This is a genomic window from Eoetvoesiella sp. (assembly GCF_035555955.1).
Taxonomy (GTDB): domain Bacteria; phylum Pseudomonadota; class Gammaproteobacteria; order Burkholderiales; family Burkholderiaceae_B; genus Eoetvoesia.
Map to the genome: position 1 here is coordinate 1 of NZ_DATMGA010000027.1, position 57,671 is coordinate 57,671.

Below are 57,671 nucleotides of genomic sequence, written 5' to 3' on the forward strand. Positions count from 1 at the left end.
CGTACTCCTGGAAGACCGGGCCGCGGTCCGGCCCCGGGCCCTGCACCACCTGGCCGTCGACCCGGATTTGCCCCGCCGAGACATCCTCGAAGCCGCCCACCATGTACAGCAAGGTGCTTTTGCCGCAGCCGCTGGGCCCCAGGATGGACAGGAACTGCCCTTCGGGAACATCCAGCGAGATGTCCCGAATGGCGGTGTGCGACGTGCCTCTGGCGGTCTGGAAAGTCTTTCCCAGTTGCTCGATGTTGATCATTTTACCGGCGCTATCGTGTCTTTGCGGACGAAGTCTTTGATATTCAAGGCCTTGGAAAGGAAGCCGGCCTTGTAATAGAGGTCCCAGGTCTTCTGGATGGAATCCAGGTTGGGCTTCATGTCCTTGTCGCGCGCGAAGTCCTTGTCGGTCATGAGGTACTTGCTCAGCAGCGCGGCGGGCGCGCGGGTGACTTCCGAAGTAACGGCCACCGCCAGCGAGTGATCGGCCTGCACCATGTTCATGGCGCGCTCGAGATCCTTGATGTAGGCCTGGACCACTTCGGGATGCGCATTGGTGTATTCCTGGCTGCAGCCTTCGAAGATCTGTACTTGGGGTGTTTGCACATCGGCCTGCGATGCCAGTTCGCGCAGGTCGCCTTTTTCCTGCGACAACAGGGCGAAGGGCTGGACCATGGTACCCAGGTCGATGCGCCCCGAACGGATCGCATCGGCCATGGGAGGGAAACCGGTTTCCACGATCTTCACGTCTTTCTTGGGATCGAGCCCATTCTTTTCAAGCCACAGCACCAGGTTGAAGTACACGCCCGAGCCGTAGGCGTTGGTGCCCAGCACCTTGCCCTTGAGGTCGGCGGCGCTCTTGATGGGGCTGTCTTTTTTAACCGCCCAGTACACCGTGAAGAAGCCTTTCTTTTCGTAGACGTGCTGGGCCACGATATAGGCCTTGAGCCCGCTTTCTATGGCCCCCTGCGCCAGCGACATGGGAGCCATGGTCGAGCAATTGAGCACGTTGGCGCGCATGGCCTGGATCATGGGCGAGGTGCCCTGGAACTGCGTCCACTTGATGGTGTATTTTTTGCCCAGGTCGGGGAACATCTCGGGCCGCTTCATCATCAAGTACTTGGCTTCTTCGGCGGGAATCGTCCAGCCCACCTTCAGCTCGGGTATGTCGGCCGCCAATGTCGGCGCGGCCACCATCATGACGCCCATGGCGGCCAGTATTGCTTGTACATTTTTTTTCATTGTTCAGTCTCCTTTTGCCACGTTGGAAGTTGCGCTTTGGTTCAGCCCGAAATGCCCCAGCATTGCCAGGACACGGGCCAATACATCGCGCCGATACGCCTCAAGGTCCACCCCCTCGTACGAATGAAATCCGCTTGCCGACCGTAAACCGTTTTTGCCCTCTTGCATATATTGCCGCACGATCTCCGGCATGGCATAACGATTTTCGTCGAGGTTTTTGGCAAGGTAATTATTGGCGTGATACAGAATGTCGTTGCCGCCATAATCAATGAACTCCAGCACGCCGATGGCCGCAAAGCGAAAGCCCAGGCCATAGCGGGTTGCCAGATCTATTTGTTCGGCCGTGGCCACTTTTTCTTCGACCATGCGCGCCGCTTCGTTCATGACCAGCGTTTGCAGGCGCGGCACGATGTAGCCCGGGCTGCAGCTGCATTCCACCGGCACTTTGCCAATGGATTTCAGGCTGTCCTTCAGCGCCTGCACGGCCGCGGCATCGGTGCCCGCGTGCGCGCTGACCTCGACCAGGGGAATCAGGTAGGCGGGGTTGAGCCAGTGCGCGTTCATGAACCGCTGCGGCTTGTACACCAGGGCGGCCAGGTCGGAAGCCAGCATGGTAGAGGTGCTGGAAGCAATGATGGCGTCGTCCGACACCGCCGTGCCTATGCGGCCCAGCGCGTCGCGCTTGGCTTCGGGGGTTTCGGGAACGCCTTCGTACACAATGGGCGCCGTGGCCAGAACCGCGTCGGCTTCGTCCAGGGCGTAGATGCCGATGCGGCCCAGAATGGGTTCGATCTGCTCGGCCGCGAACATGCCCAGGTCCGCCAGTTGCCTAAGGGTAAGCGCAAGTTCGCTGGAAATGCTTTGCCGCAGTTCTTCGTACTGCTGCGGGCTGCGCGGCTTGAAGTCGATGATGGCGGCGGACTGGCCATGGATGGCATATGCCAGGGCAATGCCCCGGCCCATGCGGCCGGCGCCTATGGTGGCGATCGGGCCGGCATTCTTGGCCATCATGCTCTCCCTTCGACCAGCAGCTCGTGCATGTCGGCGCGCGACAAATGCGCCAGCCCCAGGGCATCGAGCGTGCGCTCGCCCAGGCGCAGGTCGCGCCCGACGATGCCGCCGGCAATCGCCAGCAGGCCGCTGGCCACCGGCGCATCGCACTCGGCCCAGTTGGCCACCGACACCAGAAAGGCCAGGCCCAGCATGGTGTCTTCGGTCATGTAGCGATGCGAGTGCAGGTCGATTTTCTCGCGCCAGTCGCCGCTGTCGACCAGCTTGCTGTGCGAATCGCCGTACATCCATTGATCGTTCTGGTAGTGGTCGGACAGCGGGAAATGCGGCGCCTTGTAGCCTATGGCCTCGCGGATGGCGATGCGTTCGTTGTCGAGCTTGTCGGTTACCGAGCGCACCGCCGGCTGGGTGCCTTCGTTGTGGATGTCCCACTCCGGAAAGTGCTGCAGCGGCGCGGCATTCATGAGGATCAGCGGGGGATGGATGATGGGGCCGGCGTTCATCAACGCGCCCGACAGCGCGTCTTCGCAAGGCTCGATGCAAGGAAACGCCTGCTTGATGACCGCCATGGCGTGCGCCGCGCGCTTGGCCGGATAGACGCCCGTCGGCAGGCGGGTGGCCCGCATGGTGACGGCCACGTTGTCGGGCCCGTGCTTGCGCACCAGCCACGGCAGGGTGCCGGTTTCGGCCCAGGTGACCTCGGCCTTGTTGCCCGCGGCGCGCACCGCCTCGCTCATGATGTAGCTGCCGAAAGTGCCGGGCGGCAAGTACACCACCTGGCCGTCTTCGAGATAAGGCGCCACGGCCTTGGCGATATCCAGTTGCGCGATAGCAGGCGAAGGAATCAATATGAGCTGCGCACCGCGGATGGCATCGCCGATATCGGGGCAGACCTTGGCGATGCGCACATCGCGCTCGCCGTCGCTGTCCTTGATGTGGATGAACGGATGTTGCACCAGCGACTGCAGCGCCTGTGTGTCGCGACGCCAGAAGCGCACTTCGTGGCCCTGTTCGCTTAAATCAGCAGCGGCCGCATAGCAACCGTGTCCGCCCCCCAGTACTGCAATCTTCATGCCCGACTCCCGTAAAAGGCCGGCATCGCGCCCGGCCAGGACAGCTTTGAAACATGGAAAAGCGGCGCAAACGCAAAAGGAACGATGCGAGCTAACCGCTTGTTCAACCACGTTTAATTATTTATGCACTTGCATACATACACAGTAAAGAAAAGATTTGCGACGTGCAATATGCGGGAAACCGGGAATTACCCTTATAGGGATGAACTTTGGTTCAGGGAGCTTGCGGATTCCGCGCCGTCTGTGGCGCGGCGATGCTTTTGCGCGTAAAGCCGGGCGTCGGCCGCTTCCAGCAATGCCTTGGCCTGGTCGCCGTCGTCGGGCATGGTGGCCACGCCGATCGTGATCTCGGGATACACCGCCGCGCGGGCGGCGGCCTCCCGGACGACCTCGCCAATGCGATGCGCGATCTCCTGCGCCTCGGCACGGCTGGTTCGCGGCAGCACCGCGATGAATTCATCACCGCCGTGCCGCCCAAGGTGATCGCTTTCGCGCAACATGCTGCGCAAGGTGTCGGCGACCCACTCCAGGGCGCGGTCGCCCACGCTGTGGCCATAGTGGTCGTTGATGAACTTGAAGCGGTCGAGATCCATCGCCATCACGCTCAGCGTTTGCCTGCCGGATCGGTGCAGATCCAGCTCGACGTCCAGCCGCGAGAGTATGCCCCGGCGATTGAGTACGCCTGTCAGCGGGTCTTCGATGGCTTCGGTCTTGAGGCTGGCGTGGGTGGCTTCCCAATTGGCCGTCATCCGGTTGAAGCAATCGGCAAGCACCGCCAGTTCGTCCCGCCCCCCGGCATCCACGCGCACGCCCGCCTGGCCTTCGTTGACACGGCGCGCGGCATGCGTCAGCGCCTCCAGCGGCCGCAGCAGCGAACGCAGGAAAACCATGGCCAGCAAGGCGGCGGCCGTCAAGGTAAGCACCCAGCTCCACATCAGCCAGTGCAACTGGCTTTTGCGCTGGGCGGCCGCCTTTTCATATCGGGCCTTGAGCAGACTGGACAGGCTCTGGCGGGCATTGGAAATGTCGTGGATCGCCTGCTCGAGTTCAGCCCGCGTATGGAGATTGGCGGCAGTGTCGCTTATGTGCTGGGTATGCACCTGCTCGACCAGGCGGCGAACCGCGGGCCGCGCCAGCAGCCAGGACTTCTGCGCGTCTTCCAGGACCGTCCGCGGCACGTCCTTGCCGTCCATGCCGACGCCAATGCTGGAAAAGCTGTTGTCGATATTGCGGGTAAGCCCGGCGAAGCCCGGCACGGAATCATTCGACTCGGCCAGCAGTTCATCCACCAGCGCCTGCTGAAGGTAGTATTCCAGCGTGGTCAGGGGAATAAGCCCATGCACCGATTCTTCGACGGAATCGCGAAAGGCCATCTCCTGCTCGTCCAGGACTATTACGCTGACTGCACTGAGCACCGCCAGCGGCAGCAGCAGTATCGCAATGACCGCCATCATCCGCTGCCGCACCGATAGCCTGCGCAATAGCGCTTCGACGCCGTTTCCCATCAGGACTCCCCATAACCCAATTCCACGTCGTAGGAATTGTAGCAACTATGCTGCCATGGGGAATTTCGCACGCGAAGCACACGTCGGTTGAGATTGCCATTGCTTTTGAAAAGAAGGCTTCCATCGGCTTACATCGCCGCCAGGCCTCCGTCCACCAGCAGGCTCGTTCCGGTGATGAAGGAGGCTTCGTCGGACGCCAGCCAGAGTATGGGCCAGGCAATTTCCTTGGGGTCGGCCCAGCGGGCCAGCAGCGAGGTGGTTTGCCTTTCGGTTTTCAACTGGTCGACGCTTTTGCCTTTTGCGGTGGCGCGCGAGACGTGGAAATCGGTAAGGGTGGAACCGGGGCAGACTACGTTGGCGCGCACGCCGTTGGCGGCTTCTTCGTGAGCCAGCGTGCGCGTCATGGCCAGTTGGCCCGCCTTGGTGGTGTCGTAAAGGCCCATGCCCTTGCGGCCCACCACGGCGTAGCACGACGCGACATTCACAATGCTGCCCTTGCCGGAAAGCCGCAGGTGAGGAAGCGCTTCGCGGCAGTAGGTGGCCGTGCCGACCAGGTTCACGTCGATCATGGCGCGCCATTCCTCGGGGGTGGCGTCTGCCAGGGCCGAGTAGTTGCGCATGGCGGCGTTGTTGACCAGGATGTCCAGGCCGCCATGCGCGTCCACGGCGTGCTGCACGACTTCGCGCGTGCGCGCGGCGTCGGCCACGTCGGCCACGCAATGGCTTACGCGGGCCTGCGGAAACTCGCCGCGCAGCGCCTGGACCGTTGCCAACAGCCCCTCTTCGTTGGCGTCCACCAGGGTTACGGCGGCGCCCTCGGCGCAAAACAGCCTGGCGCACGCGGCGCCGATGCCCGCGCCGCCGCCCGTGATGAGCGCCCGTTTATTCGCTAGTCGTGCCATGGTTATTCCAATTGAATAATGTGATTTATGAAACTGCGCCATCTACACCGAATAAAGCGGCTGATGCAGGCCGTCGGCCAGATGCTCTTGCGCCCATTCCAGCGGGCTGGCGTTGCGATCCAGCAGCACGCCGGCCGAACGCACACGCTGCGCGGAAGCGTCCAGCGCCGGCGGCTCCTGGCCTTGCTCCAGCCCCATGGCAGCCTCGTGCAGCATGCGGCGCGCCATGACGATAGGTTTGTCGGTAGGCAGCAGGTGCTCGGCCTCGCGATCCTGGATGGGGCCCATGCTCTCCTGCAGCGAAGCGTCCTGTATGGCAAAGCCGAACACGCCGCTGTACGAGCGCTTGTCTTTTTGAGCCCTGCGGTCGATGAGGTAGTCGTTGTCTTTATTGGCTACGGGCCGGAAGGTGCCGCCTTCTTCATACGCCACGTGCACGCCCTTGCCCTCCTGCAGATCCAGGCGCTCCTGGGCCGACAGCGGCTTGTTGGGATGGAAGTTGATGCTCCAGACCCAGCAATTCTCGTCGTCCATGGGCACGAAAACATGCCCGGCCATGGAGTGTTCGCCAAAAGGCGGAATCAGCGTGAACCAGGGAAACAGCCACTGCGTAACGCGCCAGTAATAGGAGTCGGGCTCGCCATTGCGGCGGCCGAACAGGGAGAGGCCGAAGGGCATTTTCTCGATGTCGAACACTACGTTGCCGTCGGCCTTGATGTAGTCGAGCGCCTTGGTGTCCTTGTGCATGGGGTCGGTGTCGACTTCGTAGCGGTGCACATACGAGACGTGCGCAGTGTCGATGCCGCCCTCCATGGCCTGCAGATAATTGCATTGCTGCCAGCGGCGCGATACGAACACATGGCTTTCGGGCAGGGTGGCCCACTCCAGCTCGACCGGGTCGGGCATTTTCCCCTCGGGCCCCATATAGGCCCAGACAATGCCGCCACGCTCGAGGCAGGGGTAGGACTTGATGTGCATGTGCGCACAGGCCTTGGGCGCCGAGGGAACCTCGACACATTGGCCGTTGCGGTCGAACTTGACGCCGTGATAGGCGCAGCGGATGCCGTTTTCCTCGTTGCGGCCAAAGAACAGCGAAGCGCCGCGGTGCGAACAGAATTCGTCGATGACGCCCGGCCGGCCTTCGGTATCGCGAAAAGCCAGCAGCTTCTCGCCCAGGATCTTGACCCGCACCTGAGGGCCGTCCGGCTCGATTTCGCGCGAGGCGAGAATAGGCACCCAGTAGCGCCGCATGAGGTTGCCCATGCGAGTGCCCGCGTCAGTACGCACCAGTATTTCCGACATTTCCTTGTTCATGATTTCCACTCCATTACCAAACTGAGGCGAACATCGCCGATGTTCGCCCGATAAGACTTTTCCGCTTCAGGGCTGCGCCTTGACGTTGGCTTCTTTGTCGAACTCGACATTCGCCAGATGGCCGTCGACGAGCTTGACCTCGCGCATGTAGATGTTCTGGGTCATATCCCGGGTGACGGGGTCGATGGTGACCGGGCCGCGGGGACTTTCAAAACTCATGCCCTTGAAGGCCTGCATCAATTTGTCGCCGTCCGAATCGCCGCCGGTCTTGGTCAGCGCCGCATAGATGGCGGCCATGCCGTCGTAGCCGGTGGCGGACATGAAGTTGATCTTGGCGTCGGGGCCGAACATGGCCTTGTATTCCTTGACGAACTTGCGGTTGAGGTCGGAATCGTGGGCGGCCGAATAATAGCCCGAGGTAATCGTGCCGATAACCCCATTGCCCAGGGAGTCGATCAGCGTTTCCTCGGTCAAGTCGTGCGTTCCCAGCATCTTGATGCCGGCCTTGCGCAGACCTCGCTCATGGTAGGACTTGACGAAGGAAATCGTGGCGGGCCCCGGCGGCAGGAACATGAACACGGCGTCGGGTTTTTCGTCCTTGATCTTCTGGATATAGCTGGCGAAATCGGTGTTGGTAACGGGCACCCTTACGCTGCCCACGATGGTTCCGCCCAGTTTCTCGAAGGTCTCGGTGAACGCTTTTTCAGTGTCGATGCCCGGCGCATAGTCGGCCACCAGCGTATAGACCTTCTTGATGCCATGCTTGGCCGCCCACTTCGCTGCGGGACGCGTTACCTGCGGTAGGGACTCCGAAACCCGGATGATGTAGGGCGAGCGCGAAGGAATGACGGCGCTGCCGGCATTCATGACGACCATCGGGCACTTGGCCTTCGTGGCCAAGGGGGCCACCGCCAGCGCCGACGGGGTCATGCCGAAGCCGGCCAGCAAATCCACTTTTTCATTGACCAGCAGTTCTTGCGCCAGGCGCTTGTCGACCTCGGGCGCAACCCCGGTGTCGTCCTTGTAGATCACCTGGACCTTGCGGCCCGCCACCGTATCGCCGTGTTCCTTCATATACACTTTGATGCCGCTGCTGATTTGCTCGCCATACGGCGCGTACGGGCCGCTGAAGGGAAGGATGACGCCTATCTTCAGGGGTGCGGGCGCCGTTGCAGCCTGCGCGGCGGCGGTACAGAAACAAGCGGTCGCCACTGTCGATGCGGCTGCCAACTTGAAAAAGGAATAAGTCATTGTCTATTGCCTCCAGGTCGTGAAGCCGTGTGCTTGTGCCAGCGCTTAGCCTCTGAGTTGTCCGTCTGTTGATACTGATATACATTGTACGGACACATTAACCTGCTCGCAATAGGGTATTTACCAATCTGGCATCATGTCGGAGCACGACAGGAATTCAGGAACACTAGGAACACCAAATGGCAACCGAGAAAACCAGCGACAACGTCCGGGCCGTCGACCGCGCCCTGGACATTCTTATGGCCTTTACGGCGACGGACTATGAATTGACGGCGGGCCAGTTGCTCAAGCGCGTGGATCTGAGCCGGCCCACGCTGTACCGCCTGCTGTACACACTGGAACAAAGCGGCTTTCTGGTCTCGTCGGGCGAGCCGCAGAAATTCCGCCTGGGCCCTGCCGTGGCCCATCTTTCGCACGTCTGGACATCCAGCCTGGACCTGAACGAAATGGCCAAGCCGATGCTGCGCCGCCTCTGGGAGAAAACCGGGGAAACCGTGGCGCTGTTCATCCCCCAGGGGGCCTACCGCAGCTGCATCAGCGAACTTCCCTGCACCCAGCCACTAAGCTTCAAACGCGGGGTCGGATACCGCGAGCGCATCGTCCTGGGCGCGAGCGGGCGCGCCATCCTGGCCTACCTGGACATAACGCCCGAACTGTTGAAGGAATACGCGGCCGGCACGAAGCTCGACCTGAAGAAGTACGCGGAAGACCTGCAAAGCACGCGCGAACGCGGCTACGCCATCAGTAACCAGGAAATCATCCAGGGCGCCGTTTCCATCGCCGCGCCGTTCTTCAACAGCGGCGGCCAGGTGGCCGGATCGGTGGGTATTTTCGGCCCCAGCGCCCGCCTGGATGCCAGCCAGGTCAAGGAGTACGGGGAGCTCCTGATCGTCGAAACCAAGCTGCTGTCCGAAGCGCTGGGCCTGCGCGGGAAATAACGATTGGATCGGCAAAAAAATGGGAGCACATGATGCTCCCATTTTTACAACCACTGTATTCGCGGAACGGCCGCCGTGTGGCCGGCTTCTACACCCGCTCGAAAATGCCCGCGGCGCCCATGCCGGTGCCCACGCACATGGTCAGCATTCCGTAGTCCAGCTTGTGGCGCCGGATGGCGTGCACGACCGTGGCGGCGCGGATGGCGCCCGTGGCGCCCAGGGGGTGGCCCAGGGCAATGGCGCCGCCTATGGGGTTGACGACCTTGGGGTCGAGTCCAAGGTCGCGGATGACCGCCAGCGACTGCGCGGCAAAGGCTTCGTTCAGTTCGATCCAGCCCATTTGATCCAGCTTCAGGCCAGCCACCTTCAGCGCCTGGGGAATGGCGAACTTGGGGCCTATGCCCATGATCTCGGGCGGCACGCCACGCACGGCGAAGGAAACAAAGCGCGCCAGCGGCGTAAGGTTGTGCGTTTTGAGCGCGCGTTCGGACACCACCAGCAAGGCACCTGCGCCGTCGGACATCTGCGAGCTGTTGCCGGCCGTGACGCTGCCCTTGGCGGCAAACACCGGACGCAGGCGGGCCAGCGCCTCGAGGCTGGTGTCGGCGCGCACGCCTTCGTCCAGCGCCAGCGTTTTATGCTGTTCGGCCACTTCGCCGCTGGCCAGGTCCGGCACGCGGCGCACTACGTCGATGGGCAGGGTCTCGTCGTTGAACTCGCCGGCCTTCTGCCCGGCCAGGGCGCGCTGGTGCGACTGCAGTGCAAAGGCGTCCTGATCCTCGCGCGACACCTTCCATTGCTGCGCCACCTGCTCGGCCGTAATGCCCATGCCGTAGGCAATGCCCACGTTCTCGTCGCGCGCGAAGATGCCGGGGCTGAAGCTGGTGTTGACGCCCATCAGCGGAACCTGGCTCATAGACTCGGTGCCCGCGGCGATGATGACGTCGGCCTCGCCCACGCGGATGCGGTCGGCCGCCATGGCGATGGCGGTCAGGCCCGAAGCGCAGAAGCGGTTGACGGTAACGCCCGCCACGCTGTTGGGCAGGCCCGAGAGCAGCACGCCGATGCGCGCCACATTGAAGCCCTGCGAGCCTTCGGGAATGGCGCAGCCCACGATGGCGTCTTCGACGGCCGCGGGGTCGAGGCTGGGCGCCTGGGCCAGCACGCCTTGTATGACCCGCGCCAGCAGGTCGTCGGGCCGGTAGTGCGAAAGCGATCCGCGCGGCGCCTTGCCGATGGGACTGCGGGTGGCCGCTACGATGTAAGCCTGTTGCAATGTGGTCATAACGGACTCCTAGTTACGCACCGGCTTGCCGGTCTTCAGGAAACCCATGATGCGCTCCTGGGTCTTGGGGTTGGCCAGCAGGCCGAGAAAAGCCTGGCGCTCCAGCGAGAGCATCCATTCGTCGTCGACCAGCGAACCGGGGTCGACGTCGCCGCCGCAGATGACGTGGGCCACGTTTGCGGCCACCGTGAAGTCGTGCTCGGAAATGAAGCCGCCCACCCGCATATTGACCAACTGCGCCTTGAGCGTGGCGATGGCATCGCGCCCCGCCACGGGGAACAGCCCCGGCAAGGGCGGCCGCCAGCCGGCCTCGGCCAGCATGGCCGCTTCGCGCACGGCCACGTAAAACAGCTCGTAGCGGTTCATGACCACCGTATCGGAAGGCAGCAAGTACCCGATGTCGCGCGCATCCGGCGCCGAGCGGGAAACCTGGGCGCTGGCCACCGCCAGCGCGGTTTTCTTCAAGAGGGCCAGCAAGGGGATATCGGGCGCGGTCATGGCCTGCAACTGGGCGGCGCGGCGCGCGCAATGCGCCAGGCCGCCGGAGCCCGGCACCAGGCCGATGCCCACTTCGACCAAGCCGATATAGGTTTCGAAATGCGCCACCCGCTTGGCGCAATGCAGGGCCAGTTCGCAGCCGCCGCCCAGCGCCATGCCGGCCAGTGCGGCCACCACCGGCACTTGGGCGTAGCGCAGGCGCAGCACCATGTCCTGCATGGCGCGCTCGACAGGCTCGACCGCCTTGGCGCCGCCTTGCTCGAACAAGGGCAGCATGGATTTAAGGTCGGCCCCGGCCGAGAACGGTTCGGACAACTGGCCGATGACCAGCGCCTTGAACGAACCTTCGGCCACGTCCACCGCATGCACGATGCCCTGGATGACTTCGGGGCTGAGCGTATGCATCTTGGTCTTGAATGACAGCAGCAGCACGTCGTCGGGATGCGGCGCCGGCAGCGTATAGGCCTTGACCGCATCGGTCTCGAAGACCATGGTCTCGCCCAGGCCGGCCGATTCGCCCACCAGGCGCGGCGCGCCTATCTGGCGTTCATACACGGGCAGACTGCTGCGCGGCTCGAAGGATTTTGCATGGGGATTCCACGAGCCTTGCGGCGTATGCACGCCCTGGGCCTCCCATACCGGCCCGCTGCTTACCCAATCGGGCAGCGGTTCGCTGGAAAGCGCCAGGCCTTTTTCGATGTCGTCGGCCACCCACTGGGCCACCTGGCGCCAGCCGGCGGCCTGCCATAATTCGAAGGGGCCTTGGGCATGGCCGAAGCCCCACACCATGGCCTGGTCCACCTGCCGGGCGTTGTCAGCGATATCGGCCAGATGCACGGCCGCGTAATGAAAGGCATCGCGCAGCACAGCCCATACGAACCGGGCCTGGGGATGATCGGATTCGCGCAGGGCCTGCAGCCGCTTGCCCGCGTTCCGTTCGGCCAGGATGGCCGCAACGGCGTCGTCCACCTTGCTGTCGGCCGGTACGTACTGGGCGGTGGCCGGGTCGATGCGCAAGATGGCCTTGCCCTCTTTGCGGTAGAAGCCCGCCCCGGCCTTCTGCCCCAAGGCGCCTTTTTCGATCAAGGCCGACACCAGGGGCGGCAGGCCGAAGCAGGCATGGAAGGGATCGTCGGGCAGATGATCTTGCATGGTGGCAATGACGTGGGCCAGGGTGTCCAGGCCCACCACGTCGGCGGTGCGGAAGGTGCCGGACTTGGCGCGGCCCAGGCGCGTGCCGGTCAGGTCATCGACCAGGTCGATGGGCAGGCCGGCCTTCCTGGCCTGGACAAACACCGAAAGTATGCCGAACACGCCGATGCGGTTGCCGATGAAATTGGGGGTGTCCTTGGCCCGGATGACGCTTTTGCCCAGTTGCGAGGTCAGGAACGTTTCCAGCAGATCGACCAGGGCGGGCGTGGTCTGAGCCGTGGGAATGAGTTCGACCAGGGGCATGTAGCGCGGGGGGTTGAAGAAATGCACGCCGCTGAAGCGATGCCGCAGGTCTTCGGGCAGCACCTTGGAAAGTTCGGTAATCGACAGTCCCGAGGTATTGCTGGCAACGATGGCGCCCGGCTTTACGAAGGGCGCCAGCTTTTTATAGAGGTCAAGCTTCCAGTCCATGCGCTCGGCAATGGCCTCGATGACCAGATCGCATTCGGCCAGGCGGTGCAAGTCGTCTTCGTAGTTGGCGGGAATAATGGCGTCGGCCAGTTCGGGCGCGCCCAGCGGCGCAGGGTTCATTTTCTTGAGGCCGGCAATGGCGCGCTTGGCGATGCCGCTTTTGTCGCCTTCCTTGGCCGGCAGGTCGAACAGCACGACCGGCACCCCGGCATTGACGCAATGCGCGGCGATTTGCGCCCCCATGACCCCGGCCCCGCATACGGCCACCTTGCCGATATGCCGTTGGCCCGACTGATTTGCTTGCATAGACGTGACTCCGAAAAGCTTCAGCCGCCGCGCTGCGAACGGCCGATCAATGAAAGTGCCTTGTTCAGAAGTCCAGTGTATTACGTAAGCGACAAAAATTGTGCTTCGGGCCTTGCCGGCGCCGCGATTCGCCCCGCATATGCTTATTACCTCACTCCTGCGTCCATACCCGTATTAAAATCAGGGTCATAGGACGCAATACGCAGTGCCCGGTGGCCTGCGCGTACTTTTTCAGCGCCCTGTTCGCGCCTTCACCGCGCTTTTTTCAGGCCATTTTCGCCATGTGTCAGCTGTTGGGCATGAGCTGCGCCCAGCCCACCGATTTTACGTTTTCGTTCACAGGCTTTGCCGCCCGGGGCGGCAATACCGACCACCATGCCGACGGCTTCGGCGTCGCCTTCTTCGAAAACAAGGCCTGCCGCGTCTTCATCGACAACCAGCCTTCCTGCAAGTCGCCCGTTGCCGAGCTCATCAAGAACTATCCGATCAAGTCGCGCAACATCATTGCGCACATCCGCAAGGCCACCCAGGGCGACATCCAGCTTGAAAACTGCCACCCCTTCATGCGCGAGCTATGGGGAAGGCACTGGATCTTCGCCCACAACGGCGACCTGCTGAACTACCGTCCGACGCTGGACGGGCAGTACCAACCCGTGGGCGGCACCGACAGCGAACTGGCCTTCTGCCACATCATGCAAGGGCTGCGCAGCCGGTTCGGCAACCACGAGCCGTCGTCATCCGAGCTTTTTTCCGCCGTGGAAGCGCTGACGCGCGACATCACCCGGCACGGGGTCTTCAATTTCCTGTTTTCCAACGGCCGCATGCTGTTCGCGCATTGCTCCACCCAGTTGCACTACCTGATACGCGCCTGGCCTTTCGCCACCGCGCACCTGGTCGATGCCGACATGACGGTGGACTTTTCGCAAACCACCTGCCGCGACGACCGCGTGGCGGTCATCGCCACCCGCCCGATCACCGACAACGAAAACTGGGTGTCGTTCAGCCCCGGCCAACTGACCATGTTCGAGCGCGGACAGGCCGTCCTGCACGCCCACGTTCCCATTCCCAAGGCGGTGCAAAAGGCCAACGCCGCCAACCTGAGCTGCGTTTAAAAGCCGCGAGAACCCCGCGATGCGCCGCGGCCTGCGGGTCGGCGCCCATGTGTACGATAGCCGCCAGGCCCGGCGCTTGCCTTGGCTAGTACTCGGAAGACTTGCCCGTCAGGGAAACGCCCACCCGCAATAGAAAATACGCTGTCGAATCGATGGCGCGGCCCAGCAGGCCGCGTTTCTGCAGGCTTGCGAGCGTGACGCGGTTGGCGTTGGCCGCGGTTTCGGCCTCGATCGCCGCCTTCAGCTCCTGCGCGAAGCCGGCGTCCTTCACAAACACATTGGCCTCGCGCGCCAGCAGCAGGCTGAACGGATCCAGGTTGGAAGAACCGACCGTGGCCGCATCGTCGATGACGGCCACCTTGGCATGCAGATAGCTTGCCATGTACTCGTAGACCTCGATGCCGTCGTCCAGCAGTTTGCCGTACATGCTGCGCGAGGCGCGAAACTGCAGGGCGTATTCCGAACGGCCCTGCAGCAGCAGGCGCACGCGCACGCCGCGCCGGGCCGCCTGTTCCAGCGCGCGCCGCAATCGCATGCCGGGAAAAAAATACGCATTGGCGATCAGGATATCGCCGCTCGCCGTCTCTATCCCCCGCAAATACACGTTTTCGATGGTCTGGCGAAAGCGCAGGTTGTCGCGCAGGAGAAAGGCGGCCCGCACGCCGGGAACGAATACCTGCGCATGCTCGGACAAGCTTCGCTGCCGGCGCAGGAACCAGTGACGCACCCGCTGGTATGTGCGCTGCATGTCGTTGCCCTGCTTGGGCGCCATGCGCAGCCACAAAAGATTCTGCTCGCTGTCGATCTGCGGCACGATGGGCCCGCGCACGCTTACCGCGAAATCGAAGCGCGGCCTGGGGCCCTTGCCGTCATTGGGCACGTCGTCGAGGTCGTCGATAATATTGATGCCGCCCACGAAAGCCACCTGGCCGTCCACCACCGTGACCTTGCGATGCAGACGGCGTAAACGGCGCAGGCTGAAGCGGTAGAAATCGATGCCCCTTGGCTCGGGGCGATACACGCGGCACATCGCTCCCATGCTGGTCAGCCGCTGCATCAGCTCGTCCACGTACTCGAAGGAACCAAAGCCATCCAGCGCGACGCGAACCTTGACGCCGCGCTCGCAAGCCAGGCGCAAATGTTCCAGTACCTCGAGGCCAGTGCGGTCGAGCTTGAAGATATAGGTTTCAAGGTGCACGCTGGCGCGCGCCGCATCGATGGCCGCGCACAGGGCCGGGAAAAACTGCCCGCCATTCTGCAGGAGTTCTATCTGGTTTCCGTCATGCCATTGCAGTTTCAGGATTCCGCGTGCCATACCCCCTACCCGGAAAAACCGAACCCATGCTGCGGTTCGAATGATTGCACGGCGCCCCTTTGCCCTTGCATGCCGCCGCGCGGGCCCAAAAATGCCCCCACGCTGCGCCGCTGACGCGGCTTGCTGCCCCCCGAGGGGGTGCTTTTTGCCTTGGGACGGCCCGGCGGCAAAAAACACCCTGCGTCGGGGCTGATGCCGTGCCAGCTACGGCAATTCTAATTCAGTAAAAATGGGCGCGTGGTCGGACAGCTGCCGCCAGGGGTTCCCGTGCAGCACGCGGGCGTTGCGCACGGCAAAGCCCCGCTGGTAGATGCGGTCCAGCCTGAGCCACGGGAAGGCGGCGGGAAAGGTGCGCGGCGGCGGCGTATGGCGCGCCGCGCCATTGATGCCCAGTTCAAAAATGGAGTCGAGGCGCGCCGCCGGAAACTGAAGCGAACGCAGGCTGCGGCCCAGGTTGCGCACGGATTTGCTCAAGGGAAGCTGGCGGGCGCTGAGGCCTCGCGGCGAGGCCGAGAATACTTCGTAAAGCCCCAGCTGCTGAACGAACAATGGCGCCAGGCGATTGTTCCAGTCGTTGAAGTCCCCGGCGATGAGCAGAGGGTCCTGCGCGGGAACCAGGCGCTTGATGCGCTCGACCAACGCGTTGATCTGGCGCGAGCGGCCGCCCGCGAACAGGCCCAGATGCACGACAATGCAATGCACCGGGGTTTCGTCGACCAGAATAGTGGCATGCAGCAGGCCGCGCTGCTCCAGCCGATGATCGGAGATGTCCTGGTTTTCAAAGCCCAGCACGGGAAACCGCGAAAGCAGCGCATTGCCGTGGTCGGTGTCGGCGCGCACGGCGTTGCAGCCGTAGCAAACGTCCATGTTCAGCGCGGCGCCCAGCGACTCGTGCTGGGCATCCAATATGCTTTCGCGCTCGTTGCGCCCCTGGACTTCTTGCAGGAAAAGCAGGTCGGGGCGCAGGCCATACAGCCCCAGGCGCAGCTCGGACAACGACTCGCGCACCCCCATGGCCGAACGGCCTTTATGGATGTTGTAGCTGACAATCCGCAGGACTGACACGAGCCGGCCTCTTGAGTCTTACTTTACCTCGGTGTTGCGCAAGCGGATGTGCAATTCGCGCAACTGCTTTTCATCGACGGGCGAAGGCGCATGCGTCAGCAGGTCTTGCGCGCGCTGCGTCTTGGGGAAGGCAATGACGTCGCGAATGGATTCGGCGCCGGTCATCATGGTGACCAGACGGTCGAGCCCGAACGCGATGCCGCCATGCGGAGGCGCGCCATATTGCAGGGCGTCGAGCAGGAAGCCGAACTTCTCGGCGGCCTCTTCGGCGCCGATGTTAAGCGCCTGGAACACCTTGCTTTGGATCTCGGCGCGATGGATACGCACCGAGCCGCCACCGATTTCCCAACCGTTCAAGACTATATCGTACGCCTTGGCCAGCGCTTTGGCAGGATCGCTTTCGAGGAATTCCTCGTGGCCGTCCTTGGGGCTGGTGAACGGATGGTGGGCGGCCGTGTAGCGCCCTTCGCCCTGGTCGTATTCGAACATGGGGAAATCCACCACCCACAAGGGCTTCCAGCCGGGCTCGAAAAGGCCGTGCTCTTTGCCGAACTCGCTATGGCCGATCTTGACCCGCAGCGCGCCCATGGCGTCGTTGACCACCTTGATCTTGTCGGCGCCGAAGAAGATGAGGTCGCCGCTTTGCGCGCCGGTGCGCTCGATGAGCTTGGTCAGCGCGGTGTTGTGGATGTTCTTGACGATGGGCGACTGCAGGCCTTCGGGAACGGAGGCGGCATCGTTGACCTTGATGTAGGCCAGGCCCTTGGCGCCGTATATGCCCACGAACTTGGTGTAGGCATCGATTTCGCTGCGCGGCATGGAGCCGCCGCCAGGCACACGCAAGGCCACGACGCGGCTGCCCGCATCGTTGGCCGGCGCCGAGAACACCTTGAAGTCGACATCGGCCATGAGGTCGGAAATATCGACGAACTCCAGCTTGACGCGCAGGTCGGGCTTGTCGGAACCGAAACGGCGCATGGCCTCTTCCCAGGTCATGGAGGGAAACTCGGCGGGCAATTGCACGTCCTGAACGGTGCTGAACACATGGCGCAGCATGCCTTCGAAGATGTCGCGGATTTCCTGCTCGTTCAGGAACGAGGTTTCGCAATCGATCTGCGTGAATTCGGGCTGGCGGTCGGCGCGCAGGTCTTCATCGCGGAAGCACTTGGTGATTTGGTAGTAGCGGTCGAACCCAGCCACCATCAGCATTTGCTTGAACAGCTGGGGGGACTGTGGCAAGGCGAAGAACTCGCCCGGATTGACGCGCGAAGGGACCAGGTAGTCGCGCGCGCCTTCCGGCGTGCTCTTGGTGAGCATGGGGGTTTCGATATCGACGAAGCCCAGGTTGTCCAGGTATTTGCGCACCTCGATCGATACGCGGTAGCGCAACATGAGGTTGCGCTGCATCTGCGGACGGCGCAAGTCCAGGACGCGGTGCGTCAGGCGCGTGGTTTCCGACAGGTTGTCGTCGTCCAGCTGGAACGGCGGGGTCACCGAAGGATTGAGGATTTCGATTTCGCGGCACAGGATTTCGATTTCGCCCGAGGCCAGCTCGGCATTGTTGGTGCCTTCGGGACGCAGCCGCACCAGGCCGGTCATGCGCACGCAGAACTCATTGCGGATGCGCTCGGCGATGGCAAAGGCGTCGACATTGTCGGGGTCCACGACGATTTGCGCCAGACCGGCACGGTCGCGCAAATCGATGAAGATCACGCCTCCGTGGTCGCGACGACGATGAACCCAGCCAAACAAAGTGACTGTCTGGCCTAGGTGGTCTCGACTGACCTCGCCGGTGTAGCAGGTACGCATGAACGAATACTCCGTATAAAGAACTTGATTTGAAATTTCAGGACTGCCCGGCGCCGGAAGCGGAATCCGGGCCGTCGGCAACATTGACGGGCGGGTTGGCGCCGGCCAGGGGCGCGGACCCCGGGTCGTCGCCCGAATCGGCCGGCAAGGCGGCCGGAGGCGCCACGACCCCCATGGACACGATGTACTTCAAGGCGGCGTCGACGCTGATGTCCAGCACCTGCACTTCGCTGCGCGGCATCATCAGGAAAAAGCCCGACGTGGGGTTGGGCGTGGTGGGCACATACACGCTGACATAATCGCCATCGAGCTTTTCGGCAACCTCGCCGCTGGGCACGCCGGTAAGAAAGGCGATGGTCCAGGACCCGTGGCGCGGATACTGCACCAGCACCGCATCGCGGAACGCCTGGCCGTTGGGCGACAGCACGGTGTCGCTGACCTGCTTGACCGAGTTGTAGATGGAACGCACCAAGGGAATGCGGCCCAGCAGGTGCTCCCAGCGCTCGAGCAGGGTACGGCCGATGAAGTTGGCGCCGAACAGGCCGCTGAAGAACACCACCAGCAGTACCAACACCACCTGGAAGCCGGGAATCTGCACGCCAAACAGCGACTGCGACGACAAAAACGCCGGCACCACGCTTTCCAGCGTGTGAATGACCAGCGTAATGACCCAGACCGTGATGACCAGGGGAATCCAGATCAGCAGGCCGGTGATGAAGTAGCGCTTAAGAATACGCATGCATGCCTTACGTGGGCGACGGCGGCGGGGCGGCGGGGGCGCTGGAAGCAGTGCCCGAGTCCGACGACGCCGAACCTGAACTGGAGCCCGAACCCGAGTCAGAGCTGGGGCTCGACGAAGCGCCGGCACCCGTGGACGAGCCGCCCTTGCCGCGAAAATCGGTAACGTACCAGCCCGAGCCCTTGAGCTGGAAGCCGGCCGCGGTAACCTGTTTTTGGTACGTGCTTTGCCCGCATTCGGGGCAAACCGTTAAAACAGGGTCGGACATTTTCTGCAGTACGTCTTGCGCATGTCCGCAAGCACTGCATCGATAAGCATAAATAGGCACGAGAAAATCCCAAGAAAGTTGGCCTGACTCCAGGCCGCCGCCAGCGCATCGTGGGTAGCAGTGCGCGCGGCAAAATTCGGGCCGCTGCGAAACCGCCGCAAACCAGCCGGCCAAGCCTGAAAAACATCTTGCCAACGCGTGATTTTAGCCGTTTTTGGCAATATTTACCCACCAGGAAGCCTGGCCCGGCAGCCCCGGATCCCGGCATCGCCCCCGGCGACGGGGGTTTGCCACCCTGTATATGCGGGCGGATCGGAGCAAAACAAGCGGGATAGGCGTGGGATAGGCCCCCACGCTGCACCGCTAGCGCGGCTTGCTGCCCCCCCAGGGGGGCGCTTTTTGCCTTGGGGCGGCCCGGCGGCAAAAAAGGCCCCCACGCCGCGCTGCTACGCAGCTTGCTGCCCCCCAAGGGGGCGCTTTTTGCCTTGGGGCGGCCCGGCGGCAAAAAAGGCCCCCACGCCGCGCCGCTACGCAGCTTGCTGCCCCCCAGGGGGGCGCTTTTTGCCTTGGGGCGGCCCGGCGGCAAAAAAGGCCCCACGCTGCTCCACCCGGCCTGGCTGGCCTGCGGGTTACGCTCTGGTCAAGCATTTTAGGATCAGTTGCAGTATTCTAAGCGGTTATTGCTCTTTTTCAGGAACAGGCAACATGAGCGTTACCCCCCAACCCTACACCTTTTCGCAACGCGCGCAAAAAATCACCAGCTCGGCCATCCGCGAGATTCTGAAAGTCACCGAACGGCCTGAAATTATTTCATTCGCGGGCGGGCTGCCCGCACCGAAAGGGTTTCCGGTAGACGCCATCAACACCGCCTTCGACAACGTCCTGCGGCAAAACGGGCGGTCCGCATTGCAATACGGGCCCACCGAAGGCTACGCGCCCTTGCGGGCCTGGGTGGCGCAAGACCTCGCGCGGGTCGGCGCCAACGATGTCTCTCCTGAAGAAGTGCTTATCGTCTCGGGTTCGCAGCAGGCGCTGGACATGCTGGGCAAGCTGTTCATCGATCCGGGCAGCAAGGTTCTGGTCGAATCGCCCAGCTACCTGGGCGCGCTGCAGTCCTTTTCCCTGTTCGAACCCGCCTACCAGGCCGTGCCCACCGACCTGGGCGGGTTGATCCCCAAAGGCCTGACCGACGAGCGCGTCCAGGACGCGCGCTTCATCTACGCCCTGCCGAACTTCCAGAACCCAACCGGCACCACGCTGAACCTGGAACGCCGCAAGGCACTGGTGCAGCGCTGCGCGCAAGCCAATGTGCCCATCATCGAAGACGACCCCTACGGCGACCTGCGTTATGCCGGCGAAGACCTGCCAGGCCTGCTTGGCCTGGGCCGTGCCGCCGGCGCCACCGTCATCCGGCTGGGCACGTTCTCGAAGGTGCTGGCTCCGGGGCTGCGCCTGGGCTACATTGTGGCGCCGCGGCCCATCATCGCCAAGCTGGTGCAAATCAAGCAGGCCACCGACCTGCACACCGCAACGCTGACCCAGATGGCCGTGTACGAAACCATCAAGAGCGGCTTCCTGAAAACCCACCTGCCCGCCGTGCGCGAGCTGTACAAGCAGCAGTGCGGCTACATGCTCACGGCCATGCAAGAGTTCTTCCCCTCGGACGTCACCTGGACGAAACCCGAAGGCGGCATGTTCCTGTGGGTCACCTTGCCCGGCCACATCGATTCCAACGAGCTGCTGCAGCGCGCCATCCAAAACAAGGTGGCCTTCGTGCCCGGCGAGCCTTTCTATGCCGGCGTTACGCCGCAAACCAATACCTTGCGCCTCAGCTTCGTGACCGTGCCCGAGGAAAAGATCCGCGAAGGCATTGCCACCCTCGGCCGCCTCATCGCCGAAAGCGGTACGGGCCTGAAAGCCGCCTAAAATGGCGGCTTGCCCACACCGCAAGCGAGGACAGCCGTGAATACGCCGTTGCCACCCGGCAATACTCCCGCCCCCGGCGAGCCCGACCCGAAGAACAGCCCGGATCATCCCGGGCCGCCGGACACCCCGGACTACGCCCAGCGCGCCCACAGCTCCGACCTTTCAGACATGCGGCCCGACGACTGGGTCGAGCGCTGGCTGCCACGGTCGTGGGGGCCTTATGCCAGGCTGTGCCGGCTGGATCGCCCGGTGGGAACCTGGCTTACGCTGCTGCCATGCCTTGCCGCGCTGGTGCAGGCCGCCGACGGCTGGCCCACTCTGTTCCGACTGATTGTTTTCTCGGTGGGCGCCCTGCTGATGCGCGGCGTGGGCTGCACGCTCAACGACATCTTCGACCGCGACATCGACAGCAAGGTAGAGCGCACGCGCTTTCGCCCTCTTACCAGCGGCCAGCTCACCCTGAAGAACGCCCTGTATTTCCTGCTGGGCCAGTTCTTCGTGTGCGGCCTGCTGCTGTTCGCCATCAACGAATACAGCCGCTGGCTGGCCGTGCTGCTGGTGCCCATCGTCATCATCTACCCGCTATGCAAACGCTTTACCTACTGGCCGCAAGTGGTGCTTGGCATCGGCTTCAACTGGGGCATGCTGATGGCCTGGTCCGACACGCAGAACACCGTGCCATTGGCCGCCGTGGCCATGTGGGTGGGCGCCGTGCTGTGGCAAGTGGGGTACGACTCCATCTACGCCTACGTCGACGTGCAGGACGACCTGCGCCTCGGCGTGCGCTCCACCGCCATGCGCTTCGCCCAGAACGGCAAGGCCTGGATCAGCGGCTTCTATACGGCCACCATCGCCCTTTGGGTCTACGGCGGCGCGGCCATCGGCATGGGCTGGGCCTACTTTGCGGTAATCGCCGTCATCGCCGGCCACTTTGTCTGGCAAATGAGCGTGTTCAGCCTTGAACGGCCGGATCGCAATTTCATGCTGTTCCGCGCCAATATGCAAGTCGGCGTCCTGCTCATTGTTGCAGCGCTGGCGGGCAGCCTGATTTAGCGCCGTGTTCGCGCGGCTTCTCTTTTGGCACGAACAGGCCATAGAATAGAACGGCTTTTGCATCGCCACGCAAGAGCGGAACGCCATAACCAATAAAGCACCAAGGTCAACCACATGCCCAGCTTCATCGAGGTCGTCGCCACCGCGCTCTTCGTCATCGCCATCGTCCACACGTTTTCCGTGCCGGTCTTCGCCCGCCTGGCCAATCGCAACGGTCCCCACGCTGGCCTATGGCACATGCTGGCCGAGGTGGAAGCCGTGTTCGGCGTCTGGGCCTTCGTCCTGGTTATCATCATGGCGCTGCTTGCGGGCACGGACAGCGCGGTAAGCTACCTGGACAGCCGCAACTTCACAGAGCCCGCCTTTGTCTTCGCCATCATGGTGGTATCGGCCAGCCGGCCCATCATCGAGCTGGTGAACGCCGTCGTGCGCGTGCTCGCCCGCATTACGCCCTTGCGCCAGGAACTGGCCACGTTCTTCATCACGCTTTCCATCGTGCCGCTGGCCGGCTCCTTCATCACCGAACCGGCCGCCATGACCCTGGCGGCCCTCATGCTGCGCGATGCCTACTTCCGCCGGCCGGGCCAGGCCGGCTTCAAGTACATGACGCTGGGCGTGCTGTTCGTCAACGTTTCCATAGGCGGCGTGCTTACCGCCTACGCCGCCCCGCCGGTGCTCATGGTGGCCCACACCTTTGGCTGGGATACGGCCTTCATGTCCACCCATTTCGGCTGGCGCGCCGCAGTTGCGGTGTTCATCAACGCCGGCGTGCTGACGCTGGTGTGCCGCAAATATCTGCTGAGCGGGCAAATTGGCGGCGCCGAGCCCGACACGCGCCCGCGCGTTCCCCCGATCGTCATCCTCATCCACCTGCTCTGCTTGTCGGGCATCGTGCTGGGCGCGCACCACCCGGTGGTATTCCTGGCCATTTTGCTGATGTTCATCGGCTATGCCCATGCCTACGCGCGCCACCAGAACCCCCTGCTGATCCGCGAGGGGCTGATGGTGGGCTTTTTCCTGGCGGGGCTGGTGGTGCTGGGCGGCATGCAGAAATGGTGGCTGCAGGACCTGCTTGGCGGGCTGGAGCCGATCGTGCTGTATTGGGGCGCAACGGCGCTTACCGCAGTGACCGACAACGCGGCCCTCACGTACCTGGGGTCGCTGGTGGAAGGCACCAGCGACTTGTGGCGCTATATGCTGGTGGCCGGCGCGGTTACCGGCGGCGGCCTTACCGTGATTGCCAACGCGCCCAATCCGGCCGGATTCTCGATTCTGAAGAACTTTTTCCCGGACGGCGCGATTTCGCCCATGAAGCTGCTGCTGTCGGCGCTGCTGCCGACAGCCGTGGCGGCCTTCATGTTCCTGCTGCCGCATAGCTTCAGTTAGCGGCGCAGCGTGGGGGCCTTTCCTCCCGCCGGGCCGCCCCAAGGCAAAAAGCGTCCCCTCGGGGGGCAGCAAGCCGCGTCAGCGGCGAAGCGTGGGGGTACTACTTATTGCGCCGGATCAGCCTGCGCAGCCAGAACAGCAAGGTCAGGGAACAGGCCAGCCCCAATACCAGCAACAGTACAACGATAATTTCACCGGTTGTCATGCGCCCCTCCGTTTGCCGGGAAAAAGCAGCATCATAAACAACAAAACCCGGCTATAGCGTAAAACGCCTGCCGGGCTTTGTACAGCAAGAAAAATAGCTGGCTACTTGCCTTCGCCGCCGAACAGCTTTCTTAGCTGGGCTGCATATTTGGGGCTGGTCTGGTCGATGACCTTCCAGGCGCTGGCGTCGGCCTTGGCTTCGAAAGCCTTGGCCTGCTCGGGTGGCAGGTCGATGATCTGGATGCCGGCTGCGATGAGCTTTTTCTTTTCCTCGGCGGCCAGTTCCTGGTCGTGGGCGAAGTTGGCTTCGACCTCGGCCACCTGCTTCTGCAGGAAGGCGCGCTGCTGGTCGTCGAGCTTCTTCCATTTGTCCTGGTTCATGAACAGGCTGACCTCGACGTTATAGAAACCGGGGTCGATGCGATACTTGGTTTTTTCCTGCCAGCCCAGATCGAAAATACCCACGCTGGGCCAGCCATAGCCGTCGACCACGCCGCGCTCGAGCGCGGTGTAGACTTCGCCGGGCGGCACTTGCAGCGGCAAGGCGCCCAACGACTGGAAGAACCCGCGGTACACCGGAACGCTGCGCAGCTTCATGCCGCTGAACGAATCGTCGACCGGCTTTTTATTGGTGTAGATGTGATACTTGAGGCCTTCGGTTTCGCGGCCCAGCCACACCATATTGGCTTTTTCGCGATGGATTTTATCCATGAGCTCGTAGCCGCCATTTTTACGCAGCTCGGCCATGGGCACCGAGGTAAAGCTCAAAGCCAGCGCCTCGGGCACCAGGTTGGCATGGAACACGCCGGTGGTGCTGGCCAGGTCCACCACGCCCGAGCGCACGGCGTTGCCGATTTCGAACGGAGGCATGGTTTCGGGACCGCCCAGCAGGTTGATTTGCAGGACGCCCTTGCCTTCCGCATTGACCTTCTTGACGAAAGCCTCGAAAGTGCGATCGAAGAACGAGTCTTTGGCAAAGGCGCTGACGGCCTTGAGCGTGACTTCGGCGCTCTGCGCCGCAAAGCTGGCAAAACCCAGCGCGACGGCAACTCCCGCCAGCATGAACTGTTTCTTCATCGGTGTATCTCCTTATGGTGTAACCATTAACTGTGGCAGCCCCGTAGCCAGCCACGGCAAGAACAGAAGCGCCCCCAATACCAGCACTTCAAGAATGATGAACGGCATGACCGAGCCGTAGATTTGCGTAAGCCGGATATGGCCCGGCGCAACGCTTTGCATGACCATGCACAGCAAGCCGAAAGGCGGCGTGAGCAGGCCGATTTCCATGGCCAGCAGCAGCATGACGCCCAGCCAGATGGGGTCGATGCCCGCGCTGTTGGCCAGGGGCATGAAGAACGGCAGGGTGATCATCATCATGCTGACCTGATCGATGATGCAGCCCAGGAACAGCAGAATGGCCAGCATGCCCATGACCAGGTAAACGGGCGAAAGATGGTACTGGCCGATCATCTGCAACAGGCCCGTGGTGGCCCCTGAAAAGCTAAGCAGCTGCGAGAACGTGGTGGAAGCCACCAGCACGAACAGGATGATGACCGAGATGCGGGCGGTTTCCATAAGCGCCTTGTACAGCGCCTGCCACGTGCACGCGCGGTAGCAGATCATGGCAATGACCGAGGCCACGGCGCCGATGGCGGCCGACTCGGTTGGCGAGGCCCAGCCCACCAGCATGCTGCCCACCACCGCCACGAAGATGCCGAACAAGGGCAGGACGTCGCGCACGAAGGGCTTCCAGCGTTCCCAGCCGTGCTTGCGCTGCTCGGGGTCGTAGGCCGGGGCAAGGCCAGGCTCCACGGTGCAGCGGATCATGACGTAGGCCACGAACAGCACCGCCAGCACCAGGCCTGGCACGATGCCGCCGATAAGCAATTGCGAAATGGAAATGCCGGCCAGGCTGCCCAGCATGACGGCCAGGGCGGATGGCGGAATCAGCATGGCAATGCCGCCCACCGCCATGATGGGCCCCATGGCGATTTTGGGCTGGTAGCCACGCTTGAGCATTTCGGGCAGCAAGGTGCCGCCCATCATGGCCGTATTGGCGATGGTCGAACCCGACAAGGTGGCGAAAATAGTGCCGCCCACGATCGACACGATGGAAAGCCGGCCCGGCAGCTTGGCGATGAGCTGCTCGATGGACGCAATGGCGCGAAACGCCAGGCCGCTGTGAAACAACAGCTCGCCCATAAGAATGAACAGCGGGATGGGCGTCAGCGAAAAACTATTGACCGACATGATCGAGTTGCGCACCAACTGGCCCAAGCCAGCTTCGCCACCCATGAAGACCCAGGCGCCCAGCAAGTTGACCCCCAGAAAAGCAAACGCCACCGGCACACCGATAAGCATAAGCAGGAACAACACGCCCAATAACAGGCTCAATGCCAATTGCCATTCCATTACGCCGCCCCCAGGTGTTCGGTCTTGAAAGCCACCGCAAGCCGGCGCACGAATTCCACGGTCAACAGAATGAACGAAATCGTCATGGGAAGAGCCAGCCACCACTCGGGGAAGATAAGAACCTTGAACACCATGCCGCCCTGCTGCATGCTGTCGAACAGGCTATAGACGCTTTGCACGGCCAGAATGGCGCACACGGCCAGGCAAATGAGTTCGCCGATGACGTCGAACCACCATTTCGTTTTGCCGGTAAGGCCGCGCACCAGGATATCGACGCGGATGTGGTCGTTGGTATAGACCAGCCACGGCGACGCCAGGAAGGCCGAGATCATGAGCATGTATTCGGTGACTTCCACCGACCAGGTAATCGTTGTAATGCCCAGGTTGCGCAACAGCACGTCGGCGCACACCAGCAGGGCCATGGCCCCGAACAGCACCGCCGCAATCAATCCCGTCCCGATCATCAGGCCGCGGTAGACCCGCATGCCCGCGCCCAGCGGCGCCTGTGCTTCCTGCTGATTGCCAGCATCTTCCATAAAACCTTCCTGCTTGATTATTTATTTGAACAACGACCGCGGCCATCCCTTGTCCCGGGACGTAATGCGGGAGAATCATTTTAGTCTTAAACTATTATTAAGAAACTAGGGATATTGCTAGGCCTTGCCCATACTGAAGAGGCCTGGCGCGGGTTGCCGGTTTTTATGCCAAAATCTCGGCTTTAGGCGGCACAAACGCATGAGTTCCCACAATGCGCTGTTCCATTCGCTTGAAGAGCAGGGCTGGGCCGTCAGCGATACCCTTGTCCCCGCAAGCTGGCGCGCAGCCTTGCTCAAGCAGGGCCAGGAGCTATGGCACGCAGGCCATTTCCACGAGGCCGGCATAGGCCGGGGGCAAAGCCATCAGCAAAGGCCCGACATCCGCGGAGACTCGATCTGCTGGGTCGAATCCGGCTCGCTGCATGCGGGCCAGCCCTTTTTTACATGGATGCGGGAATTGCGCCACGAACTGAACGCCAGGTATTACCTGGGCCTGCGCAGCCAGGAATTCCATTTTGCGCGCTACGAAGCCGGTCGCGGCTACAAAAAGCACATCGACCAGCACCACGGCACCGGACACCGGAAGATCTCCGTTGTCCTGTACTTGAACCCGCACTGGAAGCCGCTGGACGGCGGCGAGCTTTGCCTGTACCACCCCGACGGCCACCGCGAAACGCAACGCATACTGCCCATGCCGGCGCGGCTGGTGATTTTTCGCAGCGACCTGATTCCGCACGAGGTCCTGCCATGCCGCCAGGCCCGCTGGAGCCTGACCGGCTGGCTGCGCTCGGATGAGCCGCCGCTGAAATCGCTGGGCGCGGATTCCTAGCGCGCTGCCGGCCACATGGCCAGTTCAGACTCCGCAGTCGGGCATGCGGATCAGGCGAACGACACGCTACACGCTTAGATACGCGCGCCGGACTTCGTCGTTGGCGGCCAGGTCTTCCATGGAGGCCTGGTAGCGTATCTGGCCTTTTTCCAGCACATAGGCCCTGTCGGAGACCAGCTCGGCAAAATGCATGTTCTGCTCGGAAAGCAGGATGCTTACACCTTGCTGCTTGAGCTCGATGATCATGTTGGCCATTTGCTCGACAATAAGCGGAGCCACGCCTTCGGAGGGCTCGTCCAGCAGCACCAGGTATGGATTGCCCATAAGCGCCCGGGCCACTGTGAGCATTTGCTGTTCGCCGCCGCTCATGCGCCCGCCGGGGCGCAGGGGCATTTCGCCCAGATTGGGAAACAGATCGAACAAGCGCTCGGGCGTCCATTGCGGCGCCGCCGTGCCGTCGGACCAGGTGCGCGCGGGCTGGCGGCCCACGGCCAGGTTCTCCATGACGGTAAGCTCGGTGAAGACGCGGCGGTCCTCGGGCACGAAGGCCAGGCCCATGCGCGCCGCGTGATGCGGTTCGCTGCGCGAGATATCGTTGCCCAGGAAGGAGATGCTGCCGCGCCGCTTGTCCAGCATGCCCATCAGGGCTTTCAGCGTGGTGGACTTACCCGCGCCGTTGCGCCCCATCAAAGCCACGACCTCGCCGCGCTGCACGTGCAGGTCGAGGTCGAACAGGATCTGGGCCGCGCCGTACCAGGCGGCAAGCCCTTTTGCCTCAAGCAGGGTCTGGGTCGTCATGCCGGCTCCTTTACCGCTTTCTTTTCGAATGTCTTGCCCGTGCCGAAATACACTTCCTGCACCTTGGGGTGGTCGCGCAGTTCCAGCGGCTTGCCTTCGGCGATAAGGCGGCCGCGCGCCAGCACGATCATGCGGTCGGCGTAGGCGAACACCACGTCCATGCTGTGCTCGGTGAACAGCACGGCCATGCCGCGCTCGATGACCAGCTTCTTGGTCAGGGCCATGAGGTCGTTGCGTTCTTTGGGCGCCATGCCGGCGGTGGGCTCGTCCATGAGCAGCAGCTTGGGGTTGTTGGCGATGGCGATCGCCAGTTCCACGCGCTTTACGTCGCCGTAGGCCAGCACGCTGCAAGGCCGGTCGGCCTGGGCCGCCATGCCCACCTGGTCCAGCAAGTCCATGGCCTCGTCCCGCTTGTAGGCGGCCGCGCGGCGCCAGGTGGACAACAGCTTGTTGTCGGCCGACAGCAAGGCCATCTGCACGTTTTCTATCGCCGTCAACGACGCGAAGGTCTCGGCGATTTGAAAGGTGCGGCCCACGCCCAGCTTCCAGATGCTGCGCGGGGGCAGGCCCACCAGTTCGTGGCTGCCCAGCTTGATGGAGCCGCTGTCGGCCTTGAGCTGGCCATTGACCATGTTGAAGGTCGTGGACTTGCCCGCGCCGTTGGGCCCGATAAGAGCCAGGAGCTCGCCGGCCGGCAGCTCGAAATTGATGCCGTCCACGGCCCGAACGCCGCCGAAGGACTTGCCCAGGCCCGATACTTTCAGCAAGCTCATGGCTGCGCCTCCTTGACTTGAATGCGATCGATGCGGACGCGCTCCATGGCCTGGGTGCGCGCCGCGCCGGCCTGTTCCCGCCCATCGGCCGGTTCGTGGCCACGCGCCTGGCTGGCGCCGCCGCTTCCCGTGCGGCCTTTGGCCCTGGCACTGAGGTTTTCGCACAGCAGCTTCAGGGTGCCGGCAATGCCTTGGGGGAACAGCAGCACCAGCAGCAGAATGATTCCGCCCAGCATGGCCCGCCAGTAATCGGTATTGCGCGCCACGATGTCATGCAGCCAGGTGAACGAAACCGCGCCGACTATGGGCCCCACCAGGGTTTGCATGCCGCCCAGCAGCACCATGACCAGGCCGTCGATGGACTTGTTCACGTGCAAGGTTTCGGGCGCGATGCTGCCCTTGGAAAAGGCGAACAGGGTGCCCGCCAGCCCCGCCGCAATGCCGGCGATGACAAAGCCGTACCAATGAATGCGCTTGACGTTGATGCCGATGGCGTCGGCGCGCAGGAAAGAGTCGCGCCCCGCCCGCATGGCGTAGCCGAACGGCGAAAACAGGATGCGGCGCAGCCACAATGCGGCCCCCACCACCAGCACCAGGGTCAGGTAGTAATAAACGGTTTTATTGGACAGCCAGGCCGCGGGCCAGACTCCGGTCATGCCGTTGCTGCCGCCGGTGAAGTCGTCCCACTGATAGCAGATGGCCCATGTTATTTGCGCCACGGCAAGGGTCAGCATGGCCAGGTACACGCCCGACAGCCGCACGCAGAACCAGCCGTATACCAGGGCTCCGACGCCCGCCACCAGCGGCGCGACGATGAAGGTGAGCTCCATGGGCATGCCCAGCGATTTCACCAGCAGGGCCGCCGCATAGGCGCCCAGGCCGAAATAAGCGGCATGACCGAACGAATGCATGCCACCCGGCCCCATGATGAAGTGCAGGCTTACCGCGAACAACACGGCCACCAGAAGGTCGATGAACAGCACGGTAATGTAGGGCATCTGCACGGTAAAGGCCGGCATGGCCAGCAACAGCAGCACACAGGCCGCCGCGCCCAGCTTGAACCGCCTGCTGGCCGGACGCAGGGGCTCTTCGCCGTCGGAAGCATTGTGCCGCACTGCCTGGGCCTTGCCGAACAAGCCCCAGGGCCGGATGATGAGCACCACCGCCATGACCAGGAATTCCACCACCAGCGTAAGCTTGGTGAACGAGATACTGAACCCGAGGATCTCGACCACGCCCAGCCAGACGCAAACCGCCTTGAGCTCGGCAATGAGCAGGGCCGCAACGTAGGCGCCGGTAATGGAGCCCATGCCGCCCACCACCACGATCACGAATGCGGCGCCGATGATCTGGATGTCCATTTCCAGGTTGGCCGGTTCGCGCGGCAGCTGCAGCGCCCCGCCGAATGCCGCCAGCAGCGCGCCCAAGGCAAACACGGCAGTGAACAGCCAGGCCTGGTTGATGCCCAGCGCGCTGACCATGCCGCGGTCTTGCGTTGCCGCCCGCACCAGTGTGCCCCAATGCGTCTTGGTAAGCAGCAGCCACAGCAGGCCCAGCACCACCGGCCCGATGGCGATCAGGAACAGGTCGTAGGTGGGGAACAGCCGGCCGAAGATCGAAATCGCGCCCTCGAGGCCAGGCGCCCTGGGCCCAAGCAGTTCCTCCGGCCCCCAATACCAAAGCACGGCATCGCGCAGCACCAGGGCCACGGCAAACGTGGCCAGCAGCTGGAACAGCTCGGGCGCATGATAGATGCGGCGCAACAGCACCATTTCGATCAGGCCCCCGAGTATGCCCACCGCCACGGCGGCCAATACAATGGCCGGCCAGAAGCCAATGGAGTTTTCCAGCGTGATGACCAGCGAATACGCCACGTAAATGCCGACCATATAGAACGAGCCATGGGCGAAATTTACGATGCGCGTCACGCCGAAGATCAACGACAGGCCGGCCGCCACCATGAACAGCGACGACGCGCCGGCCAAGCCGTTGAGCAGCTGTACGATAAAGCCCGAGAAATCCATACTGTCCGCCACTATTCAATTCAGGAAATGCCCGCATTGGCAATGCGGGGCTTTGTGCTGCTTCACGGCTGCTAATCGGCCTTGCGCATCTGGCGAACTTCTTCGTCGCTGGGCTGCAGCTTCTCGCCGTCGATGTATTCACCATTGGGCATCGCGCCCTTGCCGTCCTTCACCACCAGGCGGCCCACATGTATGCCCCAGGTCGCCTGATTGTCGATGGGACGGAAATGCATCTTGCCGAACGGGGTTTCAAACTGCAGGCCTTTGAACGCCTTGATCATGGCTTCGGTGTCGGTGGAGCCGGCCTTGGTGATGCCGGCGGCCAGCGCCTGAACGGTGGCGTAGCCGATGACCGAATTCAAGCGCGGATAATCGTGGTATTTCTTTTCATAGGCTTCGATGAACGCCTTGTGCTCGGGGATATCGATGTTCGTGTAGGGATAGCCGGTTACGAACCAGCCATCGGGGGCATCGCCGCGCAACGGATCCAGGTACTCGGGCTCGCCGGTCAACAAGCTGACCACCTCGCGGTTCTTGAACAGGCCTCGGGTCTTGCCTTCGCGGGCGAACTTGGTCAGGTCGGGCCCGAACAGCACATTGAAAATAGCGTCGGGCTTGGCGTCTTCCAGGGCTTGCACCACGGGGCCGGCATCGAGCTTGCCGAAAGGCGTGGCCTGCTCGGCGACGAACTCGACATCTGGCTGCAGTTTCTTGAGCTCGGCCTTGAAGGCGGCCACGGCAGCCTGGCCGTATTCGTAATTGGGGTAGATAAGCGCCCAGCGTTTTTTGTTCATTTTGGCGGCGGCCGGCGCCACCGACGCGGCCAGGGCATGCGTGCCGGCGCGCAGGCGATACGTATAGCGATTGCCGTCCTGCCAGACAACCTTGTCGCTTAGCGGCCCCGACGCCAGGAAGAACACTTTGCGCTGCTTGGCGAAGTCGGCCACGGCCAGGCCGACGTGCGACAGCGTGACGCCGGCCAGCACGTCGACCTTGTCGCGCGAGATCAGCTCTTCGGCGATGCGCACGGCATCGCCGGCATTGGCGTTGTCGTCGCGGAAAATGGTGTTCAGCTTCTTGCCCAGCACGCCGCCGGCGGCGTTGATCTGCTCTTGCGCCAGCTCCCAGCCCTTCTTGTACGGCCCAAGGTTGGCCGGCAAGGTTTTATAGCTGTTCAGCTCGCCGATAAGAATGGTGTCTTTCGATTCCGCCAGGGCGGTATTGGCACAGAACCCTGCTGTCATCGCCATCGCCACCGCGACGGTCATTTGCTTCAAGTATTTCATACTGCACTCCTGGCTCGAGACTGGCCGGCATCGGCAACGCTGGCCTTGTGGATACTTGGCCCGGACCCGCAAGGCCCCGGAATAAATGTAGTGACGACTACAATAGTATGTAGTGAACGCTAAAAAATACTAAGGGAAAATTCCACCATGCGCAATGTGGGTTCTCCCGGAACCCAAATATTTTTCCGGGGACTGATGTAACAACTTGAAATCTAAAGCGATGAAAGCTCAATAAAGACGGGCTTTTCCGCTGTAACAGGCATGGCCAGCCGTGACTGCTAAGTAGTTACCCTAGGCCTACGGAGAGCCTGAACGGCCTGCACTGAAACCGTGCAAAATTTGGGGCGAAATGTTATTTTTTTAGTGCCCACTATAAAAATACGACGCGTTTGCACCGGCTTGCGGCACGGCCGCTAAATGGCGCACACTTGATCCGCGCCCGAAGAAGGAATGCCGCCGCTGTTCTTGGCCTGGGCCACATCGAGGTCGCGCGGCAGAGTTACGCCGTTCTTGACCGCCAGCACTTCGGCCATGATGCTTACCGCAATTTCAGAGGGTGTCTTGCTGCCTATGTAGATGCCGATGGGACCGCGCAGGCGCGCCAGAGACGCTTCGGTCTGGTCGAAGTACTCGATGAGCCGTTCGCGCCGCAGGGCGTTGTTGCTGCGCGAGCCGATGGCGCCCACGTAGAAGGCCTCGGTTTCCAGCGCCTCGAGCAGGGCCAGGTCGTCCAGCTTCGGGTCGTGGGTAAGGGCGATGATGCAGCTGCGCCGGTCGGCCTTGAACTCACGCACGACGTCATCGGGCATTTCCGACACCACGCTTGCCCCCGCCACCGACCAGCTGGCGCGGTATTCTTCGCGCGGATCGCACACCGTAACGGTAAAGCCGTTGAACAAGGCCATGGTGGCCAGGTATTCGGTCAATTGCCCCGCGCCGATCAGCAGCATGCGGTACTCGGGGCCGAAGGTATTGATCAGTTCGGTTTCCGACACGGAAAGCTCGGAAGGCTGGCCGGTGGGCTCTTGGGACACGCTGCCGTCGGACAAGCGCACAATGCGCCGCATCAGCTTGCCGGCCTCGAGTTCCGTCACCAGTTGCGCCAGGGCCTGCGCATCGGAGTCGTATTCGATAAGCAGTTCCAGCGTTCCGCCACAGGGCAGACCGAACCGGTGGGCTTCGTCGGCCTTGATGCCGTACCGCAAGAAAGACGGCGCGCCCGTGGGCATTTTGGAGGGGTTTTCCGCGCCCGAATAGGCTTGCGAATAGCGGTAGATAAGATCGTCTTCGATACAGCCGCCCGAAACCGAACCCACGACGGTGCCGTCTTCGCACAAGGCCATGATGGAGCCGATGGGCCGCGGCGACGAACCCCAGGTGCGCACAACCGTCGCCAAAAGCGCGCGCTTGCCGGCCCGCCGCCAATCGCGCAAAGTTCTCAAGACAACAAGATCCAGATTTTCCATTGTGGCGCTCCATCGTTGCCGGCCGCCACGCCATACGCGGGGCCGGCGCCGCCGCTGCCCACAAACTTGAAAACACAACAGGAAACGGCGCTGCCCTCTAGTTTACGGCTTAACAAACCGCAATGTCATGCGGTCGCTTTCGCCGATGGCCTGGTACTTGGCGCGGTCGGCATCCTTGTTGCGATAGGTGGGCGGCAATGCCCAGACTCCGTTGGGATGATCGGCCGTATCCTTGGGATTGGCATTGATTTCCGATTTGGCGTCCAGCTTGAAGCCCACGCTTTCGGCCAGCTTGATGACGTAGGCCTCATGCACGTAGCCAGTGCTGGCTTTCGAATCCTGCTTCATGCCGGCAGGCAGCCGATGCTCGGCCACGCCCAGCACGCCGCCGTGCTTCAGGACATCGTAGGCGCTTTTGAAAACCTTCTTCGCATTGTCGTCGCCCTGCGCGATCCAGTTGTGGATGTTGCGGAAGGTCAGCACCATGTCGACGCTGCCGGCGGGCGCATAATTCAGATGCTGGGGCGGCTCGAAGACCTCGACGTCGACCTTGCCGAAAAGCGCCGGATTCGCGGCCATCTTGCTGCGAAAGCTGCGCGCATAGCCGCGCAGGTGCTCGTCGGACGAATCAGGCGAATACGAACCCGCAATGTACTTGCCCTTGTCGCGCAAATACGGGGCCAGGATTTCGGTATACCAGCCGCCGCCGGGCGACAGCTCGACCACTGTCATGGTGGGCTTGATGCCGAAGAACATCAGCGTTTCGTAGGGATGGCGCGCGGCGTCGCGCTGCACATAGGCCGGCGTGCGCTGGCTGCTGGCGATGGCCGCCTTGAGCGCATCGTCGGCATGCGCCGTGCCCATCAGCAGCGCGGCCAGCGCGCCCGCCAAAAACAATTGCTTCATGATCTTGTCTCCTGTGATTGCCGGGCTTCCAGCATTTCTGAAAATGGAACGCGGAAGGCCCCCGCGGCGGAACGCCATGTTCCGCCGCATTGAGGTCATGGATCAAAGAATAGCAAAAAAGAACGGGAACCCGCAGGCGCCAGCTTGCGCCCGCCTGCCGCCCTCTTGCGAAGCGTTATGCCGCTTGCGAGGTGGTTTCGTCGACCCGCTTGGCGATGTGCTCGAGCGCGGCCTCGACCTGGTCGATGAGGATCAGGCACAGGTCGCCGTCGGCCAGCCTTTCCAGCGCGGTATCGATGGCCAGGAACTCGCCATGGATTTCCTGTATGTGCCTGGCCCGGCCGGCATTGGCCAGGCCCTGCTTCAGCAGGGCCAGCACTTCGCCGTCCTCCCGGCCACGCTGGCACTGATCCTCGTACAGGATGACGTCGTCGAAGGCTTCGCCCAGAATCTCGGTCTGGCGGCGGATATCGATGTCGCGGCGATCGCCCGCCCCGCTTATCACCACGCTGCGCCGCCTGGCAGGCAGGCTTTCCACCGCATCCACCAAAGCCTGGATGGCGTCGGGGTTGTGACCGTAGTCGGCGATCAGCGTCGCGCCCTTGTACGAGAACATATTGAAGCGCCCGGGCGCCGTGCTGGCGTCGCTGACGAAGGACGACAGGCCGGCCTGCATGGAGGCGCCCTCCAGGCCCAGCGCCCAGACAGCCGCCGCCGCGGCCATGGCGTTCTCCACCTGGAAGCCCAGAGTACCCGCACGAGTCAGCGGAATGTTCTTCAGCGGCAGGCGCAGCATATTGCCGCCTTCGGCGAGCACGATGTCGCCAGCCTCGACGAATACGGCACGCCCGCCTTGCGCGCGATGGGTGGCCAGCACAGGATGGTTGCCGTCGGCCGCAAAGAAAGTCACGGAGCCGGGACAGTTTTCGGCCATGGCCGCCACATAGGGATCGGCCGCATTCAGCACGGCCATGCCGTCCGGCGCCACGTTTTCGACAATGACCCGCTTGACGATGGCCAGGTCCTCCACCGTGCTGATGTAGTTGAGGCCCAGGTGGTCGCCCATGCCGACGTTGGTGACGACCGCCACATTGCAGCGGTCGAACCCCAAGCCTTCACGCAGGATGCCGCCGCGCGCGGTCTCGAGCACCGCCGCATCCACCTCGGGGTGCATCAGCACATTGCGCGCGCTGCGCGGGCCGCTGCAGTCGCCGGTATCGATGCACCGGCCGTTTATGTACACCCCGTCGGAATTGGTCATGCCGACACGCAGGCCGGTACCGGCCAGCAAGTGCGCAATGAGCCGGGTGGTGGTGGTCTTGCCGTTGGTGCCGGCAATCGCCACCAACGGAATACGGCCGTTTTCCCCCTCGGGGAACATATTGGCGATGATGGCCTCGCCCACCGCCCGGCCCTTGCCGAACGAAGGGCTCAGATGCATGCGCAGCCCCGGCGCCGCATTGACTTCCACAATGCAGCCTTTGCCGGGAGACAACGGTTCATAGACGCTTTCGCTTACCAGGTCGATGCCGCAGATATCCAGGCCCACCATTTGCGCCGCCGCCACGGCCACGGCCGCCAGGTCGGGATGAACGTGGTCGGTGACATCGGTGGCGGTGCCGCCGGTGCTCAGGTTGGCATTATTGCGCAGCGCCACCAGCACGCCGTTCTGGGGAATGGAGTGCGCGTCGTAGCCTTGCTTGGCCATGGTGGCCACGGCAATGTCGTCGTGTATGCGGATCTTGGTCAGAGACGTGCCATGGCCTTCGCCGCGCGCGGGGTCGGCATTGATGGCCTCGACCAATTGCGCAATGGTGTGCCGGCCGTCGCCGATGACCTGTGGCGGATCGCGCCGCGCCGCCGCAACCAGCTTGTCGCCCACCACCAGCAAGCGGAAATCATGGCCGGGAAAATACCGCTCGACGATGACCTCGGAGCAAATGTCGGACGCCGCCTCGAAGGCTGCAAAAACCTGGCTGCGCCCCTGGAGGTTTACCGCCACCCCCTTGCCCTGGTTGCCGTCGCGCGGCTTGACCACCACCGGCCCGCCGATTTCCCGAGCCACTTCCCAGGCTTCTTCGGGCGTGGTCACGCTGCGGCCGTCCGGCACGGGCACGCCCGCCGCGCCGAGCAGCGCCTTGGTCAGGTCCTTGTCTTGCGCAATGGATTCGGCAATGGCGCTGGTGCAATCGGTTTCGGCGGCCTGAATGCGCCGCTGCCGGCTGCCCCAGCCAAACTGCACCAGGCTGCCCTGGGTCAGGCGGCGATAGGGAATCGAGCGCACGATCGCCGCCAGCACGATGGCGCCCGTGCTGGGCCCAAGGCGCACGTCTTCATTCAGTTCGCGCAGGCGCGCCAGTGCATCGGCCAGGTCGAACGGCGTGTCGTCCATGGCCGCCAGGCAAAGATCCTGGGCCAGGTCGAAGGCCATCCGGCCGACGTCTTCTTCGCTGTACTCCACGATGACCTGGAACACTCCGGGCTCTATCGTGGCGGAAGTGCGGTAGAACGATACGGCGCAACCGGCCTGGGACTGCAGGCTCAACGCGGCGCAGGCCAGGGCGTGCGCCATCGAGTAGCTTTGTCCGTTGTTCAAGGGGCGCAGCAGGTCCAGTTCGGGAAAGCGGGCGCGCAAGCGCGTTTCGAATCCTGGCAGCGCATCGATGGCGCATTCGACATCGGTGCACGACACGATGGCTTCGATCGAAGTCTGGCGACTCCACAGATTGGGGCCGCGCAAAGCTCTTACACGTGAGACTTCCATGAACTGCGTTTCCTCTTATTGGCGCCGCCGAAGGGGCAGCGCCGTATTCGTTGTCAAGGGTTCAAATGCCGGCCAGGCATCGGCCGGGCTGATTCCTGCTTGCGCTCCGGCCCGCGCTCATACCGCCACTTCCAGCGCCGGCGCCGCGCTGTCCGGCCGCACCTGCATCGCCGCGGCGGACTCCAGGCCGAAAGTCTCCACGCCGGTGCGCATCAGGGCGGGGTCGATATTCAAGGCCCAGCCGGCGGCCACCGCCGCCAGCACGTTCCGCACCTGTTGAAGCTGCGCGCCCCCTTCCGTAAGCGGCACGGCCGCCAGATCGGTAAGGCGGTTTTCGTCGGCCCCGTGAGCCAGGATGATCGCGCCGTCACGCACGAACACCCCGCGCCTGCCCGCGGCCAGATGCCCGGCCATCACGGCCCCCTTGCCGTCCATGCCGAAGAACACCACGTCGCCGTCGCACAGGCCGGCCATGGCTGCCACCGGCTCGTCGTCGGCGTTCAGCACCGCCGCGCCTCCGGGCAGCACCACGTCGACCTGGGTGCGGAACACATTGGCAATGCGATCGACGTCGTCGACGTAGAAATCGGGCAGTGTGTCGGCGGGATCGAGGTTCGTGACTATGCCCACCTGGCAACGGTCATAGGCCAGGCCTTCGGTAAGAATGACGCGGCTGCTGTTTTCAATGACGCCGGCCTGGACGGCGCGGTTCATCAAGACCCGCTGGCCCTGCTGCCAGTTGGCGCAATCCTTGCTTTCGACATGGCGATGGCCGAAGAACAGGCCATTGCTGCAGGCCAGGCCAATGGAAAGGCCGTTGAGCTGCAGCAACCGGGCCACGATGCGCGCCACCGTGGTCTTGCCATGGCTGCCGGTTACCCCCACAAGAGGAATACGGCCGGCCTGTCCGGGCGGGAAAAGGTGATCGACAATGGCCTCGCCCACCGGGCGGGGCTGCCCTTGCGCGGGCTTGATGTGCATGAGCAGGCCGGGGCCCGCGTTGACTTCGACAATGGCGCCCCCCTGCTCTTCCAGAGGGCGGGAAATGTCGCTGGCCACGAGGTCGACGCCGGCGATGTCCAGGCCGACGACGCGCGCCGCCAGGGTAACCGCCGAGGCCACCGAGGGGTGGACCAGATCGGTCACGTCCAGCGAAACATTGCCGCTGCGCTGGATGATCACCGTCTTGCCGGGCTCGGGCACGGATTCGGCGCTATACCCCTGGCGGCCGACTTCCAGCCGGGCGGCGGAATCCAGGCGAATGACGTTGAGCGGGTGGTCTTCGTCGCGCCCACGGCGCGGGTCGGAATTGATCTGGCTTTCGATGAGATCTTCGATGGTGCTGACGCCGTCGCCCACCACCGAGGCCACCTCGCCGCGCGCGGCGGCCACCATACGGTCGCCCACCACCAGCAGGCGATGCTCGTCGCCCTGGATGAAGCGCTCGACCACCACGCCGCTGCCCTCGTCCACCGCCACGGCAAAGGCGGTCTCGATTTCGGCGCGCGTGGCCAGGTTGGTGAATACGCCGCGGCCATGATTGCCGTCCATGGGCTTGACGACCACGGGCAGGCCGATGGACTCGGCCGCCTCCCAGGCTTCCTCAGCCGTTTCCACCAGTTGCCCCTCGGGCACCGGCACGCCGCAGGCCTGCAGCAGGGTCTTGGTGAGGTCTTTGTCGCGCGACACGCCCTCGGCGATGGCGCTGGTCTGGTCGGTTTCCGCCGTCCAGATACGGCGCTGCGCCGCCCCGTAGCCCAATTGAACCAGGTTGTTGACCTCGCTGAGGCGAATGGCGGGAATATCGCGGTCGTCGGCGGCGTTGACGATGCTGTCCGTGCTGGGACCAAGGCGCAGCGACTCGGTAAGCTCGCGCAGTTCGTCGACCGCGCCCTGCACATCGTAGGGCCGGTCTTCGATGGCGGCCATGACCAGGTCGCGGGCGGCATACAGCGCCGCGCGGGTCACGGGCTCGTACCAGGCGCGCACGATCACCTTGTACACCCCGCGCACAGGGGTTTCCCGGGCCCGTCCCAGGCCGCCGGGCAGGCCGGCCAGGCTTTGCAGTTCCAGTGTGACGTGTTCCAGGATGTGGGCGGGCCAGGTTCCGTCACGCAAACGTTGTAAAAAACCACCACGTTCGCCGACGCTGCAGCGATGCTCGACCAGGGTCGGCAGCCAGGCGGAAAGCCGTTCGTTGAACCCCGGGATGGTGTTGGACGGAAAGTCTTCCAGATCCCCGATATCGACCCAAGCCTCGATAATTGGCCTGTAGGCCCAGATGCTGGGCCCGCGCAGGGACAACATCTTGATAAATTCAATGTGTTTTTTGTTCATCTTGAGATGAAGGAGTCTGGAAGAAAAGGGGAAGGCAACACAGTTCGGACGAACGATGCCGTTTATAGCCGGAAGCGGAAAAATGACAGATGCATTTGCCAGGCGCAACCAAAGAGAAGAGAATTGCGGAGCTAGCCGCAAGAGAAGCAAATTAAACTCCTAGCCAGTGCGCAAAGCAAGCAAATTTCGCGTGTTCACCCTTCCTTACAAGCACCTTACGCATTCTGTGCCAAAAACACCGCATTTACTCCATGAATCCCGAAGCAAATAAGGTGGACACCCCCCTGGCCGAAGTTTCCTCTTTCTGGCTGCCCGAGCTGGAAAAACACCTGCGGGAGCACGAAATCGTTCTGGCCAGCCTGGAGCTCGACCTCAACACCGACCTGCAGTTTTCCAAGGGCTTGCTGGTCGTTACCGACCGCCGGCTGCTGGCCAGGGAATCCCTCCAGGGCGACTGGCGCGAATGGGCCTACCGCCCGGGGCTGGCCCTTATTCAGCACGACCACGCCGGCGTGGGTTCGCTGGAACTGCTGGATACGCAGGCACAGCTTGCCAAATGGCGGTATACGCTGGGCTGCAACCCGGCCGCGCTGCGTCTTATCGCCCAGTTCGAGCGCCAATGCGCCGCGGCGCAGGGCCAGTTCGTCCGCCCCGGAACAGACTACGACGAAAGCCTGGACGAAGACGGCGACCCGCCCTCCCCGCCCTCCACCTGGGCCCTGCTGCGCCTGTGGCGGTTTGCCCAGCCCTACCGCATGCAATTGCTGGCCGGCTTCGTGCTGACGCTGGTTTCGACCGCCGCCGCACTGGTCGCACCGTACCTGACCATGCCACTCATGGACGACGTGCTGATTCCCTTCCAGAACGGCACGCCCATAGACTGGGGCCTGGTGCGCCTGTACCTGGGCGGGCTTCTGGGTTCGTCGATACTGGCCTGGGTGCTGGGCTGGGGCCGCACCTACATCCTGGCGCGCGTCAGCGAGCGCATCGGCGCCGACCTGCGCACGGCCACCTACCAGCACCTGCAAACCTTGTCGCTGCAATACTTCGGCGGCAAGCGCACCGGCGACCTGATCTCGCGCATCGGCTCGGAGTCCGACCGCATCTGTATTTTTCTTTCGCTGCACCTGCTGGATTTCGCCACCGACGTGCTTATGATCGTCATGACGGCCGTCATCCTGGTCTCCATCAACCCCTGGCTGGCGCTGGTCACGCTGATTCCCCTGCCCTTCATCGCCTGGCTCATTCATTTGGTGCGCGACCGCCTGCGCCACGGCTTCGAGCGCGCCGACCGCATCTGGTCGGAACTGACCAATGTGCTGGCCGACACCATTCCGGGCATCCGCGTGGTCAAGGCCTTTGCCCAGGAGCGCCGCGAAGTCGGGCGCTTTCGCGAGGCCAACAACCGCAACCTGGTCATCAACGACCGGGTCAATGCGGTATGGTCGCTGTTCTCGCCCACCGTCACCTTCCTGACCGAGGTCGGCCTGCTGGTGGTCTGGGGCTTCGGCATATGGCTGGTATCGCGCGACCAGATCACGGTGGGTGTGCTGACCGCCTTCCTCACCTACATCAGCCGCTTCTACATCCGGCTGGATTCCATGAGCCGCATCGTCTCGTTCACGCAGAAGGCGGCGGCGGGCGCCAAGCGCATCTTCGACATCCTGGACCACGTCTCCAGCGTGCCCGAGCCCGCGCACCCCGTGCACCTGGACGAGGTCAAGGGCCGCATCGAACTGCGCAACATCGGCTTTCGCTACGGCAACCGCGCCGTCATCCGCGGCATCGACCTGAACATTGCGCCGGGCGAAATGATAGGCCTGGTGGGCCATAGCGGATCGGGCAAAAGCACCCTGGTCAACCTCATCTGCCGCTTCTACGACGTAACCGAGGGCTCCATCCGCATCGACGGGCTGGACATCCGCGCACTGCCCGTCTCGGAATACCGCAAGCACATCGGCCTGGTCCTGCAGGAGCCCTTCCTGTTCTTCGGCACCATCGCCGAGAACATCGCCTACGGCAAGCCCAACGCCACCTACAAGGAAATCATCGCGGCGGCCCGCGCGGCCAATGCGCATGAATTCATCCTGCGCCTGCCCCACGGCTACGACTCGCTGGTGGGCGAGCGCGGCCAGGCCCTGTCGGGCGGCGAGCGCCAGCGCATTTCCATCGCCCGCGCCCTGCTCATCAACCCGCGCATCCTCATCCTGGACGAGGCCACCTCGTCGGTGGACACCACCACCGAACAGGAAATCCAGAAGGCCCTGGACAACCTGACCCGCGGCCGCACCACGATTTCCATCGCCCACCGTCTCAGCACCCTGCACCAGGCCGATCGCCTGGTGGTGCTGGACCGGGGCAAGATCGTGGAAGTCGGCAAGCACGACGAACTGCTGGCCAGAAACGGCGCCTATTCCCGCCTGTACCAGGCCCAGGCCCGGGGCGAAGACCCCCTTGGCACCTGGGACGACGATGACGCCGAGGAAGCCAGCTTATGAACCGGACACAGCCAAGCCATGACGCAACTTGACCTGCACCTGCGGCGCGACGCCTTCGGCTGCCTGCTGCTTCGCACCCCGTCGGGCCGCGAAGTGCCGGTGATCCCGGTACGCAGCTTTCCCATTTCCGACCCCGGCGCGGGCCTGGCCCTGGTGGGCACCGACGGCTCCGAACTGGTCTGGATAGAAGGCCCCGACGAACTCGCGCCCGAGACCCTGAAGCTTATACGGGAAGAGCTAGCCAGCCGCGAATTCACACCCGAAATCCAACGCATCGTCAGCGTTTCAAGCTTTGCCACGCCCAGCCGCTGGCAGGTGGAAACCGACCGCGGTCCCGCCCAACTGGTACTCAAGGGCGAGGAAGACATCCGCCGCCTATCGACCGGCACCCTGCTGATCGCCGACTACAGCGGCGTGCAGTTCCTCATCCGCCACGTACCGGCGCTGGACAAAGCCAGCCGCCGGCTGCTGGATCATTTTTTGTAGCGGCTATATAAACTAACGCGGCGGCGCTCACACCACCCATACCGCTTCGAGCGTGCCACGCTCCGCGGATCAAACTCCCAGGTATTGTCGTTGCACAGCAGTGTCCGAGCCCAATTCCGAGGAAGAACCTGTCCAGACAACACGCCCCTTTTCAAGGACATAATGCCTGTCTGCAATCTTAATCAAATGGCTCAAATTCTTGTCCACGACAAGAATGGACTGGCCCAGCTTTTTCAGCTCGTCGAGGCACCGCCAAATCTCCAGTCGGATCAAAGGAGCCAGTCCCTCGGTCGCCTCGTCCAGAATAAGCAATTGCGGATTTGTCATCAAAGCTCGAGCGATCGCCAACATCTGCTGCTCACCTCCAGACAATTGATTTCCATAATTACCCAGACGCTCACCCAACCGTGGAAAGAGATCGAGCACACGCGCCAAGTTCCATGGACTATCAGCATGCCGACGATTCGTCGCCGTCGCCACCAGATTCTCTTTTACAGTCAAATTGGGAAAAATGTGCCGGCCTTCGGGCACCAAACCAATGCCGGCCTGGGGAATTTTGTATGCGGCCAATTTATGCAATGGCTTGCCATTGAACTCAATGATCCCGCTTGCCTGAATCAAGCCCATTGTCGACATGATGGTCGATGTCTTTCCCATGCCGTTGCGCCCTAATAATCCCACGACCTCCCCCGCCCCAATCTCGAGGTCTACGCCAAATAGAACCTGGCTAAGCCCATAGCTGGCAGTCAGATTACTGATTTTCAGCATATTGCCTCTTCTCCCAGATAGGCGGCACGAACCTCTTCATTGTCGCGAATTGCCAGCGGCGTATCGGTAGCGACACAACGCCCGTAAACCAAAACACTGATTCTGTCCGCCAAGGAAAACACCGCGTCCATATCGTGCTCGACCAAAACAATGGTGTACTGCCCCTTGAGCTTATGCAACAGATCGACCATACGCTGGCTGTCATCGCCACCCATGCCTGCCAAAGGCTCATCCAGCAACAGCAAATCGGGGCGTGTCGCCAACGCGACGGCAAGTTCCAGTTGGCGCTGCTCCCCGTGGGACAACGAATAAACCTGAGCGCCCATCTTGGCTTCCAGCTCGACCATATGCAGAAACTCGCAAGACGCCCCGATCAGATTCCGAACCGCCGTCGCAGCGCGGAAAAAATGAAAAGCATGCCCCTGTTGCGCTTGCACGGCCAACATTACATTTTCCAAGACACTCAGCTGCGGCCAAAGAGACGTGATCTGGAAGGAGCGCACAATACCTCGACGCACTCTTTTCACCACATCCCATTGGGTGATATCCATACCCTGGTACACAATGGAGCCAGATGTAGGCTTGAGCTGCCCCGATAGCTGAGCCAACAACGTCGTTTTACCGGCGCCATTGGGGCCGATAATCGCGTGAGTCTCATTGCGGCGAATGGACAAGGAAAGATCGTCCGTAGCGGACAAGCCGCCGAAACTCTTGAACAGACGCGTCACCTCAAGAATAGGATCGCTCATATCCGATTTTTCCGTTCGCCCGCGCCAAGAAATACGCCAACGATTCCAGTGCGCGCGTACAACACGATCACTATCAACAAAGGCCCCATGATCATCTGCCAGTATTCCGTTATATTGCCTAGCACATACTCTGCAGCCAGGTAGAAAAAGGCGCCGAGCACCGGTCCAAACAATGACCCCATGCCGCCGATGACAACCATGACAATCAGGTCTCCGGACCTCGTCCATGCCATGTCCGCAGGGCTTACAAACGACTGGCTGCTTACCAGCAACACACCCGCCAAGCCGGCGATCGCTCCAGAAATCACGAACGCAACCAGCTTGTACCAAAACACGGGCAACCCGATCGCACGGAGCCGGTCGGCATTTTGGCGACTTGCCTTGAGCACCAGGCCGAATCGTGAATTGACGAGAGTTCTGCAACCCAGAAAAACGCCGCACAAGCAAACCCACACCACGTAATAAAGCGTCGTGCGATGGCTTAGATCCAGATTGCCCAGCATTTGGGTCCCCATTACCTGAAGCCCGTCCTCTCCGCCGTAGTCTTCCATGGACACAGCCAGGAAATACAGCATCTGAGCCAGTGCCAGAGTAATCATGATGAAGTACAGGCCGCTGGTACGCAAAACCACCGCGCCAAGCATCAATGCCACAAGAGCCGTGGCGGCCACGGCTATCGGCCACGTAAACAACGCATTCAAGGAGCCTTGAATCTGAAAGGGACCAATGGCAAGTGCATTGGCTTCGTAGGCGTGATACCCCAGAATTCCAACCACATACGCCGCAACCCCAACAAACATCGAGTGGCCAAATGACACCATGCCGCCGTAGCCCAGAATCAAATTCAAACTGAGGGCCATGATGGAAAAAATCATCATCCGCATCAGCAGCCGAACATAAAAGGGTTCGCCCAGGAAGGAGGCAAGCCACGGCACGCAGGCCAGCAAAATGAAGAAGAGAGCCCCTAGCCAAAACTCGACTGGATACCTTTTCTCCGGCGGTGCCGAGACGAGAGAGTCGAACAGAGCAGAGCGAAACAGGGAAGTCGATTCAGGCATGAGATGGGAAAAGGCCGCGAGGGCGCCAAAATAAGATGACAGCCATGAGCAAGTAAATGATGACATTGCCAAAACCAGAGGGCAGCATTACCCGCCCCAGAGTATCAATGACCCCGACAACGATCGCGGCGGCAAAGGACCCGCGAACCGAGCCAATGCCACCGATAACGATAACCACAAGCGTCAAGATGAGAATGTGGTCTCCCATACCTACCTGAACGGTAAAAATGGGTGCAGCCAAAATACCCGCCAGAGCCGCCAACCCGGCTCCGAGGGCAAAAATCAGCGAATAGAGCAATGCAATATTTACGCCTAAACCTATGATCATTTTGCGATCCGAGGCTCCTGCGCGAATAAGCATCCCGATACGGGTATGTCCAATGAGGAAATAAAGCCCTATAGCCACTGCGACACTGGCCAGAATGACTATCAAGCGGTATCCAGGGTAGTCGATGCCCGCGAGGCTGACGGAATAGTCGAGCCAAGCGGGGATATCCAACCGGAGAGGAGTAGCCCCCCAAATAAAACGAGTAAGCTCATTCAAGAACAGGATCAGGCCGAACGTACAAAGCACTTGATCAAGATGATCGCGCGAGTATAGCGGTCGCAAAACGAGAAATTCGATCGCCAGTCCGATGAGAGCCGTACAAGCGACCGCAAGCCCTACAGCCAATAAGTACGAGCCCGTCAACAGTGAAAAGGTGACCGCCAAGAAGGCACCCACCATGTAAAGCGCACCATGCGCCAGGTTGATGAGGTTCATAATGCCGACCACCAGGGTCAAGCCCGCGGCCATAAGAAACAACATCATCCCAAATTGCACACCATTAAGCAGTTGCTCAAAAAACAGTAACAAGGCCCACTCCCGATACTTGAAACAAAAGGAAAATCAGCCAGTTCCTACCTCTGACTTTCGCCGCCTACATCCTGCATTCCGCGTAGTAAGCATCCTTAGCGTCGACCAGCGCTGTTTTCTCGGTAACTTGCCGGACTGTTCCATCGGCTTGCTTTACCACCTTCAGCAGATAGAAGTTGCCAATTGGGAAGTTATTGGTGTTAAAGGAAAATGACCCTCGCACCGACTCAAAATGGGCTTTCTTTAGCGCAGCGGCAAAGGCTTTTTTATTGGAAGCGCCGCCCGCCTCTCGCAGTGCGCTATCCAGTAAACGCGCCGTATCGTATGATTGCGCGGCGAAATTCGAAGGCAAATAGCCGTACTTCTTCTGGAAGCTTTCAACAAAATGCCTATTTGCCTTATTGGGCAGGTCCGCGTTCCACAAATTAGTCTGGTAAGTGCCAACGGCCGCGTCCCCAATGGCGGGCAGCGTAATGCTGTCAATCGTAAAAGCGGAATACATGGGGATTTCGTTGGTCAAATTGGCCTGGGCATATTGCTTGGTAAAGTTGATACCCATCCCGCCAGATAAAAAAACATATAAGGCATCTGGCTTGGCTGCCCGGATCTTGGAAATTTCCGCGGCAAAATCCAATTGATTCATCGCTGCATAGGTTTCGCCAACAATGGCGCCCTTATACGCGCGCTTGAATCCGCGCAAGGCATCCTTGCCCGCGGTATAGTTCGGCGCAATCAAATATACCTTTTTCACACCTTGCTCTTGCAGGTATTCGCCCATGGCCTGGTGAGGCTGGTCGTTCTGCCAGGCAGTCGCAAAAAAATAAGGGGAACACTGTTTTCCCGCCAACTGGGAAGGACCTGCATTGGGACTAATAAAGAACACTTCGTTGTCGATAGCGGGTTTGGCAATAGCCATCGCCACGTTGGAAAAAATCACGCCCGTAATAACCTGCACCTTGTTACGTTCGATGAGCTTGTTGGCTGCCTGCAAAGCCACGTCCGGCCGCAACTGATCGTCTTCCACAATGACCTCGGTGCTCAGGCCGCCCAACTTGCCGCCCGCCTCGGCCACGCCCAGCTCAAAGCCATCGCGCACATGCTTTCCCAGGGCGCCCAATGGCCCTGTGAGCGTCGTAACGAGCCCTATCTTCACTTCCTGAGCTCCCGCAGCTCCGGCTAAGGCCGCCAACGTAATGGCAGCCAGGCATTTTTTATAACCCATGATATTGTCTCCATTATTTATATCGGATGATCAGGCCCGCCCGCGAAGAACAGGCGGCCTTATTTTTAGATATCAGGCGCAAACCGGACCGTCCAACGCTCTGGCAGCAAGCCTCTCTCGCAATGCAGCTTCACGGACATTCTCTGCTTGATGGAACCCGCCCGATGCGGCTCAAGCGCCGGAATCGGTGGAAAACATCGATGCTGAGGCCAATTACTGGGCCACCTCGGGAATCATGCGCTCGCTCGTCGTCGAGGCATCTTTTTCCACCAGCCTTTGTACGATGCGACGGGCGGAAACAGATCCGCTATCCGCCCGGATGCTGACTTCAGCCTTTCTTCGCTGATCCGTTTCTATCAGTGCCTGCTGCGCTTCCAGCACCTCGACATCCTCCATGAATGTCTTATAGATTTGATCGCTGACCACTTTGGTAAGAGATTCGTCTTCCAAAGAAAAACATCGTGTAATGGTCCAGTAGTAAAGGCTGCTGCGCTCATTGACCGGAGTTATGGAGTTGATGGAGAACCATCGCATGCCGCGCTCGATATCGTTGGTTCCCGCCGGAAGACCTCGCGCATCGATTGAAATATGCGCAGGCATTTGAAATCGAATGATCTGCCAACGATCGATATTGCCTTCGAAATTTCGTACCTGCTGGAATAAAGGAGGTGGAGGCGCATTGCGGATAATGCGTTCGACGTGCACTTCATTACCCTCGACGCGGTAACTGATGGGTGTCTCAACAATGGCCGAATTGCCGATTGTCTTGCCATGCACATATGTTTCATGCGTGAGGTCAAGCAGGTTATCCGTCAGCAATTGGTAATTTGCCTTGACTGGAATGCAACCGCCTGTCGCCACCCATCCGGGTGCATCGTTGTAGTGAAAATCAGGCAGCAAAGATTCATCGGCAGCGTCGGGATCTCCCATCCATACCCACACCCATTGCCATTTTTCCAAAACGGGATAAGCACGAGCAGCCATCGAACCAGGGATTTTTTCCTGGCCCGGAATATGCACGCAGCTACCCAGGCAATCGAAGGTTATTCCGTGATAACCGCACTGAACGGTATCGCCTACCAAACGCCCTTTAGCCAGCGATGCGCGACGGTGCGGACACCGGTCTTCAAGAGCTACAACCTTGCCCGCCTCAGTGCGATATAAAACCAATGGATCGCCGGCAATCCAGCGCTGCGTCAATTCCCGCCCAATCTCGTTGCCCCAAGCGGCAACATACCACCCATTTTTTATAAACATAAAGTCTCTCCAGATAGAGTTACCGATGTACCGGAACGCCCTTGAGGACTATTAAATAACGCGTCAATGCATAAGGGAAATTTAAATATATTATTAGATGACAATAAAAATTTATTAATCGCCTGTCTCCCCAAGCGGCAGGCTGGGAACCGCGGCGATAAAGGCCGCGATGAAATCGTCCATGGTGCTGGCCGCGGCGCGGCCGCGCTTCGTTATCCGGTAGAAATCCAGGCGCGCCGCCGGCTCGGCAAGCATGGCGGTCCGTACGCCGTGACGCCGGCACGCGGCCGCGGCATAAGAAGGCACGATGGCCGAGCCCATGCCAGCCGCGACCATGGCGATCAGCGTCTCGAAATTATTGAAGGTGGGCCGGTCTTCGTGTCCGCGGCCGATGTCGGACAAATGGCCTTCGATCCATTGCTGGATCTTGTTTTCGGGCGGCAGGCCGATAAGCGGCACCTCCATCAGCGCAGACCAGGAAACCGCGCCGGCCGGCATCTCCCGTGTGGCCTCGTCGCCGGCTTCTTGTTCGGCCGGCCCGCCGCTGATCCACATCAACTGGTATTCGAACAAGGGCACCATCTCGATTCCCGCCGTCGGCTTGAAGAACGCCCCCAAACCGAAATCCAGCTCGCCGGCTTCAACCAAAGCCTGCACTTGCAACGGATCGGTGTCGACCACCTTGACCTTGACCTCGGGATGCTTCGCGCGAAACAACTGCCAGGCCTGCGGCAGCACATTGGACGAGATCAGCGGCGTCACGCCCACATGCAGCACCTGCCTTGCCTTGTTAGCCATTTCGCCCAACTGCTCGGCGGACGCTTCCAGCTCGGCGACCATGCGGGTCGCCACGGGCAGGAACTGCTCGCCCGCCGCTGTCAGCGAGACGATACGCGTCGTGCGATCGAACAGCCGGCAGTTGAGCTGGATTTCGAGCTCGCGCATCATGATGCTCAATCCCGCCTGCGTCACATGCATTTTCTCGGCAGCGCGAGTGAAGTTTCCCAGTCGAGCAACCTGCAGGAATGCTTTGATTTGGCGGAATGATATATTCATAATAATTATTTATTAATTCATTTTATATTCAAATTTCCATAATACATCCGAATCCTTTGTAATGGTGCAAGAGTCAACCTGCACCTTATACAGCGGAAACGAATCATGGAAGAAAAATGTGAAGTGCTTATCGTCGGCGCCGGAATCGGCGGGCTTACCCTGGCCTTGAGTCTGCATCAAGCTGGAATTTCATGCCGCGTCTACGAAGCGGTCGAAGCCATCAAGCCGCTGGGAGCCGGCATCAATGTGCTGCCTCACGCCGTGCGCGTCCTGGATGGCCTGGGGCTGATGGACACACTGGCAGCAACCGGCATTACCACCAAAGAATCCATCTTCTTCAACAAGTTCGGGCAATTCGTGCTTAGCGAACCCGCGGGACGCGCCGCCGGGTACGACTGGCCGCAGTTCTCCATCCACCGCGGCGACCTGCAGCGCATACTGCTGCAAGCCGTGCAGAATCGCCTTGGCAGCGAGTCCGTCCTGTTCGGCCACCGATGCACAAGCGCCACGCAAAGCGAGACCGGCATCACAGCCAATTTTGAATGTTCAAGCGGCGGGACCGCATCGATTCAAGCCTCGATCATCGTGGCGTGCGACGGCATACATTCCGCCATCCGCAAGCAGCTTTACCCGAACGAAGGGGCTCCTCGCTACTCGGGCGTGAACATGTGGCGCGGCACAACACCAATGAAACCTTTTCTGTCGGGAGCCAGCATGGTTCGCGCGGGATGGCTTTCGGTCGGGAAAATGGTCATCTACCCTATCCGCGACAATATCGACGAGCAAGGCAATCAGTTGATCAATTGGGTGGCGGAAATCGAATCGCCCCGTCCCGCCCAGCGCGATTGGAACGGAGCGGGCCGGCTGGAAGACTTTTTCCCCGCCTTCGAAGACTGGCACTTCGACTGGCTCGACGTCGCCGCCATGATCCAGCAGACCGAAACCATATTGGAGTACCCCATGGTGGACCAGGATCCGCTGCCGCAATGGAGCTTCGGGCGCATTACGCTGCTGGGCGATGCGGCCCACCCCATGGTGCCGCGCGGATCGAACGGCGCGGGACAGGCCATCCTGGATGCGCCCTGCCTGGTGCAGCAGCTCAAGAAATTCGGCCTTACTCCGCAGGCTCTTGCCGAATACGACCGCATCCGCGTCAAGGCCACCGGCGATGTGGTGCTCATGAACCGAGTCGCGCCGCCGGACACTATACTCAAAGAGGTGCACGAGCGAACTCATGGCAAGCCGTTCAAGAATCTCGACGACGTGATCAGCCAGGCGGACCTGCTGGAGATATCGAACCGGTACAAACGCGTGGCAGGCTTCAAGGTCGAAGACCTGCGCAAGACCCCCGCGGCATCCAATTCCTGAAACGAACCGCGGGAAGATCCTTGCACGGAAGACTCCATGGCCGAACAACTCCCGCTTTTAGAGCGCACGAACATGACAACCACGACAATTACGACTGCAAAGCACTATATCGACGGACGCTGGATCTCAGCGTTGAACGAGCCCGCCCGAATCGGCGAAACCCTGAACCCCGCTACGTCCGAGGTTGCGGCCCGCTTTTGCGAAGGCACGCTCGCGGAAGGCCAGGCTGCCGTGGCGGCCGCCAAAAAAGCATTTGCGCAAACCCCGTGGCGCCATAGCCCGCGCATGCGCGCCGATGTGCTGCTGGACTTTGCCCTGAAGCTCGATGCGCAGAAGGAACCGATCGCGGATTGGCTGGTCACCGTCAACGGCAAGTTGCGACGCGAGGCGCTCGGAGAAATCATGGCCGGCATTTCCGAACTGAAGTACTACGCCGGCCTTGCGCGCAACCTGTTCGGCCGCATACTGGAAATCGAGCCAGGCTGCTATTCTTCGCTCGACCGCGAGGCGGCAGGGGTGGCCGCCATCATTCTTCCATGGAATGCGCCGGTCACCCTGCTCATCCGCTCTCTTGCCCCCGCCCTGGCCGCGGGCTGCAGCGTGGTCATCAAGCCCGCGCATCAAACCTCCGTGGCGCACAACCTCGTCATGGAGTGCCTGGTGAACGATACACGCGTGCCGCCGGGTATCGTCAATTCCGTCATCGAATCGGGCGCCGAGGTGTCGCGCTATCTGTCCGAATCGCCCGATGTCGATGTGCTGAGCTTCACCGGCTCCAGCCGCGTGGGCAAGCTTATCGCCCAGGCTGCCGCCCCCACCCTGAAACGGCTGTCGCTGGAACTGGGGGGCAAGGCGCCGGCGGTGGTCTTCGACGATTGCGATATCGAAAAAACCGTTGCCGGCGTCGTCGCCGGCGGCATGGTCATGGCCGGCCAGCAGTGCACCGCCATTGCCCGGGTCCTGGTGGCCGACGCTATCTACGAGGAATTCAGCCAACGGCTCGTCCAGGCGCTCAAGGCCCTGAGGGTCGGGTTCGGCAACGACCCACAATCGCAAATGGGATGCCTGATCGATACACACAACCGGGACCGCATTGCAACGCTGGTTGAAAGAGCCGAACGCGAAGAAAAGGTGCTGTTCAAGGGCGAAATTCCGTCGGGGCCTTTGGCCAAGGGCGCCTTCATCCAACCCAGCCTGGTCGAAGTGGCCGACCTGAACTCGCCGTACATTCAGGACGAACTGTTCGGCCCGCTGCTGGTCATCGAACGTTTCAGCAGCGAAGCCCAAGCCGTGGAACGCAGCAACGCCACACGCTACAGCCTCGCGGCCAGCGTCTGGACCGAAGACGGCATCCGGGCCCGCCGCGTGGCGTCGCAACTGAAGTTCGGAACCGTGTGGCGCAATGCGCACAACCGGCTTTTCGCGGAAGCGGAAACCGGCGGCTACGGCGACAGCGGCTACGGCAAGCTGCATGGCCAGGAAGGGCTGAACGACTTCATGCAGACCAAGCATTTTTATTTCGATACCAATCATTAATATACGGATCGGGGAGCCGCGCTCCGCTGCCCGGCCTCCAGCCCGACCCGGACAAAAACCATGACGACACAAGTACAAGCCGCGGTGTGCAAGGCAACCGGCGCCCCGCTATCCATCGAGACCCTTCAGCTAGGCGAGCTGCGCAAGGACGAAGTCCTGGTGCGTGTCGTGGCGACAGGCATTTGCCATACCGACATCGGCATGCGCGACTCCCCCACGCGCGTGCCAAAGCCCATCGTCCTGGGACACGAAGGCGCCGGCATCGTCGAGCAGGTCGGGTCCGCGGTCAGCAAGGTCAAGCCCGGCGATCACATCGTCATGACGTTCAATACCTGCGGGCATTGTCCAAGCTGTTATCAAGGGCACAGCGCCTACTGCCATGAACTTGCCACGTTGAATTTCGGGGGCAAGCGCCGCGATGGCACGACCGCCTTCGCCGGCGCTGAAGCGCCGACCTATAGCCACTTTTTTGGGCAGTCCTCATTCGCAACACATGCCATCTGCATGGAACGCAACGCCATCCCCGTGCGCAAGGATATTCCACTGGAAATCCTCGGGCCGCTGGGCTGCGGAATACAGACGGGAGCGGGCTCGATCCTCAACTCGCTGAAAGTCGCCCCCGGCGACCATGTGGGGATTTTCGGCACAGGCTCGGTGGGACTGGCAGCTGTCATGGCGGCGCGCCTGGCCGGGGCTGCAACCGTCATTGCCGTGGATACCAAGGCTTCGCGCCTGGACATGGCCATCGAACTGGGGGCCACCCATGCCATCGACGCATCGCGGGAAGACACGTTCGCCCAGATCGAAGCCATCCGCAGCTACGGCCTGAACCACATCGTCGACACGACCGGCAATCTCAAGGCCATACGCCAGGCCGTGGAACACCTGGCCCCGCGCGGCGTGTGCGGCCTTATCAATACAGCCAAGGGCGCGGATGTCAACGCGAACATTCTTTCCATGGTGCTGGGCGGCCGATCCATACGGGGCATTCATCAAGGCGACAGCAACCCCGACATCTTCATCCCTCAACTCGTTGAATTCTATGATCAGGGACGCTTCCCCTTCGACCGGCTAATCAGTTTTTACGAGCTGAACGACATCAATACCGCACTGGACGACATGGAAAGCGGAAAAGCCATCAAGCCAGTCATCCGCATGCCAATCCCAGGCGTCTGAGCGGGGACGCCTGCGCGACAACCACCGCACCAGTGGCAGCCCATGCAAACTTCGGGCCGCCGGATTGCAAAAGATTTGGCCGGCCCGGGAAGAAGCTATTTTTTTTTGTCGTCGCCGCCATCGGGCAGGTAGATTTCGGCGGTGCCCGGCCGAATGCAGCGCACGTATTCGCGCGTGGCGTCGATGCAGCCGCCGTTTACGTACACGCCGGCGGGTTCGCGCAGCCGCAGCATTTCCTTGAGAATGCGCTCGATCTCGGCGGGGCTGGTCAACGACTGGCGCACGCGGTCGTCGACGATGTTGTCGTCGACCTGCAGCTTGCCGTTCTTGCCCATGAAGGTGGCGTGGCGCCAATGGTAAAGCTCGACGCACTTGGTGGTGAGGTTGAAAGGCTGGTCGCGCTTCCAGAAATTGGTGAACAGACCATCGCCCATGTAAATGACCCACGACCCCTCGTAGCCTTCGGCATTGGAGGAGGGCTCGTCGGGGTTGCGGAACCACACACGGTCGCCCGGCACGTAGTAGCGCATGGGCAGGGGCTCGTTGAGGGTGCCGTATTCTTTCAGGAAAGCATCGTGGAACGGGCCGGACATGATGGCGCGGGTTTCCCATTGATGCTGCAACTGGCTCAGCAGCTTGGGGTTGCTGCGCGCCAGCTCTTGCGCCAGGCCCAGCAACAACACGTATTCGGTTGCCCGGTAGCACGAGAACGAATACAGCTTGCCCGACGCATCGGGCTGGGTGGCGGCCTGGAGCGCCGCGATGATGGGCTTGCCGGGATTCAGGATGAAGCCCGTGGCTTCCGAGTAGCTCCAGTATTCGGTGGGGCGTTCGGCTTCTTCGGTGTCAAAGGCCAGCGCCGTCTTGCGCGCGTTCTGAACGATGTTGCGGCGTACGCGCACGGCTGATTCGAGCTCTTCGATGTTGGGATAGGAAAACGCCACGGGCCCGAGCAGCATGGCCAGGACGATTTCACGATCGAGGTCGTCGGACTTGTTGACGACGTCGAGCCCCAGCTTGCGGCACAGCATGGTGCTGTCGTACTGGGGCGCCCAGTCGTGGGCGAAGGCTTCGCTGAGGCGATAGCGAATGACGTGGCCGCCCGGCCCCTTGTGCCGGGAGACGACCACGTAGGGATCCAGCCCCAGTTCATGCAGGTACTCAAGCCCGCTTTCCTGCGCAGCATCCAGCCGCGCCGCCCTGCCATGCAGTTCGATTCCACCCACACCCAATTGAATTGGATGAATTGCTTCCGTCATAGTGACTCGCTAAAAATTACGAATGCCCCCACGCTGCACCGCCAACGCGGCCGGGCCGCCCTCAAGGCAAAAAACAAAACCCCGATACGCAATAGCATACCGGGGTTTTGCTTACAGAAAAACCATGGAATGCCCGAAGGAAGCCGACTGAAACATTCCTGGCGCGCCGGAGACGGCGCAATGCAGCGGGGCGCGCGGCCCACGCTCCTAGCGCAGGCCGTCCTTGCCCACCACGTCTTTTTCCTGCAGGCCGCCGACGCGGGCGTGGATGCGGCCGCCGGTTGCCATGGCCAGACCGAACACGATCTCGTCGCGCCGCGGGCCGTCCCAGATGGTCAGCTCGGCCGCGCCGAAGTGGCTGCGCACATAGGCGGCGTGAATATGCGCCAGCGGAATAATGAGCCGCGTACCGACCGTGCCGATGCTTTTGGCCGAAGGCACGATGGCCTTGGGGTCGCCCAGCAGTTCGCGCATGGCCCAGCCGCCGGCTTCATGCCAGACCGCGCCGTGCTCCAGTTCGCCGTCTTCGCCCACCAGCGCGGCCTTGCCGTATGCCTGCACGTTGGCCGCACCGCCCAGGGCCTGCACCGCGTTCGTGGCCAGTTCTTTGCCCAGTTGCCGCAGTTCGGCCATGAAAGGCAGGAGGTCCTGCTCGTAGCGCCCCGCATAGGGGTTCTTGACAATGGCGCTTGCCACGGCCACCCGCAGCGGCGTTTCCAGCCGGGGGCCGCCTTCATGCCAACTTTCTTCCACATCCAGCTTGTACTTGCGCACATTGACGAGCGACATTGAAATCTCCTGAATAGACTATGGGTGCGGGCGGCCTTTGCGCCCCGGCCCCGAACGCCGGGCCATGTCGAAGGCCTATGCCGGACACGCCTGCGGTACACCGCAGCGCAAGCGCCGAACTTGTCCAAGCACATTGCCGACAGCGCAGTATACAAAGATTGTCCCGCTTATTTTGTGCAAATAAAATTTTTTATGCACAAAAATTATTTTACCCCTATAATCCGGCCAAGGGGAAATGCCGCGGCACCATCCATCCATTCTTATATCCGGAGAAGACCATGAAACTGATTTCCTACCACCGCGACGGCAAGGCTTGTTTTGGCGCCGTCGTCGACGACGGCGTCATCGAACTGAGCGGCCGCGTCGCCGCGCCCGACCTGGCAAGCCTCGTCGCCGACGCGCAGCAACTGCAGCAGGCCCAGGACATCGTCGCCAAGGGTCAGCCCGATCGCAAGCTGGCCTCGGTGGATCTGGATCCCGTCATCCCCAACCCCCGCAAAGTGGTTTGCGTGGGCATCAATTACGTCAAGCACGCCGAAGAGGCCGGACGCAAGGTCGGTGACTACCCCGTCATCTTCCAGCGCTATTCGGAAACCGTGCTGGCCCACGGCAAACCTCTGCTGCGCCCCAAGGCATCCACCCACTTCGACTTCGAGGCGGAACTGGCCGTGGTCATCGGCAAGGGCGGTTCGCACATCGACCCGGCCAACGCCATGGAACACGTTGCGGGCTACACCTGCTTCAACGACGCCAGCGTGCGCGACTGGCAGTTCCACACCCACCAATACGGCATGGGCAAGAACTTCCGCGCGACCGGCGCCGTCGGCCCCTGGCTGGTCACCGCCGATGAAATCCCCGAATACCGCAACCTGACCATCCAGGGCGTGCTGAACGGCCAGGTCATGCAGGAAGGCAAGCTGTCGGAACTGGCCTTCGATGTTCCCGCGCTTATCGCCTACATCTCGCAAGCCCTGCCGTGGCACCCGGGCGACATCCTGGCCACCGGCACGCCCAGCGGCATCGGCTTCAAGCGCACGCCGCCCGTCTTCCTGAAAGACGGCGACACCTTCGACGTCGTCGTTCCCGGGGTCGGTACGCTGTCCAACCCCGTCGTCGACGAAACCTGACCCATCACCACGACAACGGCGCAAAGCCCTTGCAAAAAGGGTCGCGCCGGGAGACAAGCATGTCCAAACTGCCTCAAATCAACTTCACGCACACCGGGATCTTCTGCGCCGACCTGCCCATGATGGTCGATTACTACTGCCAGAAAATCGGCTTTGTCGTCAGCGACGAAGGCGTCGCCTCCACCGGGCACCGCCTGTTCTTCCTGACCCAGAATCCCGAAATCCACCACCAACTGGTGCTGTTCGAGGGCAAGCCCGCCAACCTGCCCTTCAATCCCATCAACCAGTTGTCATTCCTGCTCAACTCGCTGGACGACCTGCGGCTTTTCTACAAAAAAGCCGTCGAGTTCAAGTTCAACGACATCGATCAGGTCGATCACGGCAACGCTTGGTCCATGTATTTCAGGGATCCTGAGGGCAACCCGCTGGAAATGTACGTCGATACGCCTTTCTACACCCATCAGCCGTGCCGCGAACCGCTGGATCTTACACAGTCCAGCGAACAAATCATCGCCACGA

The 57,671-nt window shown here is 61.8% G+C and carries 49 protein-coding genes (1 of these 49 running past the window's edge); 13 read left to right on the top strand and 36 right to left on the bottom strand.

What is annotated here, in order from left to right:
• The 8 genes from VNT00_RS07480 to VNT00_RS07515 all read right to left on the bottom strand — a co-directional run.
• A partial coding sequence (locus tag VNT00_RS07480) for an ATP-binding cassette domain-containing protein (protein ID WP_325586042.1) occupies nt 1-253 on the bottom strand: 253 nt, incomplete at its 3' end.
• Complete coding sequence (locus tag VNT00_RS07485; RefSeq protein ID WP_325586044.1) at nt 250-1,233, bottom strand: ABC transporter substrate-binding protein; 984 nt, start codon at nt 1,231-1,233, stop codon at nt 250-252. The genes VNT00_RS07485 and VNT00_RS07480, both read right to left, overlap by 4 nt.
• Before the next feature lie 3 nt (nt 1,234-1,236).
• Nucleotides 1,237-2,244: a 3-hydroxybutyryl-CoA dehydrogenase gene (locus VNT00_RS07490; protein ID WP_325586046.1), complete on the bottom strand. Its 1,008-nt coding sequence runs from the start codon at nt 2,242-2,244 to the stop codon at nt 1,237-1,239.
• Complete coding sequence (locus tag VNT00_RS07495) at nt 2,241-3,317, bottom strand: NAD/NADP-dependent octopine/nopaline dehydrogenase family protein (RefSeq protein ID WP_325586048.1); 1,077 nt, start codon at nt 3,315-3,317, stop codon at nt 2,241-2,243. The genes VNT00_RS07490 and VNT00_RS07495 overlap by 4 nt, the downstream gene beginning before the upstream one ends.
• Before the next feature lie 194 nt (nt 3,318-3,511).
• Nucleotides 3,512-4,822 carry a GGDEF domain-containing protein gene (locus VNT00_RS07500; protein WP_325586050.1) on the bottom strand — a complete coding sequence of 437 codons (1,311 nt, stop codon included), beginning with the start codon at nt 4,820-4,822 and terminating at the stop codon, nt 3,512-3,514.
• 128 nt (nt 4,823-4,950) lie between these two features.
• Entirely contained in the window at nt 4,951-5,724 is a 774-nt protein-coding gene (locus tag VNT00_RS07505; RefSeq protein ID WP_325586052.1) for an SDR family NAD(P)-dependent oxidoreductase, read from the bottom strand.
• Nucleotides 5,725-5,766: 42 nt separating this feature from the next.
• A complete protein-coding gene (locus tag VNT00_RS07510; protein WP_325586054.1) occupies nt 5,767-7,038 on the bottom strand; it encodes a Rieske 2Fe-2S domain-containing protein in 1,272 nt (423 codons plus the stop codon).
• Nucleotides 7,039-7,104: 66 nt separating this feature from the next.
• Nucleotides 7,105-8,289 carry an ABC transporter substrate-binding protein gene (locus tag VNT00_RS07515; protein ID WP_325586056.1) on the bottom strand — a complete coding sequence of 395 codons (1,185 nt, stop codon included), beginning with the start codon at nt 8,287-8,289 and terminating at the stop codon, nt 7,105-7,107.
• 179 nt (nt 8,290-8,468) lie between these two features.
• Between VNT00_RS07515 and VNT00_RS07520 the strand changes: the two genes are divergently transcribed.
• Complete coding sequence (locus VNT00_RS07520; RefSeq protein WP_325586058.1) at nt 8,469-9,227, top strand: IclR family transcriptional regulator; 759 nt, start codon at nt 8,469-8,471, stop codon at nt 9,225-9,227.
• 88 nt (nt 9,228-9,315) lie between these two features.
• On the opposite strand, the gene VNT00_RS07525 is transcribed toward VNT00_RS07520, so the two are convergent.
• Both VNT00_RS07525 and VNT00_RS07530 read right to left on the bottom strand, forming a co-directional pair.
• Nucleotides 9,316-10,512: an acetyl-CoA C-acyltransferase gene (locus VNT00_RS07525; RefSeq protein ID WP_325586060.1), complete on the bottom strand. Its 1,197-nt coding sequence runs from the start codon at nt 10,510-10,512 to the stop codon at nt 9,316-9,318.
• Between the two features lie 9 nt (nt 10,513-10,521).
• The gene (locus tag VNT00_RS07530; protein WP_325586062.1) at nt 10,522-12,939 is read right to left on the bottom strand and encodes a 3-hydroxyacyl-CoA dehydrogenase/enoyl-CoA hydratase family protein; all 2,418 of its coding nucleotides are present in this window, start codon (nt 12,937-12,939) and stop codon (nt 10,522-10,524) included.
• A 281-nt stretch (nt 12,940-13,220) separates the two neighbouring features.
• On the opposite strand from VNT00_RS07530, the gene VNT00_RS07535 reads away from it, so the two are divergent.
• On the top strand, nt 13,221-14,051 hold the full coding sequence (locus VNT00_RS07535; protein ID WP_325586063.1) for a class II glutamine amidotransferase: 831 nt from the start codon (nt 13,221-13,223) through the stop codon (nt 14,049-14,051).
• An 85-nt stretch (nt 14,052-14,136) separates the two neighbouring features.
• Here VNT00_RS07535 and clsB read toward each other — a convergent pair whose 3' ends face one another.
• The 5 genes from clsB to VNT00_RS07560 form a co-directional block, all read right to left on the bottom strand.
• Nucleotides 14,137-15,366, bottom strand: coding sequence for a cardiolipin synthase ClsB (gene clsB / locus VNT00_RS07540; RefSeq protein WP_325586065.1), 1,230 nt, complete (start codon nt 15,364-15,366; stop codon nt 14,137-14,139).
• A gap of 204 nt (nt 15,367-15,570) precedes the next feature.
• A complete protein-coding gene (locus tag VNT00_RS07545) occupies nt 15,571-16,431 on the bottom strand; it encodes an endonuclease/exonuclease/phosphatase family protein (RefSeq protein ID WP_325586067.1) in 861 nt (286 codons plus the stop codon).
• A gap of 18 nt (nt 16,432-16,449) precedes the next feature.
• Entirely contained in the window at nt 16,450-18,240 is a 1,791-nt protein-coding gene (aspS, locus tag VNT00_RS07550; RefSeq protein WP_325586068.1) for an aspartate--tRNA ligase, read from the bottom strand.
• 37 nt (nt 18,241-18,277) lie between these two features.
• On the bottom strand, nt 18,278-18,979 hold the full coding sequence (locus tag VNT00_RS07555) for a DUF502 domain-containing protein (protein ID WP_325586070.1): 702 nt from the start codon (nt 18,977-18,979) through the stop codon (nt 18,278-18,280).
• Between the two features lie 7 nt (nt 18,980-18,986).
• Entirely contained in the window at nt 18,987-19,307 is a 321-nt protein-coding gene (locus tag VNT00_RS07560) for an FmdB family zinc ribbon protein (RefSeq protein WP_325586072.1), read from the bottom strand.
• Nucleotides 19,308-19,952: 645 nt separating this feature from the next.
• Here VNT00_RS07560 and VNT00_RS07565 point away from each other — a divergent pair.
• From VNT00_RS07565 to VNT00_RS07575, 3 genes are all read left to right on the top strand, one after another.
• Nucleotides 19,953-21,173, top strand: coding sequence for an aminotransferase-like domain-containing protein (locus tag VNT00_RS07565; RefSeq protein ID WP_325586074.1), 1,221 nt, complete (start codon nt 19,953-19,955; stop codon nt 21,171-21,173).
• Between the two features lie 168 nt (nt 21,174-21,341).
• A complete protein-coding gene (ubiA, locus tag VNT00_RS07570) occupies nt 21,342-22,226 on the top strand; it encodes a 4-hydroxybenzoate octaprenyltransferase (protein ID WP_325586260.1) in 885 nt (294 codons plus the stop codon).
• Nucleotides 22,227-22,340: 114 nt separating this feature from the next.
• The gene (locus VNT00_RS07575; RefSeq protein ID WP_325586076.1) at nt 22,341-23,612 is read left to right on the top strand and encodes a putative Na+/H+ antiporter; all 1,272 of its coding nucleotides are present in this window, start codon (nt 22,341-22,343) and stop codon (nt 23,610-23,612) included.
• Nucleotides 23,613-23,712: 100 nt separating this feature from the next.
• Here VNT00_RS07575 and VNT00_RS07580 read toward each other — a convergent pair whose 3' ends face one another.
• From VNT00_RS07580 to VNT00_RS07595, 4 genes are all read right to left on the bottom strand, one after another.
• On the bottom strand, nt 23,713-23,817 hold the full coding sequence (locus VNT00_RS07580) for an LPXTG cell wall anchor domain-containing protein (RefSeq protein WP_325586078.1): 105 nt from the start codon (nt 23,815-23,817) through the stop codon (nt 23,713-23,715).
• A gap of 101 nt (nt 23,818-23,918) precedes the next feature.
• A complete protein-coding gene (dctP, locus tag VNT00_RS07585; protein WP_325586080.1) occupies nt 23,919-24,893 on the bottom strand; it encodes a TRAP transporter substrate-binding protein DctP in 975 nt (324 codons plus the stop codon).
• A gap of 12 nt (nt 24,894-24,905) precedes the next feature.
• Entirely contained in the window at nt 24,906-26,228 is a 1,323-nt protein-coding gene (locus VNT00_RS07590; protein WP_325586082.1) for a TRAP transporter large permease, read from the bottom strand.
• Nucleotides 26,228-26,764 (bottom strand): TRAP transporter small permease, encoded by a 537-nt coding sequence (locus VNT00_RS07595; protein ID WP_325586083.1) that lies wholly within the window; start codon nt 26,762-26,764, stop codon nt 26,228-26,230. The genes VNT00_RS07590 and VNT00_RS07595 overlap by 1 nt, the downstream gene beginning before the upstream one ends.
• Nucleotides 26,765-26,963: 199 nt before the next feature.
• Here VNT00_RS07595 and VNT00_RS07600 point away from each other — a divergent pair, with 199 nt between their 5' ends.
• The gene (locus tag VNT00_RS07600) at nt 26,964-27,593 is read left to right on the top strand and encodes a 2OG-Fe(II) oxygenase (RefSeq protein ID WP_325586085.1); all 630 of its coding nucleotides are present in this window, start codon (nt 26,964-26,966) and stop codon (nt 27,591-27,593) included.
• 66 nt (nt 27,594-27,659) lie between these two features.
• Here the strand turns inward: VNT00_RS07600 and VNT00_RS07605 are convergent, their stop codons facing one another.
• From VNT00_RS07605 to VNT00_RS07640, 8 genes are all read right to left on the bottom strand, one after another.
• The gene (locus VNT00_RS07605; RefSeq protein WP_325586087.1) at nt 27,660-28,391 is read right to left on the bottom strand and encodes an ABC transporter ATP-binding protein; all 732 of its coding nucleotides are present in this window, start codon (nt 28,389-28,391) and stop codon (nt 27,660-27,662) included.
• Nucleotides 28,388-29,164, bottom strand: a complete 777-nt coding sequence (locus tag VNT00_RS07610) for an ABC transporter ATP-binding protein (RefSeq protein ID WP_325586089.1) — start codon at nt 29,162-29,164, stop codon at nt 28,388-28,390. The genes VNT00_RS07605 and VNT00_RS07610 overlap by 4 nt, the downstream gene beginning before the upstream one ends.
• Nucleotides 29,161-31,188, bottom strand: coding sequence for an ABC transporter permease (locus tag VNT00_RS07615; protein ID WP_325586091.1), 2,028 nt, complete (start codon nt 31,186-31,188; stop codon nt 29,161-29,163). Before VNT00_RS07615 ends, VNT00_RS07610 begins: the two co-directional genes overlap by 4 nt.
• A gap of 71 nt (nt 31,189-31,259) precedes the next feature.
• A complete protein-coding gene (locus tag VNT00_RS07620; RefSeq protein WP_325586262.1) occupies nt 31,260-32,438 on the bottom strand; it encodes an ABC transporter substrate-binding protein in 1,179 nt (392 codons plus the stop codon).
• 449 nt (nt 32,439-32,887) lie between these two features.
• Nucleotides 32,888-33,940, bottom strand: coding sequence for an XdhC family protein (locus tag VNT00_RS07625; RefSeq protein ID WP_325586093.1), 1,053 nt, complete (start codon nt 33,938-33,940; stop codon nt 32,888-32,890).
• Nucleotides 33,941-34,042: 102 nt separating this feature from the next.
• Nucleotides 34,043-34,846, bottom strand: coding sequence for a class I SAM-dependent methyltransferase (locus VNT00_RS07630; RefSeq protein WP_325586095.1), 804 nt, complete (start codon nt 34,844-34,846; stop codon nt 34,043-34,045).
• A 175-nt stretch (nt 34,847-35,021) separates the two neighbouring features.
• A complete protein-coding gene (gene cphA / locus VNT00_RS07635) occupies nt 35,022-37,610 on the bottom strand; it encodes a cyanophycin synthetase (RefSeq protein WP_325586097.1) in 2,589 nt (862 codons plus the stop codon).
• 117 nt (nt 37,611-37,727) lie between these two features.
• Nucleotides 37,728-39,947 (bottom strand): cyanophycin synthetase, encoded by a 2,220-nt coding sequence (locus tag VNT00_RS07640; RefSeq protein ID WP_325586099.1) that lies wholly within the window; start codon nt 39,945-39,947, stop codon nt 37,728-37,730.
• A gap of 251 nt (nt 39,948-40,198) precedes the next feature.
• Here VNT00_RS07640 and VNT00_RS07645 point away from each other — a divergent pair, with 251 nt between their 5' ends.
• Entirely contained in the window at nt 40,199-42,445 is a 2,247-nt protein-coding gene (locus VNT00_RS07645; RefSeq protein ID WP_325586101.1) for a cyanophycin metabolism-associated ABC transporter, read from the top strand.
• 18 nt (nt 42,446-42,463) lie between these two features.
• Nucleotides 42,464-42,931: a cyanophycin metabolism-associated DUF1854 family protein gene (locus tag VNT00_RS07650; RefSeq protein WP_325586103.1), complete on the top strand. Its 468-nt coding sequence runs from the start codon at nt 42,464-42,466 to the stop codon at nt 42,929-42,931.
• A gap of 69 nt (nt 42,932-43,000) precedes the next feature.
• Here VNT00_RS07650 and VNT00_RS07655 read toward each other — a convergent pair whose 3' ends face one another.
• The 7 genes from VNT00_RS07655 to VNT00_RS07685 all read right to left on the bottom strand — a co-directional run bounded on the left by VNT00_RS07655 (nt 43,001) and on the right by VNT00_RS07685 (nt 49,897).
• Nucleotides 43,001-43,699: an ABC transporter ATP-binding protein gene (locus VNT00_RS07655; protein WP_325586105.1), complete on the bottom strand. Its 699-nt coding sequence runs from the start codon at nt 43,697-43,699 to the stop codon at nt 43,001-43,003.
• On the bottom strand, nt 43,693-44,448 hold the full coding sequence (locus VNT00_RS07660) for an ABC transporter ATP-binding protein (protein WP_325586107.1): 756 nt from the start codon (nt 44,446-44,448) through the stop codon (nt 43,693-43,695). The genes VNT00_RS07655 and VNT00_RS07660 overlap by 7 nt, the downstream gene beginning before the upstream one ends.
• A complete protein-coding gene (locus VNT00_RS07665; protein WP_325586109.1) occupies nt 44,445-45,506 on the bottom strand; it encodes a branched-chain amino acid ABC transporter permease in 1,062 nt (353 codons plus the stop codon). The genes VNT00_RS07660 and VNT00_RS07665 overlap by 4 nt, the downstream gene beginning before the upstream one ends.
• Nucleotides 45,499-46,362, bottom strand: a complete 864-nt coding sequence (locus tag VNT00_RS07670; RefSeq protein ID WP_325586111.1) for a branched-chain amino acid ABC transporter permease — start codon at nt 46,360-46,362, stop codon at nt 45,499-45,501. Before VNT00_RS07670 ends, VNT00_RS07665 begins: the two co-directional genes overlap by 8 nt.
• 64 nt (nt 46,363-46,426) lie before the next feature.
• A complete protein-coding gene (locus VNT00_RS07675; protein ID WP_325586113.1) occupies nt 46,427-47,584 on the bottom strand; it encodes an ABC transporter substrate-binding protein in 1,158 nt (385 codons plus the stop codon).
• Between the two features lie 213 nt (nt 47,585-47,797).
• The gene (locus VNT00_RS07680; RefSeq protein ID WP_325586115.1) at nt 47,798-48,841 is read right to left on the bottom strand and encodes an aromatic ring-hydroxylating dioxygenase subunit alpha; all 1,044 of its coding nucleotides are present in this window, start codon (nt 48,839-48,841) and stop codon (nt 47,798-47,800) included.
• A 114-nt stretch (nt 48,842-48,955) separates the two neighbouring features.
• On the bottom strand, nt 48,956-49,897 hold the full coding sequence (locus VNT00_RS07685; protein WP_325586117.1) for a LysR family transcriptional regulator: 942 nt from the start codon (nt 49,895-49,897) through the stop codon (nt 48,956-48,958).
• A gap of 105 nt (nt 49,898-50,002) precedes the next feature.
• Here VNT00_RS07685 and VNT00_RS07690 point away from each other — a divergent pair, with 105 nt between their 5' ends.
• The 3 genes from VNT00_RS07690 (at nt 50,003) to VNT00_RS07700 (ending at nt 53,977) form a co-directional block, all read left to right on the top strand.
• The gene (locus tag VNT00_RS07690; protein ID WP_325586119.1) at nt 50,003-51,265 is read left to right on the top strand and encodes a flavin-dependent oxidoreductase; all 1,263 of its coding nucleotides are present in this window, start codon (nt 50,003-50,005) and stop codon (nt 51,263-51,265) included.
• 72 nt (nt 51,266-51,337) lie between these two features.
• Nucleotides 51,338-52,801 carry an aldehyde dehydrogenase family protein gene (locus VNT00_RS07695; protein ID WP_325586121.1) on the top strand — a complete coding sequence of 488 codons (1,464 nt, stop codon included), beginning with the start codon at nt 51,338-51,340 and terminating at the stop codon, nt 52,799-52,801.
• 60 nt (nt 52,802-52,861) lie between these two features.
• The gene (locus VNT00_RS07700; RefSeq protein WP_325586122.1) at nt 52,862-53,977 is read left to right on the top strand and encodes an NAD(P)-dependent alcohol dehydrogenase; all 1,116 of its coding nucleotides are present in this window, start codon (nt 52,862-52,864) and stop codon (nt 53,975-53,977) included.
• A 95-nt stretch (nt 53,978-54,072) separates the two neighbouring features.
• Here the strand turns inward: VNT00_RS07700 and VNT00_RS07705 are convergent, their stop codons facing one another.
• Both VNT00_RS07705 and VNT00_RS07710 read right to left on the bottom strand, forming a co-directional pair.
• On the bottom strand, nt 54,073-55,236 hold the full coding sequence (locus VNT00_RS07705) for a TGL-type protein-glutamine gamma-glutamyltransferase (RefSeq protein WP_325586124.1): 1,164 nt from the start codon (nt 55,234-55,236) through the stop codon (nt 54,073-54,075).
• 207 nt (nt 55,237-55,443) lie between these two features.
• On the bottom strand, nt 55,444-56,025 hold the full coding sequence (locus VNT00_RS07710; RefSeq protein ID WP_325586126.1) for an amino acid synthesis family protein: 582 nt from the start codon (nt 56,023-56,025) through the stop codon (nt 55,444-55,446).
• A 278-nt stretch (nt 56,026-56,303) separates the two neighbouring features.
• Here VNT00_RS07710 and VNT00_RS07715 point away from each other — a divergent pair, with 278 nt between their 5' ends.
• Nucleotides 56,304-57,152, top strand: a complete 849-nt coding sequence (locus VNT00_RS07715; RefSeq protein ID WP_325586128.1) for a fumarylacetoacetate hydrolase family protein — start codon at nt 56,304-56,306, stop codon at nt 57,150-57,152.
• Between the two features lie 59 nt (nt 57,153-57,211).
• Nucleotides 57,212-57,671: the 5' portion of a VOC family protein gene (locus VNT00_RS07720; RefSeq protein ID WP_325586130.1), read on the top strand. The gene runs 92 nt beyond the window's last position; only the first 460 of its 552 coding nucleotides appear in the window; the start codon lies at nt 57,212-57,214; its stop codon lies off the right edge, out of view.

Excerpts from the sequence above, each read along its gene's own strand:
- VNT00_RS07525 (WP_325586060.1), bottom strand. The coding sequence starts at position 10,512 with ATGACCACATTGCAACAGGCTTACATCGTAGCGGCCACCCGCAGTCCC.
- VNT00_RS07700 (WP_325586122.1), top strand. The coding sequence starts at position 52,862 with ATGACGACACAAGTACAAGCCGCGGTGTGCAAGGCAACCGGCGCCCCG.
- cphA (WP_325586097.1), bottom strand. The coding sequence starts at position 37,610 with ATGGAAGTCTCACGTGTAAGAGCTTTGCGCGGCCCCAATCTGTGGAGT.
- VNT00_RS07600 (WP_325586085.1), top strand. The coding sequence starts at position 26,964 with ATGAGTTCCCACAATGCGCTGTTCCATTCGCTTGAAGAGCAGGGCTGG.
- VNT00_RS07500 (WP_325586050.1), bottom strand. The coding sequence starts at position 4,822 with ATGGGAAACGGCGTCGAAGCGCTATTGCGCAGGCTATCGGTGCGGCAG.
- VNT00_RS07655 (WP_325586105.1), bottom strand. The coding sequence starts at position 43,699 with ATGCTGAAAATCAGTAATCTGACTGCCAGCTATGGGCTTAGCCAGGTT.
- VNT00_RS07665 (WP_325586109.1), bottom strand. The coding sequence starts at position 45,506 with ATGCCTGAATCGACTTCCCTGTTTCGCTCTGCTCTGTTCGACTCTCTC.
- dctP (WP_325586080.1), bottom strand. The coding sequence starts at position 24,893 with ATGAAGAAACAGTTCATGCTGGCGGGAGTTGCCGTCGCGCTGGGTTTT.
- VNT00_RS07505 (WP_325586052.1), bottom strand. The coding sequence starts at position 5,724 with ATGGCACGACTAGCGAATAAACGGGCGCTCATCACGGGCGGCGGCGCG.
- VNT00_RS07595 (WP_325586083.1), bottom strand. The coding sequence starts at position 26,764 with ATGGAAGATGCTGGCAATCAGCAGGAAGCACAGGCGCCGCTGGGCGCG.
- VNT00_RS07565 (WP_325586074.1), top strand. The coding sequence starts at position 19,953 with ATGAGCGTTACCCCCCAACCCTACACCTTTTCGCAACGCGCGCAAAAA.
- clsB (WP_325586065.1), bottom strand. The coding sequence starts at position 15,366 with ATGGCACGCGGAATCCTGAAACTGCAATGGCATGACGGAAACCAGATA.
- VNT00_RS07710 (WP_325586126.1), bottom strand. The coding sequence starts at position 56,025 with ATGTCGCTCGTCAATGTGCGCAAGTACAAGCTGGATGTGGAAGAAAGT.
- VNT00_RS07575 (WP_325586076.1), top strand. The coding sequence starts at position 22,341 with ATGCCCAGCTTCATCGAGGTCGTCGCCACCGCGCTCTTCGTCATCGCC.
- VNT00_RS07590 (WP_325586082.1), bottom strand. The coding sequence starts at position 26,228 with ATGGAATGGCAATTGGCATTGAGCCTGTTATTGGGCGTGTTGTTCCTG.
- VNT00_RS07490 (WP_325586046.1), bottom strand. The coding sequence starts at position 2,244 with ATGATGGCCAAGAATGCCGGCCCGATCGCCACCATAGGCGCCGGCCGC.
- VNT00_RS07605 (WP_325586087.1), bottom strand. The coding sequence starts at position 28,391 with ATGACGACCCAGACCCTGCTTGAGGCAAAAGGGCTTGCCGCCTGGTAC.
- VNT00_RS07610 (WP_325586089.1), bottom strand. The coding sequence starts at position 29,164 with ATGAGCTTGCTGAAAGTATCGGGCCTGGGCAAGTCCTTCGGCGGCGTT.
- VNT00_RS07625 (WP_325586093.1), bottom strand. The coding sequence starts at position 33,940 with ATGGAAAATCTGGATCTTGTTGTCTTGAGAACTTTGCGCGATTGGCGG.
- VNT00_RS07685 (WP_325586117.1), bottom strand. The coding sequence starts at position 49,897 with ATGAATATATCATTCCGCCAAATCAAAGCATTCCTGCAGGTTGCTCGA.
- VNT00_RS07515 (WP_325586056.1), bottom strand. The coding sequence starts at position 8,289 with ATGACTTATTCCTTTTTCAAGTTGGCAGCCGCATCGACAGTGGCGACC.
- VNT00_RS07485 (WP_325586044.1), bottom strand. The coding sequence starts at position 1,233 with ATGAAAAAAAATGTACAAGCAATACTGGCCGCCATGGGCGTCATGATG.
- VNT00_RS07555 (WP_325586070.1), bottom strand. The coding sequence starts at position 18,979 with ATGCGTATTCTTAAGCGCTACTTCATCACCGGCCTGCTGATCTGGATT.
- VNT00_RS07535 (WP_325586063.1), top strand. The coding sequence starts at position 13,221 with ATGTGTCAGCTGTTGGGCATGAGCTGCGCCCAGCCCACCGATTTTACG.
- aspS (WP_325586068.1), bottom strand. The coding sequence starts at position 18,240 with ATGCGTACCTGCTACACCGGCGAGGTCAGTCGAGACCACCTAGGCCAG.
- VNT00_RS07715 (WP_325586128.1), top strand. The coding sequence starts at position 56,304 with ATGAAACTGATTTCCTACCACCGCGACGGCAAGGCTTGTTTTGGCGCC.
- VNT00_RS07690 (WP_325586119.1), top strand. The coding sequence starts at position 50,003 with ATGGAAGAAAAATGTGAAGTGCTTATCGTCGGCGCCGGAATCGGCGGG.
- VNT00_RS07675 (WP_325586113.1), bottom strand. The coding sequence starts at position 47,584 with ATGGGTTATAAAAAATGCCTGGCTGCCATTACGTTGGCGGCCTTAGCC.
- ubiA (WP_325586260.1), top strand. The coding sequence starts at position 21,342 with ATGCGGCCCGACGACTGGGTCGAGCGCTGGCTGCCACGGTCGTGGGGG.
- VNT00_RS07695 (WP_325586121.1), top strand. The coding sequence starts at position 51,338 with ATGACAACCACGACAATTACGACTGCAAAGCACTATATCGACGGACGC.
- VNT00_RS07705 (WP_325586124.1), bottom strand. The coding sequence starts at position 55,236 with ATGACGGAAGCAATTCATCCAATTCAATTGGGTGTGGGTGGAATCGAA.
- VNT00_RS07640 (WP_325586099.1), bottom strand. The coding sequence starts at position 39,947 with ATGAACAAAAAACACATTGAATTTATCAAGATGTTGTCCCTGCGCGGG.
- VNT00_RS07660 (WP_325586107.1), bottom strand. The coding sequence starts at position 44,448 with ATGAGCGATCCTATTCTTGAGGTGACGCGTCTGTTCAAGAGTTTCGGC.
- VNT00_RS07650 (WP_325586103.1), top strand. The coding sequence starts at position 42,464 with ATGACGCAACTTGACCTGCACCTGCGGCGCGACGCCTTCGGCTGCCTG.
- VNT00_RS07495 (WP_325586048.1), bottom strand. The coding sequence starts at position 3,317 with ATGAAGATTGCAGTACTGGGGGGCGGACACGGTTGCTATGCGGCCGCT.
- VNT00_RS07615 (WP_325586091.1), bottom strand. The coding sequence starts at position 31,188 with ATGGATTTCTCGGGCTTTATCGTACAGCTGCTCAACGGCTTGGCCGGC.
- VNT00_RS07680 (WP_325586115.1), bottom strand. The coding sequence starts at position 48,841 with ATGTTTATAAAAAATGGGTGGTATGTTGCCGCTTGGGGCAACGAGATT.
- VNT00_RS07510 (WP_325586054.1), bottom strand. The coding sequence starts at position 7,038 with ATGAACAAGGAAATGTCGGAAATACTGGTGCGTACTGACGCGGGCACT.
- VNT00_RS07530 (WP_325586062.1), bottom strand. The coding sequence starts at position 12,939 with ATGCAAGCAAATCAGTCGGGCCAACGGCATATCGGCAAGGTGGCCGTA.
- VNT00_RS07520 (WP_325586058.1), top strand. The coding sequence starts at position 8,469 with ATGGCAACCGAGAAAACCAGCGACAACGTCCGGGCCGTCGACCGCGCC.
- VNT00_RS07630 (WP_325586095.1), bottom strand. The coding sequence starts at position 34,846 with ATGAAGCAATTGTTTTTGGCGGGCGCGCTGGCCGCGCTGCTGATGGGC.
- VNT00_RS07645 (WP_325586101.1), top strand. The coding sequence starts at position 40,199 with ATGAATCCCGAAGCAAATAAGGTGGACACCCCCCTGGCCGAAGTTTCC.
- VNT00_RS07620 (WP_325586262.1), bottom strand. The coding sequence starts at position 32,438 with ATGGCGATGACAGCAGGGTTCTGTGCCAATACCGCCCTGGCGGAATCG.
- VNT00_RS07580 (WP_325586078.1), bottom strand. The coding sequence starts at position 23,817 with ATGACAACCGGTGAAATTATCGTTGTACTGTTGCTGGTATTGGGGCTG.